This window comes from Streptomyces sp. enrichment culture, assembly GCF_964272895.1.
Taxonomy (GTDB): Bacteria; Actinomycetota; Actinomycetes; order Streptomycetales; family Streptomycetaceae; genus Streptomyces.
The window spans coordinates 2,041,795-2,097,795 of record NZ_OZ186832.1; the positions used below are offsets into that span (position 1 = coordinate 2,041,795).

General features: G+C 71.9%; 53 protein-coding genes, 1 pseudogene and 1 riboswitch (2 of these 55 cut by a window edge). Of the genes and pseudogenes, 15 read left to right on the forward strand and 39 right to left on the reverse strand.

Annotated elements, in window-relative coordinates; genetic code table 11:
• A protein-coding gene (locus tag ACSU6M_RS09255) for a sulfite oxidase-like oxidoreductase (protein WP_437068624.1) crosses the window boundary here: on the reverse strand, positions 1-93 show its 5' portion. It extends 540 nt beyond the left edge of the window; 93 of the gene's 633 nt are visible here — the first part of the coding sequence; its start codon is at positions 91-93; the stop codon falls past the left edge of the window.
• 176 nt (positions 94-269) lie between these two features.
• On the opposite strand from ACSU6M_RS09255, the gene bfr reads away from it, so the two are divergent.
• Positions 270-746: a bacterioferritin gene (gene bfr / locus ACSU6M_RS09260; protein ID WP_437068625.1), complete on the forward strand. Its 477-nt coding sequence runs from the start codon at positions 270-272 to the stop codon at positions 744-746.
• Between the two features lie 28 nt (positions 747-774).
• Here the strand turns inward: bfr and ACSU6M_RS09265 are convergent, their stop codons facing one another.
• Together ACSU6M_RS09265 and ACSU6M_RS09270 are read right to left on the reverse strand one after the other, a co-directional pair.
• On the reverse strand, positions 775-1,032 hold the full coding sequence (locus ACSU6M_RS09265) for a (2Fe-2S)-binding protein (RefSeq protein ID WP_437068627.1): 258 nt from the start codon (positions 1,030-1,032) through the stop codon (positions 775-777).
• Positions 1,033-1,152: 120 nt separating this feature from the next.
• Positions 1,153-2,505 (reverse strand): class II 3-deoxy-7-phosphoheptulonate synthase, encoded by a 1,353-nt coding sequence (locus tag ACSU6M_RS09270; RefSeq protein WP_437068628.1) that lies wholly within the window; start codon positions 2,503-2,505, stop codon positions 1,153-1,155.
• Positions 2,506-2,601: 96 nt separating this feature from the next.
• Between ACSU6M_RS09270 and ACSU6M_RS09275 the strand changes: the two genes are divergently transcribed.
• The gene (locus ACSU6M_RS09275) at positions 2,602-2,658 is read left to right on the forward strand and encodes a trp operon leader peptide (protein ID WP_071528813.1); all 57 of its coding nucleotides are present in this window, start codon (positions 2,602-2,604) and stop codon (positions 2,656-2,658) included.
• A 96-nt stretch (positions 2,659-2,754) separates the two neighbouring features.
• On the forward strand, positions 2,755-4,635 hold the full coding sequence (locus ACSU6M_RS09280; RefSeq protein ID WP_437068630.1) for an anthranilate synthase family protein: 1,881 nt from the start codon (positions 2,755-2,757) through the stop codon (positions 4,633-4,635).
• Here the strand turns inward: ACSU6M_RS09280 and ACSU6M_RS09285 are convergent.
• From ACSU6M_RS09285 to ACSU6M_RS09320, 8 genes are all read right to left on the reverse strand, one after another.
• On the reverse strand, positions 4,587-5,582 hold the full coding sequence (locus ACSU6M_RS09285) for a 2-hydroxyacid dehydrogenase (protein ID WP_437068631.1): 996 nt from the start codon (positions 5,580-5,582) through the stop codon (positions 4,587-4,589). The two genes, ACSU6M_RS09280 and ACSU6M_RS09285, sit on opposite strands and share 49 nt — an antisense overlap.
• Positions 5,583-5,674: 92 nt before the next feature.
• Positions 5,675-6,532, reverse strand: a complete 858-nt coding sequence (locus ACSU6M_RS09290) for a hypothetical protein (RefSeq protein ID WP_437068632.1) — start codon at positions 6,530-6,532, stop codon at positions 5,675-5,677.
• A 10-nt stretch (positions 6,533-6,542) separates the two neighbouring features.
• On the reverse strand, positions 6,543-6,893 hold the full coding sequence (locus tag ACSU6M_RS09295; protein ID WP_437068634.1) for a hypothetical protein: 351 nt from the start codon (positions 6,891-6,893) through the stop codon (positions 6,543-6,545).
• Between the two features lie 178 nt (positions 6,894-7,071).
• Positions 7,072-10,749 carry a CHAT domain-containing protein gene (locus ACSU6M_RS09300; protein ID WP_437068636.1) on the reverse strand — a complete coding sequence of 1,226 codons (3,678 nt, stop codon included), beginning with the start codon at positions 10,747-10,749 and terminating at the stop codon, positions 7,072-7,074.
• Between the two features lie 69 nt (positions 10,750-10,818).
• Complete coding sequence (locus ACSU6M_RS09305; protein WP_437068638.1) at positions 10,819-11,847, reverse strand: 6-phosphofructokinase; 1,029 nt, start codon at positions 11,845-11,847, stop codon at positions 10,819-10,821.
• A 155-nt stretch (positions 11,848-12,002) separates the two neighbouring features.
• The gene (locus ACSU6M_RS09310; protein ID WP_437068639.1) at positions 12,003-12,683 is read right to left on the reverse strand and encodes a response regulator; all 681 of its coding nucleotides are present in this window, start codon (positions 12,681-12,683) and stop codon (positions 12,003-12,005) included.
• The gene (macS, locus tag ACSU6M_RS09315) at positions 12,680-13,894 is read right to left on the reverse strand and encodes a MacS family sensor histidine kinase (protein ID WP_437068640.1); all 1,215 of its coding nucleotides are present in this window, start codon (positions 13,892-13,894) and stop codon (positions 12,680-12,682) included. Before macS ends, ACSU6M_RS09310 begins: the two co-directional genes overlap by 4 nt.
• Positions 13,895-13,924: 30 nt before the next feature.
• The gene (locus tag ACSU6M_RS09320; protein ID WP_437068642.1) at positions 13,925-14,665 is read right to left on the reverse strand and encodes a lysophospholipid acyltransferase family protein; all 741 of its coding nucleotides are present in this window, start codon (positions 14,663-14,665) and stop codon (positions 13,925-13,927) included.
• Positions 14,666-14,836: 171 nt separating this feature from the next.
• On the opposite strand from ACSU6M_RS09320, the gene ACSU6M_RS09325 reads away from it, so the two are divergent.
• Positions 14,837-15,616: an alpha/beta hydrolase gene (locus tag ACSU6M_RS09325; RefSeq protein WP_437068643.1), complete on the forward strand. Its 780-nt coding sequence runs from the start codon at positions 14,837-14,839 to the stop codon at positions 15,614-15,616.
• A complete protein-coding gene (locus tag ACSU6M_RS09330) occupies positions 15,609-16,214 on the forward strand; it encodes a hypothetical protein (RefSeq protein WP_437068644.1) in 606 nt (201 codons plus the stop codon). The genes ACSU6M_RS09325 and ACSU6M_RS09330 overlap by 8 nt, the downstream gene beginning before the upstream one ends.
• 3 nt (positions 16,215-16,217) lie before the next feature.
• Here ACSU6M_RS09330 and ACSU6M_RS09335 read toward each other — a convergent pair whose 3' ends face one another.
• The 6 genes from ACSU6M_RS09335 to ACSU6M_RS09360 form a co-directional block, all read right to left on the reverse strand.
• Positions 16,218-16,964 (reverse strand): endonuclease/exonuclease/phosphatase family protein, encoded by a 747-nt coding sequence (locus ACSU6M_RS09335; protein WP_437068645.1) that lies wholly within the window; start codon positions 16,962-16,964, stop codon positions 16,218-16,220.
• A gap of 153 nt (positions 16,965-17,117) precedes the next feature.
• Complete coding sequence (locus tag ACSU6M_RS09340; RefSeq protein ID WP_437068646.1) at positions 17,118-18,071, reverse strand: ROK family glucokinase; 954 nt, start codon at positions 18,069-18,071, stop codon at positions 17,118-17,120.
• A 55-nt stretch (positions 18,072-18,126) separates the two neighbouring features.
• The gene (locus ACSU6M_RS09345; RefSeq protein WP_437068647.1) at positions 18,127-18,588 is read right to left on the reverse strand and encodes a DUF5304 domain-containing protein; all 462 of its coding nucleotides are present in this window, start codon (positions 18,586-18,588) and stop codon (positions 18,127-18,129) included.
• 57 nt (positions 18,589-18,645) lie between these two features.
• On the reverse strand, positions 18,646-19,821 hold the full coding sequence (locus ACSU6M_RS09350; RefSeq protein ID WP_437068648.1) for an ArsA family ATPase: 1,176 nt from the start codon (positions 19,819-19,821) through the stop codon (positions 18,646-18,648).
• A gap of 91 nt (positions 19,822-19,912) precedes the next feature.
• Complete coding sequence (locus tag ACSU6M_RS09355) at positions 19,913-20,356, reverse strand: SRPBCC family protein (protein WP_437068649.1); 444 nt, start codon at positions 20,354-20,356, stop codon at positions 19,913-19,915.
• A gap of 83 nt (positions 20,357-20,439) precedes the next feature.
• The gene (locus tag ACSU6M_RS09360; protein WP_437068650.1) at positions 20,440-21,228 is read right to left on the reverse strand and encodes a metallophosphoesterase family protein; all 789 of its coding nucleotides are present in this window, start codon (positions 21,226-21,228) and stop codon (positions 20,440-20,442) included.
• Positions 21,229-21,525: 297 nt separating this feature from the next.
• Here ACSU6M_RS09360 and ACSU6M_RS09365 point away from each other — a divergent pair, with 297 nt between their 5' ends.
• On the forward strand, positions 21,526-23,322 hold the full coding sequence (locus tag ACSU6M_RS09365) for an AMP-dependent synthetase/ligase (RefSeq protein ID WP_437068651.1): 1,797 nt from the start codon (positions 21,526-21,528) through the stop codon (positions 23,320-23,322).
• 19 nt (positions 23,323-23,341) lie between these two features.
• On the opposite strand, the gene ACSU6M_RS09370 is transcribed toward ACSU6M_RS09365, so the two are convergent.
• A complete protein-coding gene (locus tag ACSU6M_RS09370; RefSeq protein ID WP_437075069.1) occupies positions 23,342-24,922 on the reverse strand; it encodes a GMC oxidoreductase in 1,581 nt (526 codons plus the stop codon).
• A 169-nt stretch (positions 24,923-25,091) separates the two neighbouring features.
• Entirely contained in the window at positions 25,092-26,234 is a 1,143-nt protein-coding gene (locus tag ACSU6M_RS09375; RefSeq protein WP_437068653.1) for a glycosyltransferase family 4 protein, read from the reverse strand.
• 81 nt (positions 26,235-26,315) lie between these two features.
• Between ACSU6M_RS09375 and ACSU6M_RS09380 the strand changes: the two genes are divergently transcribed.
• Positions 26,316-27,593, forward strand: coding sequence for a glycosyltransferase 87 family protein (locus ACSU6M_RS09380; protein WP_437068654.1), 1,278 nt, complete (start codon positions 26,316-26,318; stop codon positions 27,591-27,593).
• Here ACSU6M_RS09380 and ACSU6M_RS09385 read toward each other — a convergent pair.
• Positions 27,551-28,864 carry an MATE family efflux transporter gene (locus ACSU6M_RS09385; RefSeq protein WP_437068655.1) on the reverse strand — a complete coding sequence of 438 codons (1,314 nt, stop codon included), beginning with the start codon at positions 28,862-28,864 and terminating at the stop codon, positions 27,551-27,553. The genes ACSU6M_RS09380 and ACSU6M_RS09385 overlap by 43 nt on opposite strands.
• A gap of 104 nt (positions 28,865-28,968) precedes the next feature.
• Between ACSU6M_RS09385 and ACSU6M_RS09390 the strand changes: the two genes are divergently transcribed.
• The gene (locus ACSU6M_RS09390; protein ID WP_437068657.1) at positions 28,969-29,526 is read left to right on the forward strand and encodes a PadR family transcriptional regulator; all 558 of its coding nucleotides are present in this window, start codon (positions 28,969-28,971) and stop codon (positions 29,524-29,526) included.
• A gap of 34 nt (positions 29,527-29,560) precedes the next feature.
• Here ACSU6M_RS09390 and ACSU6M_RS09395 read toward each other — a convergent pair whose 3' ends face one another.
• The 5 genes from ACSU6M_RS09395 to ACSU6M_RS09415 all read right to left on the reverse strand — a co-directional run bounded on the left by ACSU6M_RS09395 (position 29,561) and on the right by ACSU6M_RS09415 (position 34,915).
• Entirely contained in the window at positions 29,561-30,751 is a 1,191-nt protein-coding gene (locus ACSU6M_RS09395) for a hypothetical protein (protein WP_437068658.1), read from the reverse strand.
• A gap of 29 nt (positions 30,752-30,780) precedes the next feature.
• Positions 30,781-31,797 carry an NlpC/P60 family protein gene (locus ACSU6M_RS09400; protein WP_437068660.1) on the reverse strand — a complete coding sequence of 339 codons (1,017 nt, stop codon included), beginning with the start codon at positions 31,795-31,797 and terminating at the stop codon, positions 30,781-30,783.
• Between the two features lie 202 nt (positions 31,798-31,999).
• Positions 32,000-33,040 (reverse strand): NlpC/P60 family protein, encoded by a 1,041-nt coding sequence (locus ACSU6M_RS09405; protein WP_437075071.1) that lies wholly within the window; start codon positions 33,038-33,040, stop codon positions 32,000-32,002.
• A 248-nt stretch (positions 33,041-33,288) separates the two neighbouring features.
• Positions 33,289-34,638 carry an NYN domain-containing protein gene (locus ACSU6M_RS09410; protein ID WP_437068661.1) on the reverse strand — a complete coding sequence of 450 codons (1,350 nt, stop codon included), beginning with the start codon at positions 34,636-34,638 and terminating at the stop codon, positions 33,289-33,291.
• Positions 34,639-34,675: 37 nt separating this feature from the next.
• Complete coding sequence (locus ACSU6M_RS09415) at positions 34,676-34,915, reverse strand: hypothetical protein (RefSeq protein ID WP_352348351.1); 240 nt, start codon at positions 34,913-34,915, stop codon at positions 34,676-34,678.
• Between the two features lie 155 nt (positions 34,916-35,070).
• On the opposite strand from ACSU6M_RS09415, the gene ACSU6M_RS09420 reads away from it, so the two are divergent.
• Positions 35,071-35,814 (forward strand): rhomboid family intramembrane serine protease, encoded by a 744-nt coding sequence (locus ACSU6M_RS09420; protein WP_437068664.1) that lies wholly within the window; start codon positions 35,071-35,073, stop codon positions 35,812-35,814.
• Positions 35,811-36,092, forward strand: a complete 282-nt coding sequence (locus ACSU6M_RS09425) for an Lrp/AsnC family transcriptional regulator (RefSeq protein ID WP_437068665.1) — start codon at positions 35,811-35,813, stop codon at positions 36,090-36,092. Before ACSU6M_RS09420 ends, ACSU6M_RS09425 begins: the two co-directional genes overlap by 4 nt.
• Before the next feature lie 48 nt (positions 36,093-36,140).
• Here the strand turns inward: ACSU6M_RS09425 and ACSU6M_RS09430 are convergent, their stop codons facing one another.
• From ACSU6M_RS09430 to ctaE, 6 genes are all read right to left on the reverse strand, one after another.
• On the reverse strand, positions 36,141-37,505 hold the full coding sequence (locus tag ACSU6M_RS09430) for an aminotransferase class V-fold PLP-dependent enzyme (RefSeq protein WP_437068667.1): 1,365 nt from the start codon (positions 37,503-37,505) through the stop codon (positions 36,141-36,143).
• 132 nt (positions 37,506-37,637) lie between these two features.
• A riboswitch (SAM riboswitch) is annotated at positions 37,638-37,755 on the reverse strand.
• Between the two features lie 188 nt (positions 37,756-37,943).
• The gene (gene trpD, locus ACSU6M_RS09435) at positions 37,944-39,008 is read right to left on the reverse strand and encodes an anthranilate phosphoribosyltransferase (RefSeq protein ID WP_437068669.1); all 1,065 of its coding nucleotides are present in this window, start codon (positions 39,006-39,008) and stop codon (positions 37,944-37,946) included.
• Between the two features lie 122 nt (positions 39,009-39,130).
• Positions 39,131-40,792: a cytochrome bc1 complex cytochrome b subunit gene (qcrB, locus tag ACSU6M_RS09440; protein ID WP_437068671.1), complete on the reverse strand. Its 1,662-nt coding sequence runs from the start codon at positions 40,790-40,792 to the stop codon at positions 39,131-39,133.
• Complete coding sequence (qcrA, locus tag ACSU6M_RS09445; RefSeq protein ID WP_437068672.1) at positions 40,789-41,847, reverse strand: cytochrome bc1 complex Rieske iron-sulfur subunit; 1,059 nt, start codon at positions 41,845-41,847, stop codon at positions 40,789-40,791. Before qcrA ends, qcrB begins: the two co-directional genes overlap by 4 nt.
• A complete protein-coding gene (qcrC, locus tag ACSU6M_RS09450) occupies positions 41,844-42,656 on the reverse strand; it encodes a cytochrome bc1 complex diheme cytochrome c subunit (protein ID WP_437068674.1) in 813 nt (270 codons plus the stop codon). The genes qcrA and qcrC overlap by 4 nt, the downstream gene beginning before the upstream one ends.
• Before the next feature lie 80 nt (positions 42,657-42,736).
• Positions 42,737-43,357, reverse strand: coding sequence for an aa3-type cytochrome oxidase subunit III (gene ctaE / locus ACSU6M_RS09455; RefSeq protein ID WP_356552201.1), 621 nt, complete (start codon positions 43,355-43,357; stop codon positions 42,737-42,739).
• 145 nt (positions 43,358-43,502) lie between these two features.
• Here ctaE and ACSU6M_RS09460 point away from each other — a divergent pair, with 145 nt between their 5' ends.
• Positions 43,503-43,904 carry a hypothetical protein gene (locus ACSU6M_RS09460; RefSeq protein ID WP_437068675.1) on the forward strand — a complete coding sequence of 134 codons (402 nt, stop codon included), beginning with the start codon at positions 43,503-43,505 and terminating at the stop codon, positions 43,902-43,904.
• A gap of 104 nt (positions 43,905-44,008) precedes the next feature.
• Here the strand turns inward: ACSU6M_RS09460 and ACSU6M_RS09465 are convergent, their stop codons facing one another.
• The 4 genes from ACSU6M_RS09465 to ctaC form a co-directional block, all read right to left on the reverse strand.
• Positions 44,009-45,265: an Ig-like domain-containing protein gene (locus ACSU6M_RS09465; protein ID WP_437068677.1), complete on the reverse strand. Its 1,257-nt coding sequence runs from the start codon at positions 45,263-45,265 to the stop codon at positions 44,009-44,011.
• A 158-nt stretch (positions 45,266-45,423) separates the two neighbouring features.
• Positions 45,424-45,822 (reverse strand): cytochrome c oxidase subunit 4, encoded by a 399-nt coding sequence (locus ACSU6M_RS09470; protein ID WP_437068679.1) that lies wholly within the window; start codon positions 45,820-45,822, stop codon positions 45,424-45,426.
• Entirely contained in the window at positions 45,819-47,558 is a 1,740-nt protein-coding gene (gene ctaD / locus ACSU6M_RS09475; RefSeq protein WP_437068680.1) for an aa3-type cytochrome oxidase subunit I, read from the reverse strand. Before ctaD ends, ACSU6M_RS09470 begins: the two co-directional genes overlap by 4 nt.
• Positions 47,555-48,517, reverse strand: a complete 963-nt coding sequence (gene ctaC, locus ACSU6M_RS09480) for an aa3-type cytochrome oxidase subunit II (RefSeq protein WP_437068682.1) — start codon at positions 48,515-48,517, stop codon at positions 47,555-47,557. Before ctaC ends, ctaD begins: the two co-directional genes overlap by 4 nt.
• 260 nt (positions 48,518-48,777) lie before the next feature.
• Between ctaC and ACSU6M_RS09485 the strand changes: the two genes are divergently transcribed.
• Positions 48,778-50,154: a cysteine desulfurase/sulfurtransferase TusA family protein gene (locus ACSU6M_RS09485; RefSeq protein WP_437068683.1), complete on the forward strand. Its 1,377-nt coding sequence runs from the start codon at positions 48,778-48,780 to the stop codon at positions 50,152-50,154.
• A 60-nt stretch (positions 50,155-50,214) separates the two neighbouring features.
• On the opposite strand, the gene ACSU6M_RS09490 is transcribed toward ACSU6M_RS09485, so the two are convergent.
• The gene (locus ACSU6M_RS09490) at positions 50,215-51,189 is read right to left on the reverse strand and encodes a carbohydrate kinase family protein (RefSeq protein WP_437068684.1); all 975 of its coding nucleotides are present in this window, start codon (positions 51,187-51,189) and stop codon (positions 50,215-50,217) included.
• Between the two features lie 130 nt (positions 51,190-51,319).
• On the opposite strand from ACSU6M_RS09490, the gene ACSU6M_RS09495 reads away from it, so the two are divergent.
• Together ACSU6M_RS09495 and ACSU6M_RS09500 are read left to right on the forward strand one after the other, a co-directional pair.
• Complete coding sequence (locus tag ACSU6M_RS09495; protein ID WP_437068686.1) at positions 51,320-51,532, forward strand: hypothetical protein; 213 nt, start codon at positions 51,320-51,322, stop codon at positions 51,530-51,532.
• A gap of 149 nt (positions 51,533-51,681) precedes the next feature.
• Positions 51,682-53,226 (forward strand): hypothetical protein, encoded by a 1,545-nt coding sequence (locus tag ACSU6M_RS09500; protein WP_437068688.1) that lies wholly within the window; start codon positions 51,682-51,684, stop codon positions 53,224-53,226.
• Positions 53,227-53,302: 76 nt separating this feature from the next.
• Here ACSU6M_RS09500 and erpA read toward each other — a convergent pair whose 3' ends face one another.
• Positions 53,303-53,659, reverse strand: a complete 357-nt coding sequence (erpA, locus tag ACSU6M_RS09505) for an iron-sulfur cluster insertion protein ErpA (RefSeq protein WP_437068690.1) — start codon at positions 53,657-53,659, stop codon at positions 53,303-53,305.
• A gap of 332 nt (positions 53,660-53,991) precedes the next feature.
• Between erpA and nadA the strand changes: the two genes are divergently transcribed.
• Positions 53,992-55,176, forward strand: a complete 1,185-nt coding sequence (gene nadA, locus ACSU6M_RS09510; RefSeq protein ID WP_437068692.1) for a quinolinate synthase NadA — start codon at positions 53,992-53,994, stop codon at positions 55,174-55,176.
• 21 nt (positions 55,177-55,197) lie between these two features.
• Here nadA and ACSU6M_RS09515 read toward each other — a convergent pair whose 3' ends face one another.
• Together ACSU6M_RS09515 and ACSU6M_RS09520 are read right to left on the reverse strand one after the other, a co-directional pair.
• A complete protein-coding gene (locus ACSU6M_RS09515; protein WP_437075073.1) occupies positions 55,198-55,530 on the reverse strand; it encodes an outer membrane protein assembly factor BamB family protein in 333 nt (110 codons plus the stop codon).
• Between the two features lie 14 nt (positions 55,531-55,544).
• Positions 55,545-56,001, reverse strand: a pseudogene (locus ACSU6M_RS09520) (outer membrane protein assembly factor BamB family protein); its annotated part runs 662 nt beyond the window's last position; the annotation flags it as partial.

The window sequence follows — 56,001 nt, forward strand, 5'->3', positions numbered from 1 at the left end:
ATGCGTGACCGGCCAGCCCCGCTGCACTCGCTGCCCCGGCGGAAGCTCGTTCGGCACTGCTTCTCCAGATTCACGCTCCACCGGCTGACCCATGGCTCCATCCTGACAGACCCGAGCCGGTGCACATGACCACGCAGGCCGGTAAACGGACAACTCGCGTTAAGCATGCACTTACTTACTAAGTACGCACTTACTGGACGATCTTTCGCGCCCGGTGCAATCATGCGGCGGCAACCTGCCGATTCCCCCGCGCGGAAGGAGCCTCTGCGATGCAGGGCGACCCCGAGGTCCTCGAATTCCTCAACGAGCAGCTGACCGGCGAGCTGACGGCGATCAACCAGTACTGGCTGCACTACCGGATCCAGGACAACAAGGGCTGGACCAAGCTCGCCAAGTACACGCGTGAAGAGTCCATCGACGAGATGAAGCACGCGGACAAGATCACCGAGCGCATCCTGATGCTCGACGGTCTGCCCAACTATCAGCGCCTGTTCCACGTCCGGGTCGGCCAGACGGTCACCGAGATGTTCCAGGCCGACCGGGAGATCGAGGTGGAGGCGATCGACCGCCTCAAGCGGGGCATCAAGGTGATGCGCGAGAAGGGCGACATCACGTCCGCCAACCTCTTCGAGGAGATCCTCGCGGACGAGGAGCACCACATCGACTACCTGGACACCCAGCTGGACCTGATCGACAAGATCGGCGAGGCGCTCTACATCGCCCAGCAGATCGAGCAGCCGAGCTAGTGCGGCCGAGCCGGTACCGCAACGGGTACTAGGCCGCTTCTTCCAGTCCGGCGAGCACCGGCTTGCCCTGGTCGACGAGCTCACGGCGGGGGCAGGCACCCCGGCCGAGGAGGGCCTGGATACGGCGGACACACGAACCGCAGTCGGTGCCGGCCTTGCAGGCGGAGGCTATCTGGCGCGGTGTGCAGGCGCCGTTCTCCGCGTGCTGCTTGACCTGCTGCTCCGTGACGCCGAAGCATGAGCAGACGTACACGCGGTTCACCTCCCGCCGGGTTCGAAGTGCCATCCCCTTGATCGGTGAGGCTAACCTAACCTTACCCGTCGCGCAGGAACCATAAAAGTGGGGTGGGGCGGGGATCGTATGTGATCCGCGCCCCACCCCATACCTCTGTGACAGGCGACCCCGTTACTGGTCCCGGTACATCTCCGCCACCAGGAACGCCAGGTCCAGCGACTGGCTGCGGTTGAGCCGCGGGTCGCAGGCCGTCTCGTAGCGCTGGTGCAGGTCGTCGACGAAGATCTCGTCGCCGCCGCCCACGCACTCGGTGACGTCGTCGCCGGTCAGCTCCACATGGATGCCGCCCGGGTGGGTGCCGAGGGCCTTGTGGACCTCGAAGAAGCCCTTGACCTCGTCGAGCACGTCGTCGAAGCGGCGGGTCTTGTGGCCGGAGGCCGCCTCGAAGGTGTTGCCGTGCATCGGGTCGGTCACCCAGGCCACGGTGGCACCGGAGGCGGTGACCTTCTCGACCAGCTCGGGAAGCCGGTCGCGGATCTTGTCCGCGCCCATACGGACGATGAAGGTCAGCCGGCCCGGCTCGCGGTCGGGGTCGAGGCGGTCGATGTACTGCAGCGCCTCCTCGGCCGTCGTGGTCGGGCCGAGCTTGATGCCGATCGGGTTGCGGATCTTGGAGGCGAACTCGATGTGCGCGTGGTCCAGCTGCCGGGTGCGCTCACCGATCCACACCATGTGCGCGGAGACGTCGTAGAGCTGACCCGTGCGCGAGTCCACCCGCGTGAGCGCCGACTCGTAGTCGAGCAGCAGCGCCTCGTGCGAAGAGTAGAACTCGACGGTCTTGAACTCCTCCGGGTCGGCCCCGCAGGCGTGCATGAAGTTCAGCGCGTTGTCGATCTCGCGGGCGAGCTGCTCGTAGCGCTGGCCGGACGGGGACGACTTCACGAAGTCCTGGTTCCAGGCGTGCACCTGGCGCAGGTCGGCGTAGCCGCCGGTGGTGAAGGCGCGCACCAGGTTCAGCGTGGAGGCGGACGCGTGGTACATCCGCTTCAGCCGCTCCGGGTCCGGGATGCGGGATGCCTCGGTGAAGTCGAAGCCGTTGACGGAGTCGCCCCGGTACACCGGGAGCGTGACGCCGTCGCGGGTCTCGGTGGGCTTGGAGCGCGGCTTGGAGTACTGGCCGGCGATCCGGCCGACCTTCACCACGGGCACGGAGGCCGCGTAGGTGAGGACGGCGCCCATCTGGAGCAGCGTCTTGAGCTTGTTGCGGATCTGGTCGGCGGAGACCCCGTCGAACGCCTCGGCGCAGTCGCCGCCCTGGAGGAGGAACGCCTCTCCCTTGGCGACGGCCGCCATCCGGGCGCGCAGCTGGTCGCACTCGCCCGCGAAGACGAGCGGCGGATACGACTCGAGGTCCGCGATCACTGCGCGCAGAGCCTCGGCGTCGGGGTACTCAGGCTGCTGCGCCGCGGGCAGGTTTCGCCAGGTGTTGCCAGCGCTTGCGCTGGTCTTAGCGTTCACGGTCACGACCTCAACATTACGGGGTGATGTGCCGGGTTCCGGGCCATGCCCAGTAAGTGAGACGAGGGGTACACACCTCGGACATGGGATAGGGTGCCTGGCATGTTCGCGCATTCGACCCAGAACTGGTGGTGGACCGCTCATCCGGCGGCCCACTGACTGCGCGTACGCACGACTTCGCGAAGGCCGCCCGAGGGGCGGCCTTCGGCGTTTGCCGGGGTCCGTTCCTCTCCCACCGAGAAGGAGTACGGACCCATGAACCTGCTCGCCCTGCTGGCCGACCCCCGCCCGTTCGCCCTGCTCCGGCGCCGCACGCCGGGCCACGACCACGACCTGGTCGAGGTGCTGCTCGGCCCGGTGGCGTCCTGCGACCGGCTCGCCGACCTCCCCGACGAGGGCCTGGCCCTCGTCCCCTTCCGCCAGATCCGCGAGCGCGGCTTCGACGTCCGCGACGACGGCACGCCGCTGTCCGTCCTCGTCCCCGAGGAGAGGTACGCCCTCCCGCTCGCCGACGCCCTCGCCCAGCTGCCCGCGCACGCCGTGCGGGTCGAGGGCGGCGGCTTCGACGTGGCCGACGAGGAGTACGGCGAGATCGTCGGGCGGGTGCTGCGCGAGGAGATCGGGCGCGGCGAGGGCGCGAACTTCGTGATCCGGCGGACGTACGAGGGGGAGATCCCGGAGTTCTCCCGTGCGGACGCGCTCGCGCTGTTCCGGCGGCTGCTGGAGGGCGAGCGGGGCGCGTACTGGACGTTCGTGGTGCACACCGGTGAGCGGACGCTGGTCGGCGCGAGTCCCGAGGTGCATGTGCGGATGTCCGGCGGGACGGTCGTGATGAACCCGATCAGCGGGACGTACCGCTACCCGGCCGAGGGGCCCACGCCGGAGCATCTGCTGGACTTCCTCGCCGACGGCAAGGAGATCGAGGAGCTGTCGATGGTCGTCGACGAGGAGCTCAAGATGATGTGCACGGTCGGCGACAGGGGCGGGGTGGTGATCGGGCCCCGGCTGAAGGAGATGGCCCATCTCGCGCACACCGAGTACGAGCTGCGCGGGAGGTCCACGCTGGACGTGCGGGAGGTGCTGCGGGAGACCCTGTTCGCCGCGACCGTCACCGGCTCCCCCGTGCAGAACGCCTGCCGGGTGATCGAGCGGCACGAGGTCGGTGGCCGCGGCTACTACGCGGGCGCGCTGGCGCTGCTCGGCCGTGACTCCGGCGGCGCCCAGACCCTGGACTCCCCCATCCTCATCCGCACCGCCGACATCTCCGCCGACGGCCGGCTGCGGGTGCCCGTCGGCGCCACCCTCGTCCGCGGTTCGGACCCGGCGAGCGAGGTCGCCGAGACCCACGCCAAGGCGGCGGGTGTGCTGGCGGCCCTGGGCGTACGGCCGTCCCGGCCGCGTCGGGAACAGGCGCGGCCCCGGCTGGCCGACGACCCCCGGGTGCGGGCGGCGCTGGACGGGCGCCGGGCCTCGCTCGCGCCGTTCTGGCTGCGGATGCAGGAGCAGGCGCCGGAGCTGAGCGGCCACGCCCTGGTCGTCGACGGGGAGGACACCTTCACGGCGATGCTGGCGCACGTGCTCAGGTCGAGCGGCCTGGGGGTGACCGTGCGGCGCTACGACGAGCCCGGCCTCGACCGGGCGGTGCGCGCGCACGAGGGGCTCGTGGTGCTGGGGCCCGGTCCCGGTGACCCGGCCGACCTCGCCGACCCGAAGATGCGCTTCCTGCGGGAGCTGACCGCCGAGGTCCTGCGCGGCCACCGGCACGGCGTGCTGGGCGTCTGCCTCGGGCACGAGCTGATCGCGGCCGAGCTGGGGCTGGACATCGTACGGAAGGAAGTGCCGTACCAGGGGGCGCAGACGGCGATCGAGCTGTTCGGGCGGCCGGAGACCGTCGGCTTCTACAACAGCTTCGTGGCGCACTGCGACGACGAGGCGGCGGCGGAGCTCGCGGCGCACGGCGTCGAGGTGAGCCGGGCGGCGAACGGGGAGGTGCACGCGCTGCGGGGAGCCGGCTTCGCGTCGGTGCAGTTCCACCCGGAGTCGGTGCTGACGCTGAACGGGGCGGCCGTGGTGCGGGAGCTGATCGGTCAGCTGCGCGGCACCAGCACGTTCTCCGAGCGGCGGCCCGCCGTGTAGTCCAGGACGTTCCTGACCGTGGCGTCGACGATCTGCCCGACGGCTTCCTCGGTGTAGTACGCCTGGTGGGACGTGACCAGGACGTTCGGGAACGTGACGAGGCGGGCCAGGGTGTCGTCCTCGACGGCCGAGAGAGACTTGTCGAGGAAGAACAGGCCCGCCTCGGCCTCGTACACATCGAGCCCGACGCCCGCGAACCGCCCGGCGCGCAGCTCGCCGACGAGGGCGGCGGTGTCGATCAGGCCGCCGCGGCTGGAGTTGACGAGGATCGCGTCGTCCTTCATCGCCTTCAGCGCGGCGGCGTCGATGAGGTGCCGGGTCTCCGGCATCAGCGGGACGTGCAGGGAGACCAGGTCGGACTCGGCGAGAAGCTGCTCGCGGGAGACGTAGCGCATGCCGAGCTGCATGCACGCGGGGTTCTCGGCGATGTCCCAGCCGAGCAGGCGCATGCCGAAGCCGTGGGCGATACGGGTGAACGCCTCGCCGATCTTGCCGGTGCCGAGGACGCCGGCCGTGCGGCCGTGCATGTCGCGGCCCATCAGGCCGTCCAGGCGGAAGTCGAAGTCGCGGGTGCGGGTGGAGGCGCGGACGACGCGCCGGTTCACCGCCATGGCGAGGGTCCACGCGAACTCGGCCACGGCGTACGGGGAGTAGTACGAGACGCGGGCGACCGTCATGCCGAGGCGTTCGGCCACGGCCAGGTCGATGTTGTTGAAGCCGGTGGAGCGCTGGGCGACCATCCGGGTGCCGCCGGCCGCGAGGATCTGCAGGACGCGGGGGCCCAGGTCGGCGTTGACGCTGGTGGAGACGGCTTCGTAGCCGGCGGCGATGGGGGCGGTGTCCTCGTTGAGGAAGACGTCCAGGCAACGGATGTCGTGGTGGCCCTGGAAGGCGTGCCGAAGGAGGGGTTCTTCGTCCGCCTGCACACCGAATGCGAGGATTTCCAACGGGTGCCTCCGCTTGTCGCCGTATCTGACGGGTTGCTGTGGATATCGACAGTTTCGGCTGTGGGTGGCGTGTCGCGCAGTTCCCCGCGCCCCTAACCGCCTCTCCTGAGCCTTTCCGTGAGCGCCCGGCCTTGCTGGGGCGAGGGGCGGGGTTCCGCCAGGCGGGTGAGCAGGCGGTCCAGGTTCAGGTCCACCGCCGCCTCGACCAGCTCCGCGTATGCCTCGGCCGCCACTGCCGCCCTGCGGCGGGCCACCGTCGCCGCGGTCGCCGCGATCACCGCCGCCGGCCACCAGACCAGCGCCGGCACCAGGTACAGCAGCGCCCAGCCGCCCAGGGTGAACGCCGCGTCCAGACGGGTCCGGGTCGCGGTGAGGGTGTCCCTCGTCGTGGTGGGGAGGATCAGCCAGAGGCGGGGCCAGACGACGGCCAGGTCGATGCCGTACTCCTGGCGGAGGCGGACCGAGGGGGCGTGGAGGCGGTCGCCGAGCCAGGTGGGGTGCTGGGGCGGGATGAGGGAGAGGGCGTTGCGGCGGGCGGCCTGGGCCGGGTCGCCGTGCTGGTCGTACGCCTCGTCGGCCGCCCGCCACGCCCGTGCCCGGCGTGTGGTCAGGCGCGTGGCCAGGGAGGTGAAGGGGCGGGGCCAGGCGCCGGTGAGGAGGCGTTCGACGGGGGCGGCGAGGGACTGGGCCAGGGCGCCGAGGGCGGCGGAGACGGGGACGGCGGCCAGGATCAGGAGGACGGCCCGGACGGCCGGGGCGTCCCGGCTGCGCGGTGTGGTCTCGGTGAGCGCGGTGAAGCCGTCCCGCAGGTCGCGCCAGTCGTACCAGCCCGCGTGGCCGAGCCGGAGCGCGGCCGCGGCGACCAGGAGGTAGGCCAGGCCCGGCAGGACCAGCAGGGTGAACCAGCGTTCGGCCAGTCTGCGGCCGAGCTCGGCGAGGAAGCCCGTCACCCGGCGGCCCTCACGCGTCCGCGACGAAACTCAGGACGCGCTCGTGCACCAGGCACTCCGGCGGGCCCTGACCGGCCCGGCGCCGCTCGAAGCGCCGGCAGGCGCCGACGGGGCAGAGGTAGGCGCCGCGCACGGGCGGGCCGGGGGCGCCCACGGGGGTGGGGGGATCGGCCTGCCGGGCGAGCAGGGGCTCGAGGAACGTGACGTCCAGGCCGGCCAGGACCTCGTCGATCCCGGCGCCCTCGCGCAGGCGTCGTACGGCCTGTTCCAGCGCGGCCCGGCGCGGCCCGCTCACCAGCCGCAGGTTGGCCAACTCCCGGCAGAACTCGGCGTGCAGGTCGTCGTCCACGGGTTCGTCCACGACGTCGATCGTAGGTCCCGCTCCCGCCGTCCCGCGCCGGAATCCACGACGTCGACCACGGCTCCGGACCCCGCGGTCCCACGCCGGAACCCATGACCCCAGGCCCGCCGCCCCACGCCGGGATCCGTGACCCCAGGCCCGCCGCCCCGCGCCGGGATCCGTGGCCCCGGTCCCGTCGTCACGCGCCGGAATGGACATGCGCCGCCCAGCTCAGCGGGCGGTCGGGGTGGCGGGCGCGCAGGGTCCGGACCGCCTGGTGGAGGGCGCGGGCGGCGGGGGGCGGGCCCTCTCGCGCGGGGGCCAGGGCGGCGTAGACCCGCTCGGCGAGCTCCGCCGAGGAGGCGTCGTCGGCCCGCCACAGGGTGCCGATCACCTGGGAGAACCCGGCGAGCTGGAGGGAGCCGGCCAGGTGCAGCGCCTCGTCGGGCAGGGCGGTGCCGCCGACGGCGGTCTCGCAGGCGGACAGGTACGCGAACTCGGCAGCGGGCAGGTCGAGTCGGGCCATGTCGAGCACCGACAGGGCGCCGCCGGGCAGCAGCAGGCGTCCGCGGGAGGGCTGTCCGGGATCCTGCACGCCGTGGCAGGCGAAGTGCACCCAGGGATGCCGGGCCAGCGCGGCGCGCACCGTGTCCGCGTCGGCGTCCGCGCCCTTGAGCAGCGTGCCGCCGAGCGCGGCGTGCGCGTACCCCGCCTCGCGCAGGGCGCCCGGCAGGCTCGCCTGTCCGTCCAGTTCGGGCACGGCGACGATCAGCGGGTCCCGGCGCTGCCGCGGTCCGCCCGCCCGTGCGCGCAGCAGTGCCGTCACGCTCGGGGTGTACGACGACACCACCCGGTCGGGCACCTCCCCCGCCGCGTGCAGCGGCAGGAAGGCCAGGGAGCGGGTCGGGCACCACCACAGCCGGGGCGGCTGCTCGCCCGGCGGTGGCGGTCCCGTGATGCCGAGGGCGTCCAGCACCGGGCCGGCCACGGTCTGCCACAGCCAGTCCAGGATGTCGGTCACGGCCCGCTCGGCGAAGGCGCGGGTGAGCCCGGAGCGGGCCGCGGCGGCGGCCGCCTGGAACAGCAGCTCGCCGCGTTCGCGGGCCCCGGCCTCGGTGAGGCCGGCCAGCGGGCAGACCCGGAGGTCGTGGCCGTCCAGCAGCAGGGCGTGGCCGCCGTGCTGCTCCGGTCCGACGGTGACGACGACGACCGGGCCCTCGGCGCCCGCCCGCAGCAGCCGGCCGGCCGTCGGCGGGCGCAGGAAGTCCTGGAAGCCGTCGCGGGTGCGGATGTCGTCGACGGTCTCCTGCCATGCGCGGGCCAGCCGGTGGCGGCGGTCGGCGGCCTCGCCGGACAGGCTCTCGGCGGCGGCCCCGTCCAGGGCCCGGCGCAGCTCGTCGAGGCGGGCGGCTAGGGCGGGGTGGGCGGCGGCCAGGTCCCGTGTCTCGCCGCGCAGTTCGAGGGCCTGGGCGGCGAGCACCCCGCGGCCCGCCTCCAGCAGCTCCAGGGCCGTCGCCGGTTCCCCGGCGGCCAGGGCCAGCTGGGCGGCGAAGGATCCGGCCGGGGCCATGCCGCCCAGCAGCTCCTCCTGGTCGGAGCGGTCCGTGCCGCGCCAGGCGAGCAGCGGCAGGAGTCCGACGGCGGTGCGGGCGGCGTCCAGCGCGCGCCGGATGTCGCCGGTCTCCTGGGCCACGGTGGCCAGTTGCAGCGCGGCGGCGGTGCGCAGGGCGACCGGCTGGGCGGGGTCCGCGGCCAGCAGGGCGTTGACCTCGGCCGCCTCCTCACGGACGGTGCCGTCGGCGCGGGCCGTGTCGGAGAGGATCCGCGCGTACACGGCACGGGCCACGCCCTGGCGGGGATCGCCGGGCGGCAGCATGCGGGCGGTGGCCCGCGCGCCCTCCAGCGCCCGCTCCAGGTCGGCCCGGTCGCCGCCGAGCCGGTGCCGCATCCACAGGGCGTAGGCGTGGTTGCCGTGGAGCATCACACTGCGCCGGGGGTCGTCGGGGGCGTCGCTCAGGGCCTGTTCGTAGTGGCGTACGGCGGCCTCGGCGGTCTCGCGTGTGGCGCCGGGGAGCCGGGTGCGGGCGAGCAGGACGGAGCCGAGGGCGTTGAGCAGGGCGGCGCGCCAGGCGTGGCCGGGGGCGGTGGTGGCCAGGGCGCGTTCCACGAGGTGCTGGGCGCGGTCGAGTTCGCCGCTGTCGCCGGACTGCCGGGCGTACTCGACGGTCAGGGTGACGAGGTTGGCGAGGGCGACCGGGAACTCCGCCCCGAACTCGGGTGTGCGGTCGGCGAGTTGCCGGGCCGCGTCGATGGCCTCGCGCAGGGCGGCGAGGTGCCGGGTGCGGGCGTGCCGTTCGCTGAGGGCGAGCAGGAGGTTGCCGAGAAGCTGCTCGGGCACCTCGGCGCCGGGCGGCAGCACCGCAAGGCCCTCGCGGCAGTGGGCGACGGCCTCGTCCAGGAGGGCGAGGTCGGCGGTGGCGCGGTAGCGGAAGACCAGCACGCCGCCGAGCCGGGCCAGGGCGGCGGAGCGGTGCAGGGGTTCGCGGGCGGCGGCGACGGCACGCCGGGCGACGGCCTCGGCGGGGCCGTGGTCCGGTTCCGGGTCGTGTTCGCTGTCGGCGAGGAGGACGTCGCAGTGGGCGGCGAGCACCAGGGAGTCCTCGGCGTAGCGGCCGCCGGGTGCGGTGAGCCGGGCGAGCAGGTCGCAGGCGCGCGGGATGACACCGGGGTCGGCGGTCTCGCGGTACTCGTGGACGCTGGCGGCGCAGAAGGAGGTCGCCGCCTCGTGCGAGGGGTGGGGTCCGGCAAGGCCCTCGGCCATCAGGTCCAGGGCCCGGCGGCGGTCGGCCGCGTCGCCGCGCATCTGGTAGCGGTACTGGAGGTGGCGGCCGAGGTCGGCGGCGTAGCGGGCGGGGTCGGCGGCGTAGAGGTCGGTGTAGGCGGCGACGGCCTCCTGGAGGATGTGCGGGTCGCGGCGGCGGGCGAAGCGCTGGGCGAGCAGGTCGGCGTGGGCGCCGCGCATCCGTGCGGCGATGCGCGGGTACAGGGGGTGGTCGGCCATGGTCCGCTGGAGGGCGAGGGCCTCGTCGATGAGGGTGACGTCCGTCCTCTCCGGGGCGGTGGCGGTCAGGTACGTCGACATGGTCATCGCCGCCTGGCCCAGCCACTGGGGGCTCGCCGGGTCCAGGGCGGCCAGCGCGGTGCGGGCCAGGTCGACGGCGTCCCGCATGCCGGTGGAGTCGCGGGTGCGGGAGGCGCGTGCGGTGAGGAGGGCGGCGAGGCGTCCGCCCTGCCGGGGGCGGTCGGCCGGGCCCGCCCTGTCGAGGGCGGCGCGGGCGTGGCGGAGGGCAGTGTCCTCGTCGGCGCTGTCGCCGCTGAGCCGGAAGCGCTGGGCGGCGGCGTCGGAGAGGACCTCGTGGACCGCGCTGAGCAGCGGGTCGTCGGCGGGCCGGCCGCGCAGACAGCGGCTGCCGAGCAGCAGGGCGGCGTCCAGGCACCAGCGGCGCAGGGGGTCGGGGGTGTCGGCGGCGAGGGCGCGCTGTCCGAGCAGGGCGCAGGTGCGGCCCGCGTAGGCGGCGGTGTCCTCGTCGAGGGCGGCGCGGGGGTCGACGAGGGTGCGCAGGGCCGGTGGGACGGCGTCGGGGAGCGCGCGGTGCAGCAGGGCGGCGGTGAGCCAGAACACCGCCTGTTCCGGTGTCCCTTCGCCGCCGCCCGCCCTGGCCGCGGTGCGTAACAGGAGGGTCAGTCCGGCGAGCCGGCGCGGGCCCGGCGGGGGCGGCTCGGCGCCGTCGCGCACGGCGGGCCACACGCCGGCCAGGTCCTCCTTGTGCCGTTCCAGCAGCACGCCGAGTCCCAGCCGGTCGAACAGTCCCGCCATCCCGACTCCCCCCCTGTCCGCCGGCCGCGGCACACGCCGGGCCGAGGACGGCCTCGGCCGAGGCCCCAGTCAGCCGAAGAAGACGCCGACCTCGTCGTATAGCTTCAGGTCGACCGTCTTCAGCCGTGCCGTCGCCTCGGCGATGGGCACGCGCACGATGTCCGTGCCGCGCAACGCGACCATCTTGCCGAAGTCGCCGTCGCGCACACAGTCGATCGCGTGCAGTCCGAAGCGGGTGGCGAGCCAGCGGTCGAAGGCGCTGGGGGTGCCGCCGCGCTGCACATGCCCGAGGACGGTGGTGCGGGCCTCCTTGCCGGTGCGCCGCTCGATCTCCCGGCCGAGCCACTCGCCGATGCCGGACAGCCGCACATGCCCGAAGGAGTCCAGCGAGTCGTCCTTGAGGACCGCCTCGCCGCCCTTGGGCATGGCGCCCTCGGAGACGACGACGATCGGGGCGTACGACGCCTTGAAGCGGGAGGTGACCCAGGCGCACACCTGGTCGACGTCGAAGCGCTGCTCGGGGATGAGGATGACGTTGGCGCCGCCCGCGAGCCCGGCGTGGACGGCGATCCAGCCGGTGTGCCGGCCCATCACCTCCACCACCAGCACCCGCATATGGGACTCGGCGGTGGTGTGCAGGCGGTCGATGGCCTCGGTGGCGATGCCGACGGCGGTGTCGAAGCCGAAGGTGTAGTCGGTGGCCGACAGGTCGTTGTCTATCGTCTTGGGCACGCCGACGCAGGGCACACCGTATTCGTCGGCCAGGCGGGCGGCGACACCGAGGGTGTCCTCGCCGCCGATGGCGATCAGGGCGTCGACCTCCAGCTTGCCGAGGTTCTCCTTGATCCGCCGGACGCCGTTCTCGTGCCGGAGGGGGTTGGTGCGCGAGGAGCCGAGGATGGTGCCGCCGCGGGGCAGGATGCCGCGCACGGCGGGGATGTCGAGACGTGTGACGTCGCCCTCCAGGGGCCCGCGCCAGCCGTCCCGGAAGCCGGTGAACTCGTAGCCGTACTCCTGGACGCCCTTGCGGACGATGCCGCGGATGACGGCGTTGAGCCCGGGGCAGTCGCCGCCTCCGGTCAGTACTCCGACCCGCATGGAAATGTCCCTTCGCCGCGGTTGCCGAATCTGCGAGTGCCGTACGGCAGCACGCTAGCCGTGACGCAGGTCACTTCGGCATGGCCCGGCCGGGCCCTTTCCGGTGAAACCCGGCCGGGGGCGGGGGATCCGGCGTGATCGGCGGGACGCCGGGATCACTCGTCGTCGAGGCCGCGCTCTATGGCGTAGCGGACGAGTTCGACGCGGTTGTGGAGCTGGAGTTTGCCGAGGGTGTTCTGGACGTGGTTCTGCACCGTGCGGTGCGAGATCACCAGGCGTTCGGCGATCTGCTTGTAGCTCAGGCCCTTGGCGACGAGCCGCAGCACCTCGGTCTCGCGGTCGGTGAGGCGGGGGGTGTCGGCGTCGGCGGCGCCGCTGCCCTGCGCGGGGGCGGGGTCGGAGGCCAGGCGCCGGTACTCGCCGAGGACGAGGCCGGCGAGGCCGGGCGTGAACACCGGGTCGCCCGCGGCGGTGCGGCGCACGGCGTCCAGCAGTTCCTCGGTGGACGCCGACTTCACCAGGTAGCCGGTCGCGCCGGACTTCACCGCCTCCAGCACATCGGCGTGCTCGCCGCTGGCGGACAGCACCAGCACCCGCAGCGCCGGGTTGTGCCCGACGAGCTCCTTGCAGACCTGGACGCCGGGCTTGACCGGCAGGTTGAGGTCGAGGACCAGCACGTCGGGGGCGGCGGCCCGGGCGCGGCGTACGGCCTGCTCGCCGTCGCCCGCGGTGGCGACCACGTCGAAACCGGCCTCGGCCAGGTCGCGGGCGACCGCGTCGCGCCACATGGGGTGGTCGTCGACCACCATCACCTTGATCGGGCCCTGTGCGCTCATGTCCTGCCTGCCTTCCCCCGTGGGACCTTCGGTACCTTCAGCTCGACCTCCGTGCCCTGGCCGGGGACGGAGACCAGTTCGGCGCTGCCGCCGAGATCGCGCAGCCGCCCGCGGATGGACAGGGCCACGCCCATCCGGCCCTCGCCCTCGGCCTGCGCGAGCCGGCCCTCCGGGATGCCGGGGCCGTCGTCGCGGACGGTCACGATCACCTCGTCCGGCCAGTCCTCCACCAGGATCCAGGCGCGGGCGCCGTCCCCCGCGTGCTGCCGCACATTGTCCAGGGCCGCGCCGACCGCCGCCGCCAGCTCCCGGGCCGCCGCGGGCTCCATCGGCACCGGGGCGCCCGGCTCGGCCAAGCTGACCCGGGCCGACGCGAACGGCGTCAGCAGCGACCGCAGATCCACCGGACCGTCGGCGTCCGGCTCCTCCACAACCCGTACGACGGCCCCCTCGGCGGCGTTCTCCGACACCCGCGAGACCCGGCCGAGTCCGCCGGAGACCAGGGTGCGCAGCGCGACCTCCTGCTCACCGGCCAGCCGCCCCAGCTCGGCGGCCTCACCGCCGATGACCGCACCGCGCCGCTGCACCATGGCCAGCACCTGGAGCACGCTGTCGTGGATGTCCCGCGCCAGCCGCTCCCGCTCCCGGGTCGCGGCCTCGATCTCCAGCGCGCGGGCGAGGGTGCGCTCGGAGGCGCGGGCGACCTCGACGACGTAGCCGATGGCGATGGAGGCGACCCAGACGAGGATGACGTTGTGGACGGTGTCGCGGGCGGGCGTGCCGCGTTCGATCAGGTTGGCGACGGCGACCGCCGTGGAGGCGCCGGCCGCCCAGCGCCAGCCGCCCTTGATCGCGAAGGCGAGCACCGAACCGGCGGTCCATATCGACGGCAGCGTCGGCCCGCCGTCCGCGACCCGCTCGGCGGTGTCGGCGAGCGGGGTGATCAGGATGCCGGTGAGGGCGATCGTCAGGTCGACGGCGAGGAAGCGCCTGGTGCAGCTCGCCGCGTTCTGTACGCGGGGCAGGGTGGCGAGGGTCCACACCACGAGGACCGCGTAGTAGCCGACGGCGAGCCAGGGGCGGGTGAACTCGTCGTGGGCGGTGCCGAACAGGCCGACCGCGTACAGCATGGTCAGCACCCGGAAGCCGGCGAGCGCGCGCCACAGCGGCAGCTCGACCGACATCCTCATGACTCTCTCGCGCTTGGCCACCGGCCACCCACCCCCGAGCCCAGGCTCTCCCTAGGCGCTGTTTCTGGCCGCCTTGGCCGCTTCCTTCGCGGCCTCCTTCTCCGCCTTGGCCGCCTCCGCGATCTGCCGCTTGGCGGCCGTCGCGTACATGTCGACGTACTCCTGGCCGGAGAGCTTCATGATCTCGTACATGACCTCGTCGGTCACCGCGCGCAGGACGAACCGGTCGTGCTCCATGCCGTGGTAGCGGCTGAAGTCCAGGGGCTTGCCGATGCGGATGCCGGGGCGCATGACCTTGGGGACGACCTTGCCGGGCGGCTGGATCTTCTCGGTGTCGATCATGGCGACGGGGATCACCGGGGCGCCGGTGGCCAGCGCCACGCGCGCGAGGCCGCCGGGCTTGCCGCGGTAGAGGCGCCCGTCCGGCGAGCGGGTGCCCTCGGGGTAGATGCCGAACAGCTCACCGCGCTCGATCACCTCGATGCCGCTCTTGATCGCGGCCTCCCCCGCGCCGCGCGCACCGGAGCGGTCCACCGGCAGCTGGCCCACGCCCTTGAAGAACGCGGCCGTCAGCCGGCCCTTGACGCCCGGCGTGGTGAAGTACTCGGCCTTCGCGATGAACGTCACCTTGCGGTCGAGCACCGCGGGCAGGAAAAAGGAGTCCGAGAACGAGAGGTGATTGCTCGCGAGGATCGCGGGGCCCTCGGCGGGAACGTTCTCCAGGCCCTCCACCCAGGGCCTGAAGACGAGCTTCAGCGAACCCCCGACGGTGACCTTCATCGCGCCGTACAACAACCGAGTGCCTCCTGTGTCTGTCGAACAGACCTTAACCCCAAGGTCGCGCGAGTGGCCCGACGACCCTGGTCGGTGTCAGTGCGGTCGCGTACGGTGAAGCCCACGCTGGCTTTCTCACGCACGTTGCCTTCTCCGAACGCTGCCTTCTCACGAACAAGGAGACCGAAGGTGCCGGTCCTTCCCGGAGCCGAGCCGTACCGCCACGAGGGCGGTGAGGTCGGCGTCCTGCTGTGCCACGGCTTCACCGGTTCCCCGCAGTCGCTGCGCCCCTGGGCCCAGTTCCTCGCCGAGCGCGGTCTGACCGTGTCCCTGCCGCTGCTGCCGGGCCACGGCACGCGCTGGGAGGACATGCAGCTCACCGGCTGGCAGGACTGGTACGCGGAGGTGGACCGCGAGCTGCGCGCCCTCACCGAGCGCTGCGCCCAGGTCTTCGTGTGCGGTCTGTCGATGGGCGGCGCCCTCGCCCTGCGCCTGGCCGCCCGGCACGGCGACGCGGTGGCGGGCATCGTCGTCGTCAACCCGGCGAACAAGGTGCACGGCCTGTCGGCGTACGCCCTTCCGGTGGCCCGGCATCTCGTCCGCACCACGCGCGGCATCGCCAGCGACATCGCCAAGCCGGGCAGCGTCGAGGTGGGCTACGACCGGGTGCCGCTGCACGCCGCGCACTCCCTGCGGCGGTTCTTCCGGGTCGTCGACGCCGAGCTGCCCCAGGTCACCCAGCCCCTGCTGCTGCTGCACAGCCCGCAGGACCATGTCGTGCCGCCCGCCGACTCGGCCCGCATCCTCAGCCGGGTGTCCTCCACGGACGTCACCGAGCTGCTGCTGGAACAGAGCTACCACGTCGCTACGTTGGACCATGACGCGGACCGGATCTTCAAGGAGAGCTACGGGTTCATGGGCCGGCTCGCACCCAGTGTCGGCAAGGAAGGGACGGCCGCAGGTGGCTGAGCACGACTCCGAGAGCAGAGACCGGGAGGAGCGCGAAGGCGCCGGCCCGCAGGAGCAGGGCGTGCCCTTCGACGAGGACGCCGCGTGGGCGGCGATCGTCGCCGGGTACGGCGAGGAGCCGCCGGACCCGCCGGGCGCGAAGCCGTTCAAGTCGGTGGAGGACCTGGCGCTGCTGGAGGCCGCGACGAACGACGGGGACGACGGGGACGACGCGGACGAGGACGCTCCCGCCGCGCAGCAGGAGGCGGCGCCCAAGCCGCTGGGCAGCTCGGTGTCCTTCGCCCCCGGCGTCGGCCCGCGCGACTACTCGGTCGCCGAGCCGTCGGAGGACGACCTCGGCGAGGACGACGAGGGCCACTTCGTGCCGCCGGAGCCGCCGCCGCTGCCCGCGGCCGACACGACCGCCAAGTTCGCCTGGCTGGGTGTGGTCGGCGGCCCGGTGCTGCTGCTGCTCGCGGTGCTGCTGGGCTGGGAGATGACCTGGTGGCTGACCACCGTCTGCATCGGCGGCTTCCTGGGCGGCTTCGTCACGCTGGTGGCGCGCATGCGCACGGACGACGACGAGGACGACGACCCGGGGCGCGGGGCCGTCGTCTGACGCTCAACCCGCCGGGATTCTGAGGGCGGCCAGGACCGGCAGATGGTCCGTGGCCGCCCTCAGGTCGTCCGCGGTGACGCCCGGCAGGTCCACGGGCACCCCGCAGCCGAGCACCTCCACGCCCTTCGTCGCGAAGATCGCGTCGATACGGCGGTGGGGCTCGTCGCGGATCCAGCTGTACGGGGAGCCCCAGGGGGCGACGGCGTGGCAGTCCTGGAGCTGTGCCGCGAGCCGCTGGAAGCCGGTGCCGTTCGGGCGGTCGTTGATGTCACCGCCCGCGATCGCGTGGGGCGCGTCGAGGGCGGCGAGCCGGTCCAGGAGCATGCCGCACTGCTCGTGGCGCTCGGCCTTGTCCAGGGAGAGGTGGCAGCTGATCACGCCGAGCCGGGCGGCGCCGTAGCGGACGACCGCCGTGGACAGGCCGCGGCGATGGTGGCCGGGGGTGAGCGGGAGCAGGACGTCCTCGGTGTGCTCGACGGTGGTGCGCAGACTGCACAGCAGCGCGGGGCCGGCGGCGGGGGCGCCGCCGGAGAGGATCAGCAGGTCCGCGGCGCGGGCCAGGCGGGCGAGTTTCTTGCGCCAGCGGAAGAATCTCGGTGCTTCCTGCACCAGCACGAGATCAGGGTCGCAGGCACGCATCACCCGGGCCAGCGCGGAGGTGTCGTCGCGCATCGACCGGATGTTGTAACTGAGGACGCGGACGACTGCGGAACCATCGGGCTCGGTGCGGGAGTTGGGGAGCGGCTCCATGCCGGTCAATGTACGCCCGATGACGCGGGGCGCGAGGCAGGTGCGCGACTGCCGGTTCGTCGTGGCTTGTCGCGCCCACGCGGCGGCAGCCGCATGTGTGTCCCGCCCCGCGCCCCTGGGTGGGCGCAGTCGCCCGGCGTCCGAAGAGGAACGTCACATGATCGGGTCGGGTTCGCGGGCCAGGTCGGCCGCGCCCACCAGGCCCGCCTTGTTGCCCAGCTGGGCCGCGATCACGTCGGCCACCGGACGCCAGTTGCCGCCGACCAGCCAGCGCTTGTAGGACTTGCGGATCGGGTCGAGGACCAGCTCGCCCTCGTCGGAGAGGCCGCCGCCGACGATGAAGGCGGACGGGTCGAACAGGGAGGCCAGGTCGGCGAGGCCCGCGCCGGCCCAGCGGGCCAGCTCGCGGTAGGAGTCGACGGCGACCGGGCAGCCCTGGCGCGCGGCCATGGAGATGTGCTTGCCCTCGATGCCCTCGGGGGTGCCGTCGCCCAGGCCGAGCAGGATCTGGGCGTTCTCCGGGGTGGCGTTGGCGCGCTGCTTGGCGTAGCGGACGAGGGCGCGGCCGGAGGCGTACTGCTCCCAGCAGCCCTGCGAGCCGCAGCCGCACAGCAGGCCGTCCGGCACCATGCGGATGTGGCCGAACTCGGCGGCCACACCGAAGTGGCCGCGGCGCAGCTTGTTGCCGATGATGATGCCGCCGCCCAGGCCGGTGCCGAGCGTGATGCAGATGACGTTGCGGTGGCCCTTGCCGGCGCCGAACTTGTACTCGCCCCAGGCGGCGGCGTTGGCGTCGTTCTCCACGACCACGGGGAGGCCGACGCGCGCCTCGACCTTCTCCTTGAGCGGCTCGTTGCGCCAGTCGATGTTGGGCGCGAAGTAGACCTCGGAGCGCTGGCGGTTGACGTAGCCGGCGGCGCCGATGCCGACGCCGACGATGTCATGACCGGCGCGCGCACCCTCCACCGCGGAGGCGATCGCGTCCACGATGCCCTCGGGCGTGCCCGGGGTCGGCACCTTGAAGGTCGAGAGGATGTTGCCTTCCTCGTCGACCACGCCGGCCGCGATCTTCGTGCCGCCGATGTCGACGCCGATGGTGAGTCCCATGAATCCCTCAGTTTCGGTCGAGCCCCGCTACGGCCAACCGTACCCGAGGAGGCCGTCAGTCCAGGTCGATGCGTTCGCCTGATGGACCACTGTCCTCACCGCGGTCGGGGTCCCGCTCGAAGTCCGCTGTACCGGCGGTCCAGCGCTTCTCCTGGGCCTGGACGGCGGAGCGGTAGGCGGCGAGCAGTTCCTGGCCGGCGGTGGCGAGGTGGTCGAAGACCTCGGGGTTGCGCTCGATGACGGGGTCGACGGCGGCCTTGGCCTGCTGGACGACCTGCCGTACCACCTGCTGGGCGGCGGGTCCGGCGACCGCGCCGAGCAGTGGCGACTGGAGCCCGGACAGCTTGTCGGCGACGGTGTCGACGAGCTTGCGCAGCTCCTCGGCGGCCGAGCCGGGGGGCGGGCCGCCGCGTTCCCGGCGCCGGGCCCGCTCCGCCGCGAGATCCTCGGCGCACGCCGTCGACCAGGCGTCGGCGTCGGCCGGGCGCTCCCCCGCTGTGGGGTGCTCTTCGCTCATGGCGGGCTCCTGACTACGGTTCGTCCTTCCGACGTTACCCGAACGGGCGCCCCGCGTTCACCGCCCTGCCGGCCACAGTCCGGGGTCCGGCGTGAACCGGATGCGCAGCTCCCCCTCGCGCAGGCTCGCCCCGTCCACGGTGCAGCGGCGCAACGCGGACGGCAGCGGAACGATCCGCCGGAACGGGCCGACGCTGAGCACGACGTCGTCGCCGCGCCGGACCAGGTCGAGGTCGTCGCGGTGGGCGCCGGGCAGCGGGATGTGCCAGACCAGGTGACCGTCCTCGGCGAGCCGGTCGACGACCGGCCACTCGACGGCGGCGGCCCGGTCCCCGGCGCCGGGCGGCGCCAGCCGGGCCAGGTCGTCGGTGCCGCGCGGATCGCGGCCCAGGTGGGCGACGGGCCGCACGTCGTAGGCCCCCTGCCACTCCTCCAGCACCTTGCGCTGCTGGGCCACGGGTCCGGCGAGCCAGCTGCCGGGGGCCGCCTCGGACTCGGGGAGTGTGCGGTTCGCGACCAGCGGGCCGGGCCGGCGGCCGCGCAGGGCGAGCCCGAGGGCGGCGGAGCGGACGGCGTCGGCACCGGCGGGCGTGGGCTCGGCGACCAGCCGGAGGGAGGTGTCCTGGTCCGCCAGCACGGCCTCGACCGCCGCCAGCTCCACGTCCCAGCGCGCCGCCGCCTCGTACAGCCACTCCGCGGGCATCGGTACCCCGGCGAGCTTGCCCAGCAGGGGCCGCAGGGCGCGGGCGGCCTGCCGCTCGGGCGGGAGCAGCCGGCGCAGATACCGGCGCAGTTCCTCGGGCAGCGACAGCAGGGCCAGCGCCCGGTCGAGCGGCGGCATGTCGACGACGACCAGGTCGTGCGCCTCGGACAGCACCGCGTCGCGCAGGGCCCGCAGCAGGCTCAGCTCCTCCGCACCGGGCAGCGGTGTGATCTCGTCGCCCTCCAGCCGGGTGGCCCCGAGCAGATCGAGCCCGGCCAGGGCCCGCTCCTGCAGCGCGGCCAGGTCCTCCCGGAAACCGGCGGCAGGGTCCGGTCGCCATGCGGTGAGCCGCGTCTCCACCTGCGTCGGGGCCGGTCCCGTGGCGGTGCCCAGCACAGCGCCGAGGGTGTCCCCGCGGTCAGCGCTCAGCAGGAGCGTACGGGCCCCCGCGCGGGCAGCGGCGAGCGCGGTGGCGGCGGCGACGGTCGTACGGCCGCTCCCGCCAGGACCCAAGATCAGGATGGTGCGCATGGGAGTGAACGGTAACGGAGGTGCCGCCGGGGGCGGGGGGAACCGTGCGACCGGCCACGGCGCGCCCGCGGCCCGCGACGGCGGAGGACCTCTACTTGGCCCCGGACTCGACCCGCTTCTTGAGGCCGGCCAGCGCCCGGTCGATGATGACCTTCTCGGCCTTCCGCTTGATCATCCCGAGCATCGGGATCTTCACATCCACCGTCAGCGAGTACGTCACCTCGGTCGAACCCGCCCCGGCCGGCTTCAGCACGTACGACCCGTCGAGGGACCGCAGCATCTGCGACTTCACCAGCGTCCAGGAGACCTCGTGCTCCCCGGTCCAGGTGTACCCCAGCACCTGGTCGTCCTTGATCGCCCCCGCGTCCATGACGAGCCGCACCTGCTCGGCCCGCCCCTGCTCGTCCGTCCGCAGGACCTCCGCCTGCTTCACCTCGCCGGTCCAGTCCGGGTAACGCGCGAAGTCGGAGATCACCGCCATGACGTCGGCCGGCGCCGCCTCGATGGTGATGCTCGAGCTGGTGTGTTCCGCCATCGCTGTGGCTCCTCCAGATGCGGTCCGGCAAGAGATCGTGGTGCGCACGTATGTGCAGCGTGAAGGCTACCGCGCGCCACCGGTCACCATTCGAGCGCCCAGGGCCTCCCGGTGCCCGCGAAGTGTCCGACGTTGACGCATTCCGTGGCCCCGATCCGCATCCGCCGCGCCAGCGGCTGATGGACGTGGCCGAACAGGGCGTAGCGGGGGCGCGTGCGGCGGATGGCGTCCAGCAGCGCCCGGCTCCCCCGCTCGAAGCGGCGCGCGACGGTGTCGTAGACGAGCTCCGGCACCTCCGGCGGGATGTGGGTGCACAGCACGTCGACCTCGCCGACGGCCTCGATCTTCGCCGCGTACTCCTCGTCGGAGATCTCGTACGGCGTGCGCATCGGGGTCTGCAGGCCGCCGCCGACGAAGCCGAAGGTCCAGCCGCCGATCTCGACGCGCTCGCCGTCCAGCACGCGGGTGCCGGGGCCGGCGTACTCCTTCCACAGCGGCGGCATGTCGACATTGCCGTAGGTGGCGTAGGTCGGTGTGGGGAACGCGGCGAACAATTCGGCGTACTGGCGGCGCACCGCGCGTTCGATCACGGCGGCGCGGTCGTCGCCGACGCCCTCCCACAGCCGCCGGCCGAAGTCGCGGGCTTCGTCGAAGCGGCGGGCGGTGCGCAGTTCGACGAGGCGGCGGGCGTTCTCGGCGCCGAACAGGTCGGGGAAGATGCCGCGCGAGTGGTCGGCGTAGTCGAGGAAGAGGACGAGGTCGCCGAGGCAGATCAGGGCGTCGGCGCCGTCGCCGGCCCGGGCGAGGTCGGCCGCGTTGCCGTGCACGTCGCTGACCACATGTACACGGTGCGTGCCTCGTGTCGATGCCATGGCGATCAAGCGTAGGCGGCGCGCGGCCCCGGTGAACAGTGGCGGGCGGGCCTGGGGTTACTGGCTGGTTCTGAACGGTGTCGACTACTGTGCGCGAAGGAACAGCAATCCGTGTGACGCAGCGAACATCTCGCCGGGACCCCCTGTCGGAACCGCCATACCGGCGGGTAACGTCCGGGCAGTCCAGTCGTGCTCTGGTTTTCAACTTGTGAATCCCCGAGCACTCGCCCGAGCCTTGGACCGCACCGTCGCATCACACAACGTCGTGGCGCCGGCGCCCTATGAGGAGCAGCAGTCTTGCGCGAGTTCAGCCTTCCGGCTTTGTACGAGGTCCCCGCGGACGGGAATCTGACCGACATCGTCCGCAGAAACGCCGCGCAGCATCCGGATGTCGCCGTCATCGCCCGCAAGGTCGCCGGCCGCTGGCAGGACGTGACGGCCACGCAGTTCCTCGCCGAGGTCCGGGCCGCCGCCAAGGGCCTGATCGCCGCCGGTGTGCAGCCGGGCGACCGGGTCGGCCTGATGTCGCGCACGCGGTACGAGTGGACGCTGCTGGACTTCGCCATCTGGAGCGCGGGCGCGGTCACCGTGCCGGTGTACGAGACCAGCTCGCCGGAGCAGGTGCAGTGGATCCTGTCCGACTCGGGCGCGACCGCGTGCATCGTGGAGCAGTCGGGCCACGCGGCCGCCGTGGAGTCGGTGCGCGAGTCGCTGCCGGCCCTCAAGCACGTCTGGCAGATCGACGCCGGCGGTGTGGAGGAGCTGGGCCGGCTCGGGCAGGACGTCGCCGACGAGACGGTCGAGGAGCGCAGCTCGGTCGCCAAGGCGGACGACCCGGCGACCATCGTCTACACCTCGGGCACCACCGGCCGCCCCAAGGGCTGTGTGCTCACCCACCGCAGCTTCTTCGCCGAGTGCGGCAATGTCGTCGAGCGCCTGCGGCCGCTGTTCCGCACCGGCGAGTGCTCGGTGCTGCTGTTCCTGCCGCTCGCGCATGTCTTCGGGCGCCTGGTGCAGGTCGCGCCGATGATCGCGCCGATCAAGCTGGGCTGTGTCCCGGACATCAAGAACCTCACCGACGAGCTGGCGTCCTTCCGGCCCACGCTGATCCTGGGCGTGCCGCGCGTCTTCGAGAAGGTCTACAACTCGGCGCGCGCCAAAGCGCAGGCGGACGGCAAGGGCAAGATCTTCGACAAGGCCGCGGACACCGCGATCGCCTACAGCAGGGCGCTGGACACCCCGGCGGGCCCGTCCTTCGGGCTGAAGCTCAAGCACAAGGTCTTCGACAAGCTGGTCTACAGCAAGCTGCGCGCGGTGCTCGGCGGGCGCGGCGAGGCCGCGATCTCCGGCGGCGCCCCGCTGGGCGAGCGCCTCGGCCACTTCTTCCGCGGCATCGGCTTCACGGTCCTGGAGGGCTACGGCCTGACCGAGTCCTGCGCGGCGACCGCGTTCAACCCCTGGGACCGGCAGAAGATCGGCACGGTCGGCCAGCCGCTGCCCGGCTCGGTGGTGCGCATCGCGGACGACGGCGAGGTGCTGCTGCACGGCGAGCACCTGTTCAAGGAGTACTGGAACAACCCGGGCGCGACCGCCGAGGCGCTGGCCGACGGCTGGTTCCACACCGGTGACATCGGCACCCTCGACGAGGACGGCTACCTCAGGATCACCGGCCGCAAGAAGGAGATCATCGTCACCGCGGGCGGCAAGAACGTGGCCCCGGCCGTGATCGAGGACCGCATCCGGGCGCACGCGCTGGTCGCGGAGTGCATGGTGGTCGGTGACGGGCGGCCGTTCGTGGGCGCGCTGATCACCATCGACGAGGAGTTCCTGGGCCGCTGGGCGGCCGAGCACGGCAAGCCGGCGGGGTCCACCGCGGCGTCGCTGCGCGAGGACGCCGACCTGCTGGCCGCGATCCAGTCGGCGGTCGACGACGGCAACGCCGCGGTGTCGAAGGCGGAATCGGTGCGGAAGTTCCGCATTCTGTCCTCCCAGTTCACGGAGGAGTCGGGCCACCTGACGCCGTCGCTGAAGCTGAAGCGGAACGTGGTGGCGAAGGACTACGCCGCCGAGATCGAGGCGATCTACGCCAAGTAGGCGGCCTGCTGACGAGACGTCATGGCGCGGTGTCCTCCTCGAGGACCCGCGCCATGGTGCGTTCGGCGAGGGCGGTGATGGTGACGAACGGGTTCACCCCGATCGAGCCGGGCACCAGTGAGCCGTCGACGGCGTAGAGCCGCGGGTAGCCCTTGACCCGGCCGTAGGCGTCCGTGGCCCTGCCGAGCACACAGCCGCCCAGCGGGTGGTACGTGAAGTCGGCGGCGAAGACCCTGTTGGACGAGCCGAACAGGTCGTAGCGGTAGATCGTGGAGTTCGCCGCGTTGATCCGGTCGAACAGGTTCTTCGCCATGCCCGCCGAGACGGCGCTCTGCGCGGCGCTCCAGCCGAGCCGCAGGGCGCCGTCCGTGTAGCTCAGGGATGCCCGCTCCGGGTTCTTGGTGATCGCCAGATAGAGGCTGACCCAGTGTTCCAGCCCGGTGGGCAGCGGGGCGATCTCGGCGAAGACCGGGTTGGCGGGGTTCGCCCAGTCGTCGATGCCCATGACCGGCATCGTGGACTGCTTCTCGCCGACGGTGTCCCAGAGGTGGTTGGCCCGCCCCAGCATCACATTGCCGTTGGGCCCCCAGCCGCCGCCGACGCTCGGGTCCAGGTCGGGCAGGGTGCCCGAGGCGCGGGCGCGCAGCAGCAGTTCGGTGGTGCCGAGGCTGCCGCCGGCCAGGAAGAGGTAGGTGCAGCCGTACTCCCTGGTCCCGACGACCGTGCCGGTGCTGTCGAGGCGTTCGGCGGTCAGGACGTACGTCCCGTCGGGCGCCCGGCGCAGCGAGGCGGCCCGCTCCAGGGTGTGCACGGTGACGTTGCCGGTGCCGAGGGCGGCGGCCAGATAGGTCTTGTCCAGGCTGCGCTTGCCGTGGTTGTTGCCGTAGATGACCTCGCCGGCCAGGGCGGACTTCGGGGCGGTGCCGGCGGCCTCGCGGCGCATGTGCGCGAAGTCGTAGACGCCCGGCACGAAGGTGGTGCGCAGTCCGGCCCGCGCCGCGTGCTTGCGGGAGATCCGGGTGAAGCGGTACCACTCCGTGGACTCGAACCAGTCGGGGTCGATCGTGTTGACGCCCAGCATGGAGCGGGCGCGCGGGAAATAGGTGCCGTACATCTCGTCGGCGTCGACGGCGGGGAACTGCTCGGCGAAGTACGGCTTGGGCGGGGTGACCGCCATGCCGCCGTTGACCAGGGAGCCGCCGCCGACGCCTCGGCCGACGTAGACCGACATGTGGTCGAAGCGGACGCGGTCCAGGGTGCCCGGATAGCGCGTGATGTCCTTGTTGACGACGTCCAGCCAGAGGAAGGTGGCCAGCGGCGCCTCGGTGCGGGTGCGGAACCACATGCTGCGCTCGTCGGGGGCGGTCGTGGAGCAGAAGACCTTGCCGTCGGGGCCGGGGGTGTTCCAGAGGCGGCCCATCTCCAGGACCAGGGTGCGGATGCCGGCCCGGGCGAGGCGGAGGGCGGCGACCGCGCCGCCGTAGCCGGAGCCGATGACGATCGCCGGGGCGAACTCGACGGCGTCCGGCTCGGTGGCGCGGGCCGAGGTGAGGCCGATGCGGGTGAATCCGAGGGTGGCTGCGGTCTGCAGGGCGACCATCCCCAGGATGTGACGTCTCGTCAGGTTTGGGGTCATGGGCGCAGCATGCGCCGAGTTCCGGGTTCCGGGAAGTGGGGGCGCCTTCCGAGGTGCCACCGCTTGTCCGACCGCGGCTCTCCGTCGTCCGTGGCTGGTCGCGCGGCTCCCCGCGCCCCTGGACGGCGTCTCCCTACAGCAGCGTCTTCAAGTTCTCCGCCAGCAGGTCCCAGCGCCACTTCTCCTCGACCCATTCCCGGCCCCGCTCGCCCATCCTGCGGCGCAGCTCGGCGTCGCCCAGGAGCGTGACGATGCGGTCGGCCGCCTCCTCCGGGTAGCCGCCCCTGACCACCCAGCCGGTCTCGCCGTCGAGTACGGCGTCGGGTGCGCCGCCCGAGTCGCCCGCGACCACGGGCAGGCCCGTGGCGGAGGCTTCGAGGTAGACGATGCCCAGGCCCTCCACGTCCAGGCCGCCGCGCCGGGTGCGGCAGGGCATGGCGAAGACGTCGCCGGCGCCGTAGTGGGCGGGGAGCTCGGACCAGGGGACGGAACCGGTGAAGCGGACGGAGTCGCCGAGACCGGCCTCGGCGGCCATGCGGCGCAGGTCCTTCTCGTAGGGGCCGCCGCCGACGATCAGCAGGACCGCGTCGGGCTCGGCGGCCAGGATGCGGGGCATGGCCTGGATGAGGGTGTCCTGGCCCTTGCGGCGGACCAGGCGGGAGACGCAGACGATCACCGGGCGGTCGGTGAGGCCGAGACGGGCGCGGACCTCGTCACCGCCGGAGGCCGGGTGGAAGGTCTTCTCGTCGACGCCCGGCGGGAGCTGGACCATCCGCGCGGCCGCCGCCGGGCTCAGGGCCCCCGCGATCCGCGAGCGGGTGTACTCGCCGAGGTAGGTGATCGTGTCGGTGGCGTCGCCGATGCGCCGCAGCAGCTGCCGGGCGGCGGGCAGCTGGGCCCAGCCGGCCTCGTGGCCGTGGGTGGTGGCGACCAGGCGCTCGGCACCGGCCCTGCGCAGCGCGGGGGCCATCAGGCCGAGGGGGGCCGCGGCCCCGAACCACACCGAGGTGCAGCCGTGCTCGCGCAGCAGGCGGACCGCGGTGGTGGTGGCGCCCGGCGTCGGCAGGAGCATCGTCGTGCGGTCGCGTACGACGGTGAAGGGCTGCTCGGCGTCGAAGGCGGCGGTCGCCTCCAGGCCCTCCCGGCTCCGCTTCCAGGTGGAGGCGTAGACGACAAGGCGCTCGGGGTCCAGCCGCAGCGCCATGTTGTGCAGGAACGCCTGGATGCCGCCCGGCCTGGGCGGGAAGTCGTTGGTCACGATCAGGGTCTTGCGCATCGCCGCCGACCTTACCCAACGTAGACTCGCGGTTCGGCCACGGCCGCGGCGCGCTGCCCGCGCACGGGCGGCCAAGAGACGATGGCCCCGCAGGACGGTGGCGGACGAAGTGGGGCTCAGGTGGACAGGACGGACGGCAGGCGGGGCGCGTACGGGCTGCTGGCGGTCTGGGGTCTGACCCGGCTGGCGCTGCTGCTGTTCGCCTTCAAGGTCTTCGTCTTCCCTGGCCCCGACGTCACCAGCGATGTGTCGTTCATCTACCACGGCTGGTACCAGGTGCTGAGCGAGGGAACGTTCCCTCGGGAGGACGTGACCTGGCAGTACCCGCCGGCCGCCGCGCTGGCGATCCTGTCCCCGGCCCTGCTGCCCTTCCTGGAGTACGCGCACGCCTTCTTCGTGCTGGCCTTCCTCGCCGACTTCGCCGTCCTCGCCCTGCTGCTGTTCGCCGGCCGGCGGCCGGGCCGTACGCGGCGCGGCGCCTGGGTGTGGGTGATCGGCGTACCGCTGCTCGGCCCGACCGTCTACGCCCGCTACGACGTGATGGTGACCGCCGTCGCGGTCGCCGCGCTGCTCGCGGGTGCCCGGCGGCCGCGGCTGATGGGGGCGCTGGCCGGGTTCGGGGCGATGCTCAAGGTGTGGCCGGCGATGCTGCTGGTGGGCTGTGTGCGGCGGCGGGCGTGGGTCGCGGCGGCGGGGACGGCGGCGGGGATCGCGGCGCTGTTCACGCTGGCGATGCCGGGCGCCTTCGCCTTCCTGACCTTCCAGCGGGACCGGGGCACGGAGGTGGAGTCGCTGGGCTCGCTGGTCTTCCATGTCGCCCGGCACCACGGCTGGGAGGGGCAGGTGCTGCTGAACTACGGTTCGGTGGAGTTCCTCGGGCCCTACGTCGGTGTGGTGAGCACGGCCGCGATGGCGCTGACCGGCATGGCGCTGGGCTGGCTGCTGCTGTGGCGGCTGGCGGCGGTGCGGTTCACGGCGACGACCATGGCCGACGCGGCGTTCACGGCGGTGCTGCTGTTCACCGTGACCAGCCGGGTCATCAGCCCGCAGTACATGGTGTGGCTGGTCGGCCTGGCCGCGGTGAGCCTCGGCTACCGGGAGAGCCGGATGCGGCTGCCGGGTCTGCTGGTGCTGGCCGCGTCGCTGGTGACGGTGCTGGAGTTCCCCATCTGGTTCGCGCACGTCGTCGCCAGCGACACCCTCGGGGTGACCCTGCTCGTGGTGCGCAACGGCATGCTGGTGGCCGCCGCCGTGCTCGCCGCCCGTGAGCTGTGGCGGGCCACCGCCGCCCGCTCCCGCCGGGCCGCGCCGCCCGGTCAGCCGACCCCCGCCAAGGAGACCCCGGTCTCCTCCTCCTGACGCGCGCGCCGCCGGAACAGCACGGCGGCCAGCGCCCCCTGCACCCCCATCGCCAGCGCCATCGCCAGGCACACACCCGGCAGACCGAGCCCCGACAGACCGTAGGCCAGCGGCAGCTGCACGGCCGTGCCGACGACGGTCACCCGCAGCAGCGCCCCCGCTCCCCCGCTGCCCTCGAAGACCCCGCCGAGTGCGATGAAGCAGGCCATCAGCAGCAGATAGGGGCCGACGCAGCGCAGGAACAGCACGCCCGCGCCGGTCACCTCGGGCTCCGCGTCGAAGACGGCCATGAGCCAGGGGGCGAGGGCGGCCAGCAGCACCGCGGCCGCCAGCCCCGCGGCGCCGGAGACCTGCACGGCCGCCCGCCCGATCGCCCGCCGCTCGTCCCGCCCCCGGCCCAGGGTGTGCGCGGTGTGGATGGCGGCGGCCTGCCGCACCGCGTAGCAGGCCATGGTCGCCAGGAACATGACCTTGGTGGCGATCGCGTACCCGGCCGCCTCGGTCACCCCGAGCCGCGCCACGACCGCCACCAGCGCCAGCGTCCCGGCCTGCCGCACGGTGAAGTCGGCGGACATCGGCAGCCCGGTGCGCAGCGTGCGCCGCACCGCCCCCGGGGCCGGCCCCGGCCGCCGCGCCGCCTCCCGCAGCACGGGGTTGCGGCGCACCGCGACCAGTGCGGCCGCGAGCGCCGCGCAGCGGCACAGCACGGTGGAGACGGCGGCGCCCTGGACGCCGTAGCGGTGGATGAACCAGGGGTCGACGACGAGGATCAGCCCGTTGGCGAGCAGGGAGAGCCGCATCGGCGTCCGGGTGTCGCCCGCGCCCTTGAGCAGACCGTCGACGAGCTGCTGGGCGAAGAACACGGCGATGCCCGGCAGGGAGACCGCGAAGTAGGCGGCGGCCAAAGGCACCGCCGCGCCCTCGCCCAGACCGAGCCGGGCCAGCGGTTCCCGCAGCAGGAAGCCGCCCACCGCCACCACCGGGGTGACCAGCGCGCACAGCGTCCAGCCGCCCCGCACGGCCGCGCGCACCGCGGCGGGGTCGCGCGCACCGCGGGCGTGGGCGACCAGGACGGTCGTCCCGGAGCCGAAGACGAGCGCCACCCCGAGCAGCACGTTCTCCGCCGTCGTCGCCATCGCGACCGCCGCCACGGCCGGACCGCCGAGCCGGGCGACCCAGACGGTGTTGACGATGCCCGCCGCGACGAACGTCAGGAACTGCGCGTAGACCGGCCCGGCCAGCGAGACCAGCTGCCTGCGATGAGCGTCCATCCGTCCCCCTCTTGTCGAGCTACCTCGATTCGAGATAGCTCGATAAGAGGTAGCATGGTGTCCCGGCGCACCACAAGGCGTCACCGCGACCCCCCGGAGGCAAGGTGCTGGAGCTGTCGATCCTCGGTTTCCTCGCCGAGGAGCCGCTGCACGGCTATGAGCTCAAGGAGCGCATCAGGGCGCTGAGCGGCCATGTCCGCCCGGTCAGCGACGGCGCCCTGTATCCGGCGATCACCCGACTGGTCGCCGCGGGCAAGCTGGCGCAGCACACCGAGGAGGGCGCGGGCGCGGCCCCCCGCCGGGTGCTGTCCCTCACCGAGAAGGGGCGCGAGGACCTGCTGGAACGGCTGCGCCGGCCGAAGCAGACCGAGATCAGCGACCAGGTCCGCTTCAACACCGTCCTGGCCTTCCTGCGCCATCTGCCGGACCCCCGGGAACAGGCGGCGGTGCTGCGCCGGCGCCTGGACTTCCTGGAAGCGCCGACGAGCTTCTTCTACGAGGGCGGCGAACCCGTGCCCGCCGAGGCGGCCGACGACCTGTTCCGGCAGGGCATGCTGCGGGTGGCGCGGGCGACGGGCGCGGCGGAACGGCAGTGGCTCAAGGAGGCGATCGCGCTGCTGGACCGGCGGGGCGGGTCCCCGCTGCCCGACCCGCCCCGCTGAGCGGGCCGCCCGACCGGCTCCGGCGGCTCCTCGATCAGCCCAGCCGATCCCGCAGATACTCCCGCCACTCCCCGGTGAAGTCCTCCAGGGTCGTGTCGAGCACCTCCTCCAGCGCGCCCTCCACCGCCCCGGCGCGCTGCCGGTGCTCCCCCACGGCACGGTAGAACGCGCCCAGCCGTTCCTCGCCCCAGCGCTCGGCGATCATCCGGCAGGCCAGCCAGCCGCTCTCGTAGGCGCGGGCCAGCGCGGCCGAGTCGCCGTCGAAGCCGAAGTCGCCGTCCGCCGGAAGGGCGTCCGGGACCCGGCCCTCGGCCACCGCGCCGGCCAGGTCGGGCGCGGCCTCGGCGGGGGTGCGCCCGGTGTCGCGGTAGCCGACCCAGTCGGCGTAGCCCTCGGACAGCCACAGCGGGGTCGCGGCACTGGTGTGGGCGCGGGTGGCGACATGGGTGGTCTCGTGCGTCAGCACGACCTGCTTGCCGGTGGGGCCGAGGAGGCCGTACGCGTCGGGGTTGACGATGACCCGGTCCGCGGGCGCCCGCCCCGAGCCGCCCACCTCACCGGTGGTCACCGCGGCGATCCCCCGGTAGGCGGAGGCCGGTGAGCCCAGCAGCCCCGCCATGCCGTCCAGCGAGGCGGGCACCAGCACCACCACCCGCCGGCTCCACACCCCGCCCCAGGCGTCGGACACGGCCGGCACCGCCCGGTCGGCGAGGCCCGCGAAGTCCCGCAGGGACTGCCGGGAGCGGCCCACACCCAGCACGATGCTGTGCCGGCCGCGCTGGACCGCCACCTCGCCCTGGTCCCACAGCTGCTGCCCGGTCTTGCGCGCGGGCCGGTCGGAGGTCACCCGCCAGCGCCCGTCCGCGCCGCGGACCAGGCGCACGGTGCGGCCGGCGGTGACGGGCGCCGGGTCATGGCCGGTGAGCCGGTAGCTGAGCTCGGCGTCGGCGGTGGCCGTGTCGCCGTCCCGGCGCACCGCGGTCACCTCGTAGGAGAAGTCGGCCAGCGGCACGGCCCGCAGCCGGTCGTAGAGCACCGGGCTGCCGGTCTCCCGCCAGGCGGTCGCGTCCCGCTCGACGAGCGCCTCGGCACGCCGGTCCAGCAGCCGCTGCACCTCGGCCCGGACGCCGTCGCGGTCCGCCGGGGTCCCGCAGCCGGCCGGGGAGAGGAGCAGCGCGCAGAGCACCGCGGCACCCGCGCTCCGCACCCGCCTTCGACCAGCCATCGTCCCGATCGTAAGGCCGACCGGCGGAATCAGACCCGGGTCACCGAGGCGATCGGCATCATCCCGACCGGGTCGTAGCGCACCGGGGCGCCCGGGTAGGGGGCGTGGATCACCTGGCCGTTGCCCACGTACATGCCCACATGGCTGGCGTCGGAGCGGTAGGTGACCAGGTCCCCGGGCTGCGCCTGGGACAGCGGCACCTGGCGGCCCGCGAAGCGCTGCCCCTGCGAGGTGCGCGGCAGGGCGACGCCGGCCTGCGCGTACGACCACTGCATCAGGCCGGAACAGTCGAAGCCGCCGGGCCCGTTGGCGCCCCACACGTACGGCTTGCCGAGCGCCGACTGGGCGGCGGCCACGGCGGCGGCCGCGCGGCCCGAGGCGGGGGCGGCGCCGGAGAGGTCGGGCAGGCCCGAGCGGCCGGAGCGGGAGGCGCGGTCGTAGGCGGCGCGGTCGGCCTCGGACAGGGAGTTGAGCAGTTCCCTGGCGCGGGCGAGCTTCCGCTCGACCGCGCGCTTGTGCGCGGCCACCGCCTTGCGGCTGCGCTCCAGCTGCTCCAGCCGGTCCGCCGCCTCCGCACGTTCCTGGGCCAGTTCGCGCAGCGCGCCCTGGAGGTCCTCCAGCTGTCCGGCCTGGCGGGCGGTGATCCGGTCCAGGACGGCGGCCTTGTCCAGGTAGTCGTCGGGGTCGTCGGCGAACAGCAGGGCAACGGAGGGGTCGATGCCGCCGGAGCGGTACTGGGCGCCGGCCAGCGAACCGAGCGCCTCCCGCATGGTGTTGACGCGGTCCTGCTGGCGGGCGATGCGGTCCTGCGCGTCGCTCACCTGCTCGCGCAGCGCGTCGGCGCGCTCGTCGGCCTTGTTGAAGGCCTCGGTCGCCTTCTCCGCCTGCGCGTAGAGGCGGTCCACCTCGGCTCGGGTGTCGTCGTGCGGCGCGGCCACCGCGGACGGGGCGGCGGGTACGGCGCCGAGGGCCGCGGCGGACACGGCGCACAGGGCGCCGATCCCCCGGCCGAACCCGGACGGTGCAAGGCGGCGGTGAGAGCCCACGACGGGACGCGCTCCTTCCACTGGCTGGCTGGAAACGCGGCAGACAGTAACCCCAGGGCGGGGCACCGGCCAAAGACCTTCGTGGGCACGCACGGTGACGCCCCGCCGCCGACGCAGGTCAGCGGCGGGGCGTGGGGTCAGAACGCGTCCGCGCGATTCGCCCGTTCGGGCGGCTGCGGTGTCCCGATCATGAAGGGCCGGGTCAGACCCGGACGCCCCACATGAAGGGACCGCCCATGGTGCCGAACGACTCGTAGCGGACCACCGTGCCCGGGCGCGGGGCGTGGATGACCTGGCCGTTGCCGGCGTACAGGCCCACATGGTGCAGGTCGTTGAAGAAGAAGACCAGGTCGCCGACCTGGAGGTCGCTCTGCGAGTAGATCCGGGTGCCGTAGTTGGCCTGCGCCTCGGAGGTGCGCGGTATGGAGACGCCGGCCTGCGCGTAGGCCCAGGAGGTCAGGCCCGAGCAGTCGAAGGCGGACGGGCCGGTGGCGCCGTAGACGTAGGGCGTGCCGAGCTTGCTCTGGGCGGCGGAGAACGCCGCGGCGGCCCGGCCCGAGGCGGGCACGCTGTTGCCGAGCTCCACGCGCTCGGCGGCGGAGCGGCTGGCCCGCTCCTCCTCGGCGGCGAGGGCGGCCTTCTCCTCGGCGGTCAGGGTGTTGAGCAGTTCCTGCGCCTCGGCGAGCTTGCCCTGGACCTCCTTCTTCTTCTTGCCCAGCTCCTCGCGGGTGGCGGAGAGGTCCTTGAGCTTCTCGCCAGCCTCGGCGCGCTGCTGGGCGAGCTCGCGCTGCTTGTCCTGGATCTTCTTCAGCGCGTCGACCTGCTGGGCGCTCAACTGGTCGAGCGTGGACGCCTTGTCGAGGTAGTCGTCCGGGTCGGAGGAGAGGAACAGCTGCACGGACGGGTCGATACCGCCGCTGCGGTACTGGGCGCTGGCCATCGAACCCAGGCCCTCGCGCAGCTCGTTGAGCTCCTCCTGGCCGCGGGCCACGTCGTCCTGGATCGTGGAGATCTCCTTCTGGAGCTTCCCCTGCTTCTCCTTGGCCCCGTTGTACTTCTCCGTGGCGTGCTCGGCCTGCTCGTAGAGCTTGTCGACCTTCGCCTTGACCTCGTCCTTGGTCGGCTTCTCGCTCGGCGCCGCGTTGGCGGCCTGGGTGCCGAGGGCGACGGCAGCGGCGGCTGCGGTGGTCAGCACGGTCACACGTGCGCGACTGGGCTGCTTGGGTCGACGGTGGGACGCCACGAGGGTGGACTCCTTCTTGTGAGTGATCACCCGATCGGAGATTCGAGGGCTAAACCTAGTGACCTCATTGTGATCAGTTCAAATCCCCGACCGAAAAACTCCCTCACGGAGCGCATTCTTTGCCCACAACTCACGTGCAGTGATGCGTGCTTGACGCTACGTTGAGTGACGAACAGCCCAATTCGGGCAATGCGCTTGTACGTTGCCGATGGTGCGTAGGTTGCCGATGGGGCATACGCCGTGCGGGCTCAGCCGCGCGAGAACCGCTTCAGCAGCACCGCCGACGCCACCGGCCGCGCCCCCGCCCGAGCCACCCCGTCGGCCACCTCGCGGTCGGTGGAGACGACGATGACCGGCCGTCCCGGCGGCTCGGCCCGCACCAGCTGGCGGATGAGCTCGTCCGCGGTGACCCCCGGCTTGGAGAACAGCACCCGCACCCCGCGCGGCGGCGCGAGCAGCACCGGCGCGGCCAGTTCGGCCCCGTCGAAGACACAGGTGACCTCGGCCCCGGTCTGCGCGGCGAGCTGCGAGAGCTGGCCGAGCAGCCTGAGGCGCTGCTTCTCCAGCGGCATCTGCGGATAGCCGGTCTTGGTGACGTTGTAGCCGTCGACCACCAGATGCGCCTGCGGCAGCGCCAGCAACTGGTCCAGGATCGCCGGGTCGTCCTCGCTCAGCGCCCGCGCGGCGATGTCCTTCGGCGTCATCCGCCCCGGCTCGACGGCGTCCACGGTCTCCGCGGGCCGCACCGACACCGGCGGCAGGGCGAGCTCCCGGCGCAGCCCCTGCGCCGCGTCCAGCACGGTGTCGAGCAGCAGCCGCACCCGCATGTCCTCGACGCTGCGCCCCTCGCGGGCCGCCTTGCGGCTGGCCTCCAGGGCGGCCTCGGTCTCCCCCAGCCGCGCCTTGAGCCGCCGGGCCTCGCTCTCGGCGGCGGACACCTGCGCATGCCCGTCGGCCCGTACGGCGTCCATCTCGGCCTGCGCCTTGCGCAGCGCGGCCTCGCCGCGCTTGACGTCGCTGAGCGCGGCACGGAGTTTGCGGTGAAGCGATTCGGCTTCCTTGCGAGCGGCTTCCAGTTCGGTGCGCAGCCGCTCGGTCTCGGTACGGGTGTGCTCCCGCGCGGCGGCCAGTTCGGTGCGCAGCCGCTCCAGTTCCGCCCGGCTCTCCTCGTCGGCGCGTTCGGCGTCGGCGCGCTGGGCCTCCTCGCCGGCGGCCGTCACCAGCTTCACCCAGCCGGTGGGGCGCAGGACGTAGGCCGCGGCGGCCACGTCCAGCGGGTCCGCCGCGGCCGGAGGCGCCCCGGAGTCGAGCGCGCCGGTCAGCTCGGGCTGGGCCTCGCGGAGCTTCTCGCCGATCCGCTGCCGGAAGAGCGGGTCGGTCTCCAGCGCGGCGGCCATCGCGTTGCCCGCGAACTTGGCTCGGCGGTTCGGGGCGAACCGGGCGTACTGCCTGAGCTGTGCGGGCAGTTCGGCGACGGTCAGCCCGCCGAAGCCGTCCGAGACGATCTGCACGACCCGGCGCCGCACACCGTCGGGCAGCGGACGGTCGAGCACCTCAGCGGCGCCGTCGCCCGGCCCCCCGCCTGCGGTCTCCACCATCCGTCACACCCCAATGCCTGTGCGGGGCCCGCTCCCGTCAGGAGCCGGCACCCGGCCTGTCCACGAGTTCCACCTGGTCCACCGCGTTGCACCACCGGCAGCGGACCGACTCGATGGTCTCACTGACCACCTCGCGCTCCTCCACGCTCGGCTCGCCGGCCAGGTCGAGGTGGACGTACTCCACGACCTTCGACGAGCGGGTCACGTCGAAGCGGGTGAGGTTGCCGCACAGGGTGCAGCGCCACCGGGTCGTGGCGGTCGGCAGGGGAACCGTCATCGTGACTGTTCGCTTCCTTCTAGTGTCCGTGATGCGCCGGCTGCGCGGCGCGTGTGGCTCGTAACCCTACGGCCTGCCGACGCCGCCATGCCCGTGTGTCCACGGCGGCGAGGCGATCTGTGCGCATGCGTCCGGTTACGCCATGCTCTGTGTTCATGATCGGAGACTGGAACGGGGCGGCCGGGCGGGCGGCCCGGGCGATGCGGCGCCCGGCGGCGCCGGTGACGTACGCGCTGATCGGACTGTGCTGTCTGATCTTCCTGATCGGCCCCGCCTCGGGGCTGAATCCGGCGTACGGCACCGGTGACGAGCTGATGCTGGCCCAGCGGGCCTACTTCCGGCGCTGGGGAGTGGTCCCGGCCGAGTTGTTCGAGGGCTCCGCCAGGGCCGCGCTGACCCCGGCGACGGCCCTGTTCGTGCACGGCAGCTGGGTGCATCTGCTGGGCAACATGCTGTTCCTCTACGTCTTCGGGGTGATGACGGAGGAACGTCTGGGCCGCGTGGAGTTCACCCTCTTCTATCTGGGCTGCGGCTACCTCGCCCTGCTGGGCTACGCGGCCGCCAACGCCGGCTCCGGGCAGTCGCTGGTGGGGGCGTCCGGGGCGATCTCGGCGGTGCTCGGGGCGTTCCTGTGCCTGTTCCCCCGGGCGCGGGTGACCAGTCTGCTGCCGTTCCTGTTCTTCCTGCCGCTGCGGTTCCCCGCCTGGGTGGTGCTGCCCTTCTGGGCCGCGCTGCAGTGGCTGGCGGCGGGACGGGCCGGCGACGGTCCGGGGGTGGCCTATCTGGCCCACCTGGTGGGCTTCGGGCTGGGCTTCGTCTACGCGTGGGCGCGTCACGGTCGTACGACTAAAGTGAAGGCCGCCCCAGCTCCGGCCCCCGAGGGAGAGAACCAGCCGTGATCACCGCGATCGTCCTGATCAAGACCAGCGTGGACCGGATCCCCGAGATCGCCGAGCAGATCGCCTCGCTGGACAGCGTGAGCGAGGTCTTCTCCGTCACGGGCACGTACGACCTGATCGCCATGGTGCGGGTGAAGCAGCACGAGGATCTGGCCGAGGTCATTCCGGGCCGGATCAGCAAGATTCCGGGGGTGGAGGCCACGGACACGCATGTGGCCTTCCGGACGTACTCCCAGCACGACCTTGAGGCCGCTTTCGCCATCGGGCTGGATTCCTGACGACGCGGTTCCCGCGCCCCGCGGACGCCGCCCCTGAGGACACCCGGATCAGACCGCCGGGACGCAGCGGCCGTCCTCCGTCCGGTACGTCCACTTCGCGCCGTCGGTGACCAGCTCCCTCACCGCGCTCACGAACCGCTCCACGTGCTCGTCCGGCGTTCCCGCGCCGAAGCTCACGCGGATGGCGTTGAGGGACTTCTCGCCCGGCGCGGCCTCGGGGGCGCCGCACTCGCCCTGGGTCTGGGGGTCGCTGCCCAGCAGGGTGCGGACGAGCGGGTGGGCGCAGAAGAGGCCGTCGCGCACGCCGATGCCGTACTCGGCGGACAGGGCGGCGGCGAAGTGGGAGCTGTTCCAGCCCTCCACGACGAAGGAGATCACGCCGACCCGCGGGGCGTCGTCGCCGAAGAGCGAGAGGATCCTGACCTCGGGCACCTCGGCCAGGCCCTCACGGACCCTGTCGATCAGGTGCTGCTCGCGGGCGACGAGGGTGTCCCAGCCGGCCTCGGTCAGGGCCTTGCAGGCCGAGGCGATGGAGTAGGCGCCGATGACGTTCGGGGAGCCGGCCTCGTGCCGCGCCGCGCTCTCGTGCCACTCGACGGCCACGCCCCCGTCCTCGCGGCGGCTGACCTTGCGGCTGGCGCCGCCGCCCGCGAGGTAGGGCTCGGCCTCGCGCAGCCAGTCGGCGCGGCCGGCCAGCACACCGGAGCCGAACGGGGCGTACAGCTTGTGCCCGGAGAAGGCGACCCAGTCCACGTCCAGGTCGCGCACGCTCACCGGGTGGTGGGGAGCCAGCTGGGCGGCGTCCAGGACGATCCGGGCGCCGTGCGCGTGCGCGGCCGCGGCCAGCTCGCGCACCGGCCACAGCTCGCCGGTGACGTTGGAGGCGCCGGTGACGCAGACCAGGGCCGGGCCGTAGGGGTCACGGTCGGCGAGGGCGCGCTCCAGGGTCTCGACGGCCTGCCGAGGGGTGCGCGGGGCGTTGAGGTAGGTGACCTGGGCCGCGTCCTGCCAGGGCAGCAGCGAGGCGTGGTGCTCGGTCTCGAACACGAAGACCTGGCAGCCGGCCGGCAGGGCGCGGGCCAGCAGGTTCAGGGAGTCGGTGGTGGAGCGGGTGAAGACCACCTGGTCGTCGGCGCGGCAGTCGAGGAACTCGGCGACGGTCGTGCGGGCGTTCTCGAACAGGTCCGTGGACAGCTGCGAGAGATACCCGGCACCGCGGTGCACGCTCCCGTAGTACGGGGCGTAGGCCGCCACGTCGTCCCACACCCGCTGGAGCGCGGGCGCGCTGGCCGCGTAGTCGAGGGCCGCGTAGGCGACCTCGCCACCGGTGACGAGCGGGACGGTGACGTTCCGCCCCAGAACGGGCAGAGGGGCACAAACGGACTGATCGGCGGCAGCGGTGGAGACAGACATGGCGGAACTCCCGTGAGGATGAGAGAAGAAGAGAGAAAAAGGGGATGCGGAGGCGGGGCTCTGCGGCCCTAACGCATTCGCTTGCTCACGGAAGACTCCCTCGAACGACCCAGGACCCCTGGTTTCGCGAGGGGTCCGCGCTTGCCGTAGGCCCTGCTGCCGTACGACCTGGTCTTCACCCGGGGCACCCCGCCACGGACGGAGGGTTGCCGGACAGTCGGCCGGGGCCTCATGACTGTCACTCATGACCTGGTACAGGAACCTAGACGAAAAGATCGCCGCCCCGCAACCGCTGTCCGGATAACGGGACAAGGGCGCTGCCGAACACCGAGTCCGGCAACGCCCTTGAGGGGGCGCGGGGAACTGCGCGACCAGCCACGACGAAGCCGCAGACAATCGACGGCCGACGCGGTTCCCCCAGCGGAGCTGCCCGCGCAGCTACGCGTTGCTCGCGGCCACCCACCGCTCCAGTACCCGCTTGGCCGCCCCCGAGTCGATCGCCTCCGCGGCCCTCGCCATCCCGGCGCGGATCTGCTCGGCCAGCGGCGCGTCCGTCGGCGCCAACGCCACCAGCGCGGCGGCCGAGTTGAGCAGGACGGCGTCACGCACGGGGCCGGTCTCGCCGTCGAGCAGCCGGCGGGCCACCTCCGCGTTGTAGGAGGCGTCCGCACCGCGCAGCGCCTCCACCGGGACCAGCTCGATGCCGACCTCGCGGGGGTCGAAGGTCTCCTCGGTGACCTTGCCGTCGCGGACCACCCAGACACGGGACGTGGAGGTGGTGGTCAGCTCGTCGAGTCCGTCGTCGCCGCGGAAGACGAGGGAGGAGTTGCCGCGCTCGGCGAAGACCCCGGCGACGATCGGCGCCATGCGCGCGTCGGCCACGCCGACCGCCTGCGCCTTCACCTTGGCGGGGTTGGTCAGCGGACCCAGGAAGTTGAAGGTGGTGCGGATGCCGAGCTGGCCGCGGGCGGCCGCCACATGCCGCAGCGCCGGGTGGAACTTCACCGCGAAGCAGAAGGTGATCCCGGCCTCCTCGGCGACCTCGGCCACCCGCTGGGGGGTGAGCTCCAGGTTGACACCGAGCTTCTCCAGCACGTCGGAGGCGCCCGAGGCGGAGGACGCGGCACGGTTGCCGTGCTTGACGACCTTCGCGCCGGTGCCGGCCACCACGATGGAGGACATGGTGGAGATGTTCACCGTCTTCGCCCCGTCGCCGCCGGTGCCGACGATGTCGACGGTGGCGCCGGGGACCTCGATGACGTTGGCGTGCTCGTACATCGCCCGGACCAGACCGGTGATCTCGTCGACCGTCTCGCCCTTGGCGCGCAGCGCCACCGCGAACCCGGCGATCTGCGCGTCGGTGGCCTCGCCGCGCATGATCCGGTCCATCGCCCAGGCGGTCGCCTCGGCGCTCTGGTCGTGTCCATCCAGCAGGGCGTTCAGGACCTGAGGCCAGGAACGGCCCGCCGCGGTGTCGCCTCCAGCGGGGGTCACAGCGCTCATCAGCCGCTCCTGAGTGTCGTAAGAGAGTGTGATCCCCAGCCTATCCAGCCCGGCGCACGGCGAAGGGCCCCCGTCCGAACACCGGACGGGGGCCCTTCGCTGTGGCGTGGCGAACGCAGTGATCAGTGGTGGCCGTGGCCGCTCGTGATCTCCTTGTACTCCTCGACGGTCGGCTTGGGGATCTGGGCGTCCTCGCCGAAGTACGCCTTACTGAGCTTGGCGCGCAGCTTCTCGGAGCCCTTCACCTTGCGCTGGACGCCGTTCTCGTCGACCGTGGGGCCGATCTCGGCCGGCTTGTACTGCTCGTGCGCGGTGAGCGTGTGCAGCTGCTCCTGGCTGAGCGGCTCGTGCACCTCGATGTACTCACCGTGCGGCAGGCGCTTGATCGTGCCGGTCTCGCGACCGTGCAGGACCTTGTCCCGGTCGCGGCGCTGCAGGCCGAGGCAGATCCGCTTGGTGACCACGAACGCGATGACGGGGCCGGCGAAGAAGCCGATCCGGACGAACCAGGTGACCGCGTTGATCGACAGGTGGAAGTGCGTGGCCACGATGTCGTTGCCACCGCCGATCAGCATGATCATGTAGGCGGTGACCCAGGCGACACCGAACGCGGTGCGCGTCGGGGCGTTGCGCGGACGGTCCAGGATGTGGTGCTCGCGCTTGTCCCCGGTGACCCACGCCTCGATGAACGGGTACACCGCGATCGCCGCGAGGAACACACCGAAGAGCACCAGCGGGATGAACACGCCGAGGACCAGCGTGTGACCCCACAGGTTGATCTCCCAGCCCGGCATGGCACGGATCAGGCCCTCGGCGAAGCCCATGTACCAGTCGGGCTGGGCGCCGGTGGACACCATGTCCGGACGGTAGGGGCCCAGGGCCCAGATCGGGTTGACGGACGCGATGCCGGCCAGCGCCGCGGTCACACCGAAGACCAGGAAGAAGAAGCCTCCGGCCTTGGCCATGTAGACCGGCAGCAGCGGCATGCCGACGACGTTCTTGTTGCTCTTGCCGGGGCCCGCGAACTGGGTGTGCTTGTGGTAGAAGACCAGGATCAGGTGGCCGACCACCAGACCGAGCATGATGCCCGGCAGCAGCAGGATGTGGATCGAGTAGAAGCGGGCCACGAAGTCGGTGCCCGGGAACTCCCCGCCGAACAGGAACATCGAGATGTACGTGCCGACGATCGGCACGGACAGGATCGCGCCCTGCGTGAAGCGGACACCGGTGCCGGAGAGCAGGTCGTCCGGGAGCGAGTAGCCGGTGAAACCGGTGAACATGCCCAGGACGAACAGCAGGAAGCCGAACAGCCAGTTGATCTCGCGCGGCTTGCGGAACGCGCCCGTGAAGAACACGCGCATCATGTGCACGAACATGCCGGCGAGGAAGATGATCGCCGCCCAGTGGTGGATCTGCCGGATGAGCAGACCGCCGCGGACGTCGAAGCTGATCTCCAGCGTGGAGGCGAACGCCTCCGACATCAGCTGCCCCTGCAGCGGCACATAGGTGCCGTGGTACTCCACCTCGTTCATCGACGGGTGGAAGAACAGCGTCAGATACACACCCGTGAGGATGATGATGATGAAGCTGTAGAGGCAGATCTCACCCAGCATGAACGACCAGTGGTCGGGGAAGATCTTGCGCATGTTGGCCTTGGCCAGGGAGTAGATCCCCAGTCGGCCGTCGGCCCAGTCGGCGATGCGCTCGCCGGCCGGTGCCTTCCCGCGCGTGCGACCGGCCGGCTCGGCGGCTGAGGTCGCGGTGTGGTTCTCGTTGGTGCTCATCCGCGCTCCCAGAAGGCAGGGCCGACGGGCTCTTCGAAGTCGCCGAGCGCCTGAAGGTAGCCCTCGTCATTCACGCCGATGCGCAGCTGCGGCAGGGCGTGGCCGGCGGGACCGAAGATGACCCGGGCGCCGTCGGAAAGGTCGAAGGTGGACTGGTGGCAGGGGCACAGCACGTGGTGCGTCTGCTGCTCGTACAGCGAGATGGGGCAACCGACGTGGGTGCAGATCTTGGAGTACGCGACGATGCCCTCGTGCGACCACTCCAGCTCGCGCTTGTCCTTGATGTCCTCCGGCTTGAGCCGGACGATCATCAGGGCCGCCTTGGCGATCTCGTTCTGGAAGGAGTGGTCGTGCTCCTCCAGGCCCTCCGGCTTGGCGAAGGTCAGCGAGCCGACGGCGACGTCGGAGGGACGCAGCGGCTCGCCCGTGTTCATGTTGACGAGCAGCTTGCCCTTGCGCCACAGGGTGTGACGCAGCTTGTCCTCGGGCAGCGGGCCGAGGTCGCGCAGCAGCACCAGGCCGGTCAGCGGCACCAGGGTGAGCGCGCCGAGCATGGTGTTGCGGATCAGCTTGCGACGGCCGATCCCCGACTCCTCGGTGCCCTGCCGGAAGTCCTCGAAGATCTGCGCACGCAGCTCGGGGGACGCCTCGATCGGGTGGCGCTCGTCGGTCATCTCCACGTCGGACATCAGGGTGCGGGCCCAGTGGACCGCGCCCGCGCCGATGCAGAACAGCGCCGTGCCGAGGGTCAGACCCAGCGCGAAGTTCAGCGCGTTGAGGTGACCGATCGGGAAGATGTAGACCGACTTGTCGTGCGGGATCGCCACGTACGACGCGATGAAGCCGATGGTGGCCAGCATCGACACCGTGAACAGCAGGGCGACCGTGCGCTCGGACCGCTTGGCGGCCCGCTCGTCGATGTCCTGGATCCGGTGCTCGTGGGGCGGCAGGCCCGGGTCCGCGAACGGGTTCTTCTCGTCCGCGGTGCTCACCGCGCCGTGCGCGGTGCCCTGCTCAGCGGGCAGGTTCTCTTCAGGAATGTCTTGGCTACTCATGACTTCTTGGCCTTTGCGGTCCGAGCGGCGACCCACACGGCGACCGCGATCAGCGAGCCGAGGCCGAAGATCCAGCCGAACAGGCCCTCGCTGACCGGCCCGAGACCGCCCAGCTCCAGACCGCCCGGGGACTCGGTGTCCTCACCGTTGACCGCGTCGAGGTACGCGATGATGTCCTTCTTGTTCTGCTCCGACAGAGTGGTGTCGGGGAAGGAGGGCATGTTCTGCGGGCCGGTCTGCATGGCCTCGTAGATGTGCTTCGGGTCGACGCCCTCAAGGCTCGGCGCGAACTTGCCCTTGGTGAGCGCACCGCCCTTGCCGGTGAAGTTGTGGCACTGCGCGCAGTTGTTGCGGAACAGCTCGCCGCCCTTGGCGACGTCAGCGCCCTCGGGGCCGTACTGCTCCTCCGTCGGGACGGACGGACCGGCGCCCAGCGAGGCGATGTACGCCGCGAGCTGGTCGATCTCGGCCTGCGAGTAGACCTTCTTCTTCCGCGGGACCTGGGCGCCCTGGGAGGTCGCGGCCGGCATGCGGCCGGTACCCACCTGGAAGTCGACGGCCGCGGCGCCCACGCCGACCAGGCTGGGTCCGTCGGAGGTGCCCTGACCGCCGGTGCCGTGGCAGCTGGCGCAGCCGACGGCGTAGAGCTTCTTGCCCTCGTCGATGGTCAGGGACTGGGCGGTCTCTTCGGCCTGTGCCTTGTCCGCGGGCGCGAACGCGGCGTACAGCCCCCCAGTGGCCGCCAGCGCGAGGAGTAGGACGACGACCGCCGCCAGCGGATGGCGTCGTCGTGCGGAGAGCTTTTTCACGGATTACCCCGGTGTCAGGATCTTCTGCGTCGATGCTTCTGTGGTGTGCGCTTCGGGAACGCGCGGGTGATCGGTTCCGGCTACTTGATCATGTAGATCGTGGCGAAGAGGCCGATCCAGACGACATCGACGAAGTGCCAGTAGTAGGACACGACGATGGCGGCCGTCGCCTGCTCGTGAGTGAACCTGCGGGCCGCGTAGGTACGCCCGAGGACCAGCAGGAAGGCGATGAGACCGCCCGTCACGTGCAGGCCGTGGAAGCCGGTGGTCAGGTAGAAGACCGAGCCGTACGGGTCCGACGAGAGCGAGAGGCCCTCGTGCTTCACCAGCTCGGTGTACTCGTAGACCTGGCCGCCGATGAAGATCGCACCCATCACGAAGGTGACGATGAACCACATCCGGAGCTTCTTGACGTCACCGCGCTCGGCGGCGAAGACGCCGAGCTGGCAGGTGAGGGAGGAGAGCACCAGGATCGTGGTGTTCGTCGCCGAGAACGGGAAGTTCAGGGCGTCGGCCTTCTCCGACCAGAAGTCGGGTCCGGTCACCGATCGCAGGGTGAAGTACATCGCGAAGAGGGCCGCGAAGAACATCAGCTCGGAACTCAGCCAGATGATGGTTCCGACGCTGGTGAGGTTCGGCCTGTTGACCGACGGGTGCGCGTGCCCGGTTTCTACTGTCGTTGCTGTCGCCACGACCGACATTATGTCGGTCGCTTATCCCGCCCTCACTCCGGGGGGTGCCGTTCGGAGTGTTGCCGCCTTCCGAACCGGTGTTGACGTGGTGTTCATGGGAGTAGCATCCGAGCCATCGGACCCGTCCGTACGACGCTGACGTCTCGGAGGAACCATGCAGCCGACCGCCACCGTGCTGGTCTACAGCGACGACTCCAACACCCGCGAGCAGGTGCGGTTGGCCACGGGCCGGCGGCCCGCGCCGGATGTGCCGTCCGTCGAGTTCGTGGAGTGCGCCACGCCCGCGGCGGTGCTGCGCGAGCTGGACAAGGGCGGGATCGACGTGTGCGTCTTCGACGGCGAGGCCGTGCCCATGGGGGGCATGGGGATGTGCCGGCAGGTCAAGGACGAGGTGTTCCAGTGCCCGCCGGTGCTGCTGCTCATCGGGCGGCCGCAGGACGCGTGGCTGGCCACGTGGAGCCGGGCCGACGCGGCGGTGACGCTGCCGGTGGACCCGGTGGAGTTCGCCTCGGCGCTGGCCTCTCTGCTGCGGTCCAAGCGGTTGTTGAGCGCCTGAGCGTCCGCGGGGCACGGATCGTGTGCGGCTGCGGTCGGGTGCGGCTTGTCGCGCCCACGCGGCGGCAGCCGCATATCGACACAGCCCCGCGCCCCTGAGGGCGTCTACACAGCCGTCGGTCTGAGACGTGCCGTTTCTTCCAGTTTCGGGGTCTCCGGCTTGCCGCCCACCAGGGCGCTGCCCTCGCGCCACTTCTTCCAGTCGAGGTTCCAGTCGCCGAAGCCGTTGCCGAAGGGCTCCATCGTGTCGCCGTAGGAGTTGACGACCTTGACCAGGTCGCCCTCGCGGACGTTGTCGAAGAACCACTCGGCGTTGCCGGTGCTCATGCCGACACAGCCGTGGCTGACGTTGGCGTAGCCCTGGGAGCCGACGGACCAGGGGGCGGCGTGGACGTACTCGCCGCTCCAGGTGACCCGCGTGGCGTAGTAGACGGGCAGGTCGTACGACTCGGCGGAGCCCTCGGCGATGCCGATGCTGGTACCGCGCATGCGTACGTAGTACTCCTTGCCCAGCACGACCTTGACGCCGTTGCGGGTCTCGAAGCCGGGTTTGCCCGTGGTGACCGGGATGGACTGGATCTCCTTGCCGTTGCGGTAGACGGTCATCCAGTGCGAGGAGGCGTCGGCGACGGCGATGACGCGGTCGCCGGTGGTGATCGTCAGCGGCTTGGCGCGGCCGCCCCAGAGCCGGTCGCTGATCTTGATGCCCTGCAGATTGCTGCGGACCCGGATGGTGGCGTTGGTGGGCCAGTAGTCCTTGGGCCGGTAGTGCAGCTTCTTGTCGTCGACCCAGTGCCAGACGCCGTCCACCGCGGGGGTGGACTCGACCTTGAGGGCGCGTTCGACGACGGCGCGCTGGGCCGTGTCCCGGACGGGTCGGCTCAGTTCCGCGGTGATGGGCTGGCCCACGCCGTACTTGCCGGCCTTGGGGCCGAAGGTGACGTCCAGGCGCTTCTGGGCGCGGGGTTTGCCGGTGTCGAGGGTGAAGACCTTGCGGCCGGGGGCGCCGTCCTCGTCCTCGGTGCTCACCCGGACCGTGTAACGGGCGTCTGCGGCCAGCGGTGAGGTGCTGTGCCACCGGGAGCCGTCGGCGGCGAGTTCGCCCGCCACATGGCGTCCTGCGGCGTCCACGGCCACCACGTCGGTGATCCGCCCGTCGGAGTCCTCCGAGGTGATCTCCAGGGGCTTGTCCGGGTCGGCCTTCTTGCCGTCGCCCTCGGGGGCGTTGAAGGAGACCTGGTCCGCGGCGTCGTACGGCGCCGCCGACAGCGGGTTGCCGTCGCCGCCGCAGGCGGCGACGGCCGGACCGAGGGTCATGACCAGCAGGGTGCAGCCGGCGACGGTGCGCGGAGGGATGTTCATGCCCTCACGCTAGGAAGCTTCGTCAACGGGGGCGCGCCGGGTAACCCGGACGAAGGACCCGCTGTGGGCGAAACGGAGGAACCCGGACCCTCCTGACGGAGTGTCCGGGTTCCGGAGCGCTCAGCGCGTGTTACTGGTCGCGGTTCCCACCGCGCGGGTCACTGGGTGCGGTTCTCACCGCGGTAGTACTCGAAGACCCAGCCCCACACACCGATCAGGATGATCGGCGTGGCGAAGTACAGCAGCCACCAGCCCACGGCCACACCGAGGAAGGCCAGGGCGCCACCGACCGCCAGCGACAGCGGCTGCCAGCTGTGCGGGGAGAAGAAGCCCAGCTCACCGGCGTCGTCCGCGACGTCGGCCTCCTTGTTGTCCTGGGCACCGGTGTCGACCCGCTTGGCCGTGAAGCCGAGGTAGAAGCCGACCATGATGCACAGGCCGAAGGCCAGGAAGAGCGCCGTCGTACCGGCCGGCTCCTTCGACCACACGCCGTAGAACACGGCCATGGCGAGGATGAAGACGCTCAGCCACATGAACATCTTGCCCTGGATCTTCACTTGCCGGCCTCCTTGCCGCCCGCCAGCGCGGCGGTGCCCTGACCACCGTGGCCCAGCTGCTCGAGCGCGGCGATCTCAGGGTGGTGCAGGTCGAACGCCGGGGATTCGCTGCGGATCCGCGGCAGGGTGAGGAAGTTGTGCCGCGGCGGCGGGCAGGACGTGGCCCACTCCAGGGAGCGGCCGTAGCCCCACGGGTCGTCGACGGTGATGGGCTTGCCGTACTTGGCCGTCTTCCAGATGTTGTAGAAGAACGGCAGGATCGACGCGCCGAGGACGAACGAGCTGATCGTCGAGATCGTGTTCAGGGCGGTGAAGCCGTCGGCCGCCAGGTAGTCGGCGTAACGGCGCGGCATGCCCTCGGCACCCAGCCAGTGCTGGACCAGGAAGGTGCCGTGGAAGCCGATGAACAGCGTCCAGAAGGTGATCTTGCCGAGGCGCTCGTCGAGCATCTTGCCGGTGAACTTCGGCCACCAGAAGTGGAAGCCGGAGAACATCGCGAAGACGACGGTGCCGAACACCACGTAGTGGAAGTGCGCCACCACGAAGTACGAGTCCGAGATGTGGAAGTCCATCGGCGGCGAGGCCAGGATGACACCGGTCAGACCACCGAACGTGAAGGTGATCAGGAAGCCGGTCGCCCAGAGCATCGGCGTCTCGAAGGACAGCGAGCCCTTCCACATCGTTCCGATCCAGTTGAAGAACTTCACGCCGGTCGGGACGGCGATGAGGAACGTCATGAAGGAGAAGAACGGAAGCAGCACGCCACCGGTGACGTACATGTGGTGCGCCCACACGGTCACGGACAGACCGGCGATGGCGATGGTCGCCGCGATCAGACCCTGGTAGCCGAACATCGGCTTGCGGGAGAAGACCGGGATGACCTCACTGATGATGCCGAAGAACGGCAGGGCGATGATGTACACCTCTGGGTGGCCGAAGAACCAGAAGAGGTGCTGCCACAGCAGTGCGCCGCCGTTGCTCGCGTCGAAGATGTGCGAGCCGAACTTGCGGTCGGCCTCCAGCGCGAACAGGGCCGCGGCCAGGACCGGGAAGGCCAGCAGGACCAGGACACCGGTCAGCAGGACGTTCCAGGTGAAGATCGGCATGCGGAACATCGTCATGCCCGGAGCGCGCATGCAGATGATCGTGGTGATGAAGTTGACCGAGCCGAGGATGGTGCCGAAGCCGGAGAAGGCCAGACCCATGATCCACATGTCGGCGCCGATGCCCGGCGAGCGGACCGCGTCCGACAGCGGGGAGTAGGCGAACCAGCCGAAGTCGGCGGCGCCGTCCGGGGTGAGGAAGCCACCCACGGCGACGAGCGAGCCGAACAGGTACAGCCAGTAGGCGAACATGTTCAGCCGCGGGAAGGCGACGTCAGGTGCACCGATCTGGAGCGGCATGATCCAGTTCGCGAAGCCGGCGAACAGCGGCGTCGCGAACATCAGCAGCATGATCGTGCCGTGCATCGTGAACGCCTGGTTGAACTGCTCGTTCGACATCATCTGCAGACCCGGACGGGCGAGCTCGGCGCGCATGAAGAGCGCCATGACGCCGCCGATGCAGAAGAACGCGAACGACGTGACCAGGTAGAGCGTTCCGATCGTCTTGTGGTCGGTGGTCGTCAGCCACTTCACCACGACGTTGCCGGGCTGCTTGCGCCGGACAGGCAGCTCGTTCTCGTAGTACGAGTCTTCGGCTGCTCCGGCACCCTGAGGTTCGTTGAGGATGCTCACAGTTGGTTCGTCTCCCGGTTCTTCTCATGGGCGGTCTGCTCGATGCCCGCGGGAACGTAACCGGTCTGCCCCTTCTTGGCGAGGTCCTTCAGGTGCTGCTCGTAGCGCTCCGGGGAGACGACCTTCACGTTGAACAGCATCCGGGAGTGGTCGACGCCGCACAGTTCGGCGCACTTGCCCAGGAAGGTGCCCTCCTGGTTGGGGGTCACCTGGAAGGCGTTGGTGTGGCCCGGAATGACGTCCTGCTTCATCAGGAACGGCACCACCCAGAAGGAGTGGATGACGTCACGCGAGGTCAGGATGAAGCGGACCGTCTTGCCCTTCGGCAGCCACAGGGTCGGGCCCGGGTTGCCGGTCTGCGGGTTGCGCTCACCGGGGATGCCGCAGGTGTAGACACCGTTGGCGTTCGCCGGGAACGCGTCGCGGTAGCGGTCCGGGATCGCGTCCAGTTCCTTGGCGGTCTTGGCGTCGTCGCTGCCGGAACCTTCGACGTTCTCGATGTAGTTGAAGCACCAGCTCCACTGGAAGCCGACCACGTTGACCGTGACGTCGGGCTTCTTCGACATGTCGAGGAGCTTCGACTCGTCGCGGGCCGTGAAGTAGAACAGGACCGAGACGATGATGATCGGGACCACCGTGTACAGGGCCTCGATCGGCACGTTGTAACGGGTCTGCGGAGGTACCTCGATCTTGGTGCGGCTGCGCCGGTGGAAGATCGCACTCCAGATGATCAGACCCCACACCAGCACGCCGACGGCGAGCGCGGCAGCCCAGGAGCCCTGCCACAGGGAGAGGATCCGCGGAGCCTCTTCCGTGGTCGGGGTGGGCATGCCAAGGCGGGGGAAGTCCTTGTATGTGCAACCGGTGGCGGTCGCCAGGACCAGGCCCGCGGTCAGTGCCTGCAGCAGCTTCCGCCGCATCGGGCGCCGCGGCGAGCGGTCGGAGCCGTTGGGACTCACGTAGCGCCTTCCCGAGAGTCTCGCCCGCGCGTATTGGCTGCGGCCTTCTCGCTGGTCGGTCGCCGCCCTGCGTCGGGCAGGGGTTTGGATGTTTATGCGGACCAAACCCTAGCCGACGCCCTCCGGGGGTTCGCGGGGAGGGGTGCCTACTGAGGGGGGTGGTTCGCTGGTTTGGCGGCTGCGGGTCTCATCGTGGCTTGTCGCGCAGTTCCCCGCGCCCCTGAAGTACGTTCCCCGGCCCCGCGTTCTAGCGTTGAGGTGTGTCCTACTTCGATGCTGCTTCCAGTGCCCCGCTCCACCCTGTTGCCCGTCAGGCCCTGTTGGCCTCTTTGGACGAGGGGTGGGCCGATCCCGCGCGGCTCTACCGGGAGGGGCGGCGGGCTCGGATGCTGCTGGACGCCGCGCGGGAGGCCGCCGCGGAAGCCGTGGGCTGTCGGCCCGACGAACTCTCCTTCACCTCCTCCGGCACGCGGGCCCTGCACACCGGCGTGGCGGGGGCGCTGGCGGGGCGGCGGCGCGTCGGACGCCACCTGATCGTGTCAGCGGTCGAACATTCCGCCGTGCTCCATTCGGCCGAGGCGCACGAGAAGGAGGGCGGCACCGTCACTCGAGTGGGTGTCGACCGGACCGCGAGGGTGGACCCGGCGGCCTACGCCGGGGCGCTGCGGGAGGACACCGCGCTGGCGTGTCTGCAGTCGGCCAACCACGAGGTGGGGACCGTGCAGCCGGTGGCGGAGGTGGCCGAGGTGTGCCGGGCGGCCGGGGTGCCGCTGCTGGTGGACGCGGCGCAGTCGCTGGGCTGGGGGCCGGTGGAGGGCGAGTGGTCCCTGCTGACGGGGAGTGCCCATAAATGGGGCGGTCCGTCGGGGGTCGGGCTGCTCGTGGTGCGCAAGGGGGTGCGGTTCGCCGCCCAAGGGCCGGTGGACGAGCGGGAGTCGGGGCGGGCCGCCGGGTTCGAGAACATCCCGGCGATCGTGGCCGCCGTGGCGTCCCTGCGGGCCGTACGCGCCGAGGCCGCCCAGGAGGCCGTACGGCTGCGGGAGCTGACGGAACGGATCCGGACGCGGGTGCCGCGGCTGGTGCCCGACGTGGAGGTGGTCGGCGACCCGGAGCACCGGCTGCCCGGCATCGTCACCTTCTCCTGCCTCTACGTCGACGGCGAGGCCCTCCTGCACGAGCTGGACCGGGCGGGGTTCTCGGTGTCGTCGGGCTCGTCCTGCACCAGCAGCACCCTGGTCCCCAGCCATGTCCTGAAGGCCATGGGCGTCCTCAGCGAGGGCAACGTCCGCGTCTCCCTGCCGGTGGGCGCGGTCTCCGAGGACGTCGACGGCTTCCTGGACGCCCTGCCGGCCGCGGTGACGGCGGTGAGGGAGAAGCTGGGGGCGCCGACGCCCTCCGCCGTCGTGCGCGAGGAGGAGCTGGTCGTCGACTCCCTCGGCAAGCGCTGCCCGATCCCGGTCATCGAACTGGCCAAGGTGATCGGCGATGTGCCGGTCGGGGGTCTGGTACGGGTTCTGTCCGACGACGAGGCGGCCCGCCTGGACATCCCGGCGTGGTGCGAGATGCGGGACCAGGAGTACGTAGGGGAGGAGAAGGCGGAACAAGGGACGGCGTACTTGGTCCGCCGGGTGAGGTGACCTGCCCGAGGGTCGCGGGGAACTGCGCGCTCGGCCCCCCGCGCCCCGTGGACGGCGACGTCAGCCCAGATACTCCCGGACCTCGTCCGCGGCCTCCGGCCCGTACGCCTTCATGAACCGCTCCATGAAGTGCGCCCGGCGCAGCTGGTACTCCTGCGTGCCCACGGTCTCGATGACGAGAGTCGCCAGCATGCACCCCACCTGAGCGGCGCGCTCCAGCGGGACGCCCCAGGCCAGACCGGACAGGAACCCGGCGCGGAAGGCGTCGCCGACACCGGTCGGGTCGGCCTTGCGCTCCTCCTCGGGGCAGCCGACCTCGATCGGGTCCTCGCCGACCCGCTCGATCCGGACGCCGCGCGAGCCGAGGGTCGTCACCCGGTGGCCGACCTTCCCGAGGATCTCGGCGTCGCTCCAGCCGGTCTTGGACTCGATGAGCCCCTTCTCGTACTCGTTGGAGAAGAGGTACGTGGCCCCGTCCAGCAGGATGCGGATCTCGTCGCCGTTCATGCGGGCGATCTGCTGGGAGAAGTCCGCGGCGAAGGGGATGTTCCGTGTGCGGCACTCCTCCGTGTGGCGGAGCATCGCCTCGGGGTCGTCGGCGCCGATGAGGACCAGGTCGAGCCCGCCGACGCGGTCCGCGACGGTCTTCAGCTCGATCTGCCGGGCCTCGCTCATGGCGCCGGTGTAGAAGGAGCCGATCTGGTTGTGGTCGGCGTCCGTGGTGCACACGAAGCGGGCGGTGTGCAGGGTCTCGGAGATACGGACCGAGCCGGTGTCGACGCCGTGCCGGTCCAGCCAGGCCCGGTACTCGTCGAAGTCGAAGCCGGCCGCGCCGACCAGGATCGGCCGGGTGCCGAGCTGGCCCATGCCGAACGCGATGTTCGCGCCTACGCCGCCCCGCCGGACGTCGAGGTTGTCGACCAGGAACGACAGCGAGACCGTGTGCAGCTGGTCCGCGACGAACTGGTCGGCGAACCGGCCGGGGAAGGTCATGAGGTGGTCGGTGGCGATGGAGCCGGTGACTGCGATGCGCACGGCGTGGGACTCCTGGGTGGAGGGGTAATGACAGTCCACGCTACCCGGTGGGCGGTGGACCCTTGAAGCAGCCGAAACTACCCGATAGTAGATCTTTCTTCGTGACCGAGGTCATGCATACGGTGCGGTCATGACGAACCTCAAGGCATCCGCCGCTCCCGCCCCGGCCGATCTCGAGGGCGACCTGGCGTCGCTGCGCGGCGACTGCGCCCGGATGGCCCCGCACTGGACGGCCCCCGCCCGGCTGGACGCCCGTCCGGTGCCGCCGTCCAGCATCCACGGGGTGACCGTGCCGCCGGCCTCGGCCCGGCTGCTGGACGCGATGTCGGACTACGGGGACTGAGCCACTTCCCGCACACCCGTCCCACCGGTTCCCCCGAGGGGTGAACCGGCGCATCCACGGGGAACCGCGCGCTCCCCCGCTGCGTCTCATCGCCGTCCCCCGACACGGGGATGTGAGACACGACCCTCCACAGCAGCAGGAGCGATGCGGTGAACACCGAGCGATCCGACAACCCCGATCGCGACGACGACATCGTCGCGGGTGCGGCCGACCCGCCCGAGAGCGGCGGGGCCCCGGCCGAGGAGCGGCCCGGGCGGCGCCGTTCGCCGGCCGTCGTGGCCGGCGTCGCCGCCGCCGTGCTGCTCGTCGCGGGCGGCGGCGCCTACCTCGCCTCGTCCGCGTCCGGCGGCTCGGGCCAGGACGCCGCCTCGGGCGCGCCGGGCGGTGACGGCACTCCCCCGCCGCTCCCGCTCGACGGCCACTCCGAGGGCGGCGGCATCGCGCCGGGCGAGCCCGACCCGAACGGCGTCGTCTACCAGGCCCCGGCCGAGCTGCCCGACGGACCGGACGCGGCGCCGGTGTACCGGCCGCAGGGCGAGGTCACCCGGACCGACGTGGCCCGGCTCGCGGCCGCCCTGGACGTCGAGGGGACGCCGGTGCTCCAGGGGCAGGCGTGGCGGATCGGCGCCAAGGACGGGTTCGGGCCGACGCTCCAGGTGAACCGGCAGGCGCCGGGCACCTGGACGTTCCACCGGTACGCGCCCGGCACGGACAACTGCAAGCCGGACGCCCCCCGGTGCCCGCACCGCGGGCCCATGGCCCCGGCCGCCGACCCGGTGAGCGAGGAGACCGCGCGCAAGGCGGCCGCGCCGGTGCTGAAGGCGGTCGGCCAGGACGACGCGAAGATCGACGCGCGCCAGGTCATCGGGGCGCAGCGGGTGGTCAACGCCGATCCGGTGATCGGCGGTCTGCCGACGTACGGCTGGTCGACCGGGATCACGGTCGGCGTGGACGGCGAGGTCGTCGGCGGCAACGGGCAGTTGAAGGCGCCGGTGAAGGGCGACACGTACCCCGTGCTGGGTGCGGCGGAGACGCTGAGGCGGATGAACGCCGGGTCGGTCGGGCAGGGCTCGGGCGTCGGCGGGTGTGCGAGCCCAGAGCCGCTGGAGGAGTCGGGGCAGATCGCGCCCTGTGAGCCCGAGCCGGTGCAGAAGCAGACCGTCGAGGTGCGCGAGGCGGTCTTCGGGCTGGCGGCGCACTCCGTGCAGGGGCGGCAGACGCTGGTGCCGTCGTGGCTGTTCACGGTGCGGGCGCCGGGGGCCGGGGACACCTTCACGGTGACGCATCCGGCGGTTCAGCCGCGGTTCCTGACCGCGCCGGAGCCGTCGAGCGTGCCGCCGGGCCGGCCGACCGAGGCTCCGAGCCCGCGGCCGACCGGGCCGGGGCCCGACGAGCCGACGTCCGCGCCGAGTGCGCGTGAGCTGCCGGTGGAGGCGTACACGGCCGAGGGGCGGGAGCTGACCGTGCGGTTCACGGCCGGGGTGTGCGCGGACTACCAGGTGCGGGCGGCCGAGAGCGCGGACCGGGTGACGGTGACGGTGACGGAGCGGCCCTGGCCGGGCAAGGTGTGCATCCTCGTCGCCAAGGTGCACCACCGGACCGTGCAGCTCGACGAGCCGCTCGGGGAGCGCCGGGTGGTCGGTCCGGACGGCACGGGGATCCCGCTGGAGAAGCCGGGGGCGCGGCTGCCGTAGGCGGGCGTCCGGGAACGGCGACGGCGGCGCCCCCGCACTCCGGGGCCGCCGCCGTCGTCGTTGTTCAGGCTTCGGCTCAGCTGAAGGAGTCGCCGCAGGCGCAGGAGCCGGTCGCGTTGGGGTTGTCGATCGTGAAGCCCTGCTTCTCGATCGTGTCCACGAAGTCGATCGTGGCGCCGCCCAGGTACGGGGCGCTCATGCGGTCCGTGACGACCTTCACACCGTCGAAGTCCTTCTCCACGTCACCGTCGAGCGAGCGCTCGTCGAAGAAGAGCTGGTAGCGCAGGCCGGAGCAGCCGCCGGGCTGGACGGCGACGCGCAGGGCGAGGTCGTCACGGCCTTCCTGGTCGAGCAGGGCCTTGACCTTGGCCGCGGCGGCGTCGGTCAGGATGATGCCGTCGGTGACGGTGCTGGTCTCGTCCGATACGGACATCTACATCTCTCCCGGGTTGTACGGAGACTGCTTGCCGACGGTTGCAACCGGCGGGGCCTCGGATTCATTCCGGGCCGGTCCTTCTTTTCATGCCGGGCCGGTCCTTCTCCTCATGCTCGCACACGGGTCGGTGAGCGGAAAACGTCCTGCCGCGCGCCTGCCGGGACGGCATCGGGATTCACGTCACATCGACACAATGGCCATCGTCAAACTGACGTGAAGCGGTTATGATAGATAGCGTCATTTCGACGAAAAGGTCGAAGAGTTTGTCCCGCATGTCCCGCCGGCCCGACTCCCCGGGCCGGCGAGCCGCAGAACAGAAGGTGCGTGTCGTGACCACCGCCCAGACCCAGGAGCTCGACGTACAGCCGACGCCCCTCGCCCTGCTCCTGCTCGGCCGCGAGGCCGACCCGCGGAGCGAGCGCGGCGTCGAGTGTCCCGGTGACCTGCCCTCGCCGTCCGACCCGGACCTGGTCGAGCGTGCCCGCGCGGCCAAGGAGAAACTGGGCGACAAGGTCTTCGTGCTCGGCCACCACTACCAGCGCGACGAGGTCATCCAGTTCGCGGACGTCACGGGCGACTCCTTCAAGCTGGCCCGGGACGCGGCCGCGCGCCCGGAGGCCGAGTACATCGTCTTCTGCGGTGTGCACTTCATGGCCGAGTCCGCGGACATCCTCACCTCCGACGACCAGAAGGTCGTCCTGCCCGACCTGGCCGCCGGCTGCTCGATGGCCGACATGGCCACCGCCGAGCAGGTCGCCGAGTGCTGGGACGTGCTGACCGAGGCCGGGATCGCCGAGCAGGTCGTGCCGGTGTCGTACATGAACTCCTCGGCCGACATCAAGGCATTCACCGGCAAGCACGGCGGCACCATCTGCACCTCCTCCAACGCCCAGCGGGCGCTGGAGTGGGCGTTCGAGCAGGGCGAGAAGGTGCTCTTCCTGCCCGACCAGCACCTGGGCCGCAACACCGCCGTCCGCGACATGGGCATGTCCCTGGACGACTGCGTGGTCTACAACCCGCACAAGCCGAACGGCGGGCTGACCGCCGAGGAGCTGCGCGCCGCCAAGATGATCCTGTGGCGCGGCCACTGCTCGGTGCACGGCCGCTTCAGCCTGGACTCCGTCAACGACGTGCGCGAGCGCATTCCGGGCGTCAACGTCCTGGTGCACCCCGAGTGCAGGCACGAGGTCGTCGCCGCGGCGGACTACGTCGGCTCGACCGAGTACATCATCAAGACGCTGGAGGCGGCCCCGGCCGGCTCCAAGTGGGCCATCGGCACCGAGCTGAACCTGGTCCGCCGCCTGGCGAACCGTTTCGCTCCCGAGGGCAAGGAGATCGTCTTCCTCGACAAGACGGTCTGCTTCTGCTCCACGATGAACCGCATCGACCTCCCGCACCTGGTCTGGGCCCTGGAGTCGCTGGCCGAGGGCAACCTGGTCAACCGCATCGAGGTCGACAAGGAGACCGAGGCGTTCGCCAAGCTGGCCCTGGAGCGCATGCTCGCCCTGCCGTAACCGCGGCCGGTCCGCCCGCCGTCACCCCGAGCCGGGTCGCCGCTCGGGGTCGGCGGGGTCGAGGGAGAAGACGGTGTCCCCCGCGGTGACCACCAGCGCGCCGTCGTACAGCAGCACCCGCGGCGCGACCATGCCGTTCGAGCCGCCCGACCGCGGCAGGGTCTCCCACCGGACCCGGCCGTCGCGCCCGTCCAGGGCCGCGACCCGGCCGCTGCCGCTGGCCAGGTAGACGGTGTCCGTCCGGGTGTCGTAGGTGGCCTCGCCGGGCTGCTCCAGGCTGGTCCGCGCCCGCCACCGCTGCTCGCCGGTGAGCGGGACACCGCGGTCACCACCCCGTCCTGGGAGACGAACCACAGCATCCCGCCCGACAGCGCGGGCTCGCCCTCGTACTCCTTCGCCAGCTTCACCGTCGTACGGGCGCCCGTGTCCGGATCCAGCAGCACGATCCGGGTGTACGCGGGGGCCTGAGCGGTGGCGTCCTCCTCCGCGGCCCACTGCGCCATCACCAGCCGCCCGTCCAGGAACCCCAGCACGCCGTGCCCGGACGGCACGGTCAGGCGCCGCTCCGAGCCGTCGGCGGGGTCCAGCACCCACAGGACGAGGGTGTCGGGCGGCTCCTCCGCGTCCAGGCTCCCGTCGCACAGCGCGTACACATCGGCGCCGCCCTGCAGGAACGAGCAGTGCCGGTCCTTGGGTGCCCGTGCGGTCCAGCGCTCCGCTCCGGTGCGCACATCCCGGGCGCTCACGGTCGTCAGGCCGCTCGAAGGGGTGATGACGAGGCCCGCGGACAGCGCCATGTCGAGGTTGTCGTCCTTCACCCGGTGC

Excerpts from the sequence above, each read along its gene's own strand:
- bfr (WP_437068625.1), top strand. The coding sequence starts at position 270 with ATGCAGGGCGACCCCGAGGTCCTCGAATTCCTCAACGAGCAGCTGACC.
- ACSU6M_RS09265 (WP_437068627.1), bottom strand. The coding sequence starts at position 1,032 with ATGGCACTTCGAACCCGGCGGGAGGTGAACCGCGTGTACGTCTGCTCA.
- ACSU6M_RS09280 (WP_437068630.1), top strand. The coding sequence starts at position 2,755 with ATGAACCTGCTCGCCCTGCTGGCCGACCCCCGCCCGTTCGCCCTGCTC.
- ACSU6M_RS09300 (WP_437068636.1), bottom strand. The coding sequence starts at position 10,749 with ATGGCGGGACTGTTCGACCGGCTGGGACTCGGCGTGCTGCTGGAACGG.
- ACSU6M_RS09305 (WP_437068638.1), bottom strand. The coding sequence starts at position 11,847 with ATGCGGGTCGGAGTACTGACCGGAGGCGGCGACTGCCCCGGGCTCAAC.
- ACSU6M_RS09310 (WP_437068639.1), bottom strand. The coding sequence starts at position 12,683 with ATGAGCGCACAGGGCCCGATCAAGGTGATGGTGGTCGACGACCACCCC.
- ACSU6M_RS09335 (WP_437068645.1), bottom strand. The coding sequence starts at position 16,964 with ATGGAGCCGCTCCCCAACTCCCGCACCGAGCCCGATGGTTCCGCAGTC.
- ACSU6M_RS09340 (WP_437068646.1), bottom strand. The coding sequence starts at position 18,071 with ATGGGACTCACCATCGGCGTCGACATCGGCGGCACGAAGATCGCGGCC.
- ACSU6M_RS09345 (WP_437068647.1), bottom strand. The coding sequence starts at position 18,588 with ATGAGCGAAGAGCACCCCACAGCGGGGGAGCGCCCGGCCGACGCCGAC.
- ACSU6M_RS09350 (WP_437068648.1), bottom strand. The coding sequence starts at position 19,821 with ATGCGCACCATCCTGATCTTGGGTCCTGGCGGGAGCGGCCGTACGACC.
- ACSU6M_RS09355 (WP_437068649.1), bottom strand. The coding sequence starts at position 20,356 with ATGGCGGAACACACCAGCTCGAGCATCACCATCGAGGCGGCGCCGGCC.
- ACSU6M_RS09360 (WP_437068650.1), bottom strand. The coding sequence starts at position 21,228 with ATGGCATCGACACGAGGCACGCACCGTGTACATGTGGTCAGCGACGTG.
- ACSU6M_RS09370 (WP_437075069.1), bottom strand. The coding sequence starts at position 24,922 with ATGGTCGCCCTGCAGACCGCAGCCACCCTCGGATTCACCCGCATCGGC.
- ACSU6M_RS09375 (WP_437068653.1), bottom strand. The coding sequence starts at position 26,234 with ATGCGCAAGACCCTGATCGTGACCAACGACTTCCCGCCCAGGCCGGGC.
- ACSU6M_RS09380 (WP_437068654.1), top strand. The coding sequence starts at position 26,316 with ATGGCCCCGCAGGACGGTGGCGGACGAAGTGGGGCTCAGGTGGACAGG.
- ACSU6M_RS09385 (WP_437068655.1), bottom strand. The coding sequence starts at position 28,864 with ATGGACGCTCATCGCAGGCAGCTGGTCTCGCTGGCCGGGCCGGTCTAC.
- ACSU6M_RS09395 (WP_437068658.1), bottom strand. The coding sequence starts at position 30,751 with ATGGCTGGTCGAAGGCGGGTGCGGAGCGCGGGTGCCGCGGTGCTCTGC.
- ACSU6M_RS09410 (WP_437068661.1), bottom strand. The coding sequence starts at position 34,638 with ATGGTGGAGACCGCAGGCGGGGGGCCGGGCGACGGCGCCGCTGAGGTG.
- ACSU6M_RS09415 (WP_352348351.1), bottom strand. The coding sequence starts at position 34,915 with ATGACGGTTCCCCTGCCGACCGCCACGACCCGGTGGCGCTGCACCCTG.
- ACSU6M_RS09420 (WP_437068664.1), top strand. The coding sequence starts at position 35,071 with ATGATCGGAGACTGGAACGGGGCGGCCGGGCGGGCGGCCCGGGCGATG.
- ACSU6M_RS09430 (WP_437068667.1), bottom strand. The coding sequence starts at position 37,505 with ATGTCTGTCTCCACCGCTGCCGCCGATCAGTCCGTTTGTGCCCCTCTG.
- trpD (WP_437068669.1), bottom strand. The coding sequence starts at position 39,008 with ATGAGCGCTGTGACCCCCGCTGGAGGCGACACCGCGGCGGGCCGTTCC.
- qcrB (WP_437068671.1), bottom strand. The coding sequence starts at position 40,792 with ATGAGCACCAACGAGAACCACACCGCGACCTCAGCCGCCGAGCCGGCC.
- qcrA (WP_437068672.1), bottom strand. The coding sequence starts at position 41,847 with ATGAGTAGCCAAGACATTCCTGAAGAGAACCTGCCCGCTGAGCAGGGC.
- ctaE (WP_356552201.1), bottom strand. The coding sequence starts at position 43,357 with ATGTCGGTCGTGGCGACAGCAACGACAGTAGAAACCGGGCACGCGCAC.
- ACSU6M_RS09460 (WP_437068675.1), top strand. The coding sequence starts at position 43,503 with ATGCAGCCGACCGCCACCGTGCTGGTCTACAGCGACGACTCCAACACC.
- ACSU6M_RS09465 (WP_437068677.1), bottom strand. The coding sequence starts at position 45,265 with ATGAACATCCCTCCGCGCACCGTCGCCGGCTGCACCCTGCTGGTCATG.
- ACSU6M_RS09495 (WP_437068686.1), top strand. The coding sequence starts at position 51,320 with ATGACGAACCTCAAGGCATCCGCCGCTCCCGCCCCGGCCGATCTCGAG.
- erpA (WP_437068690.1), bottom strand. The coding sequence starts at position 53,659 with ATGTCCGTATCGGACGAGACCAGCACCGTCACCGACGGCATCATCCTG.